The organism is Collinsella aerofaciens (genome assembly GCF_015670745.1).
Taxonomy (GTDB): Bacteria; Actinomycetota; Coriobacteriia; order Coriobacteriales; family Coriobacteriaceae; genus Collinsella; species Collinsella aerofaciens_T.
Genome location: NZ_JADPCH010000018.1, coordinates 1 through 50,269, shown reverse-complemented (window position 1 = coordinate 50,269; position 50,269 = coordinate 1). Strand labels below are relative to the sequence as shown.

Here is a 50,269-nt window from a genome sequence, read left to right as displayed (position 1 = left end):
CGTATCGCTTTCTTCTTTGGGCCATCTTGAACACCTTTCGCTCTTAACTAGGTGTCCAATTCATCATACCCACTCCAAACCTCCCATTTCCCGATGTCCAAGAAATGGGAGGCAGTTCACTGTCCCCTTTGTGGTGGAAAGCTAGTCCTTAAACAGATAGCCCACGCCGCGGACGGTGGTGATATGTGCCGCAATCTGCGGGCCCACCTTGGAGCGGATGCGTCGGATGTGCACGTCGACGGTGCGCGTGCCGCCGCAGTACTCAAAGCCCCATACGCGGTGCAGCAGCACCTCGCGGCTGTAGGCGCGGTTGGGGTGCGTCGCCAAAAAGCTCAGCAGCGAGTACTCCATCAGCGTCAGGTCGATGGGCTCGTTATCGAGCGTCACCTGGTAGGTAGCCAGGTTGATCTCGAGGTTATCGATGTTGAGCACATCGTCGGCGGCGACGGTCTCCTCCTCGCCCATCAGGCGCTGCGCGCGAGCCTTGAGTTCGTTGGGCGTCGCCGTGGGGCATACAAAGTCGGCATGCGCGTGATTGGGCAGACGCAGGGTACCGAGCGCCTCGTCGTCGACGATCACCAACATGGGGACACCGCCGCGGTCGTCGAGCCATTTGGCAATCTGATCGATGCGGTCGCTGCGGATGCCATCGGAATCGAGGATCAGCAGGTCAAAGTCGTGCGCCGCTGTCGGCGAATCGGGGGTGGCCAGGCTCACCTCGACACCCAGGGTGGTCGTCAAGCTGCGGGCAAGCTCGTGGAAGCGCGTCGTGCGCGCCATGAACAGGGCACTCTTTTCGGACATATCGGCCTCCAAGGAAATGAGCTCAATCGTACTGGAACAAGTCAGCGCGATTAGGAGTTCGCCAGGTAGTGCTTGATCTCCCACTCGGTGATCGTAGACTCAAACTTATGCCACTCGTCGCGCTTCTTTTTGAGGAAGAAGCTGTGGATATGCTCGCCGAGGGCATCCTTCATAAACTGCGAGTCCTCAAACACGTCGAGCGCCTCTTTGAGCGAACGCGGCAGCGGCGTGTAGCCGGCCTCGACCATCTGGCGGTCGGTGAGCTTGAGCGTCTCGGCCGTTGCCTCGGGCGGGAGCTCCAGCTTGCGCTCGATGCCGTCCAGACCAGCCGCCAGCGTGACGGCGTTGACCAGGTACGGATTGGCCATGGGATCGGGACTGCGCAGCTCGATGCGCGTGGACAGCTGCTTGCCGGGCTTGTAGACCGGGATGCGGACCATGCTCGCGCGGTTGCGCAGGCCCCACGTGGCGTACTGCGGCACGGAGTCGCCGCCCGTGGTGATGCGCTTGTACGAGTTGACCGTGGGGTTGGTGATGGCGCTAATCTCGCGGGCATGCGCCAGGATGCCGGCCATGTAGTGCTTGGCGATATCGGAGAGGTGGTACTTCTCGTCGTCCTCGCCCCAAAAGACGTTGTTGCCGTCGTGGTCGAATAGCGACTGGCACAGGAACATAGCGCTGCCGTCCTCGCCCGCCAACGGCTTGGGCATAAAGGAGGCGTGGCAACCGCTCTCGTAGGCCTGCTGCTTAATGATTAGTTTGGCCGTGGTGATGGCGTCGGACATGCTCAGGGCCTCGGCGTGGCGCAGGCTCATGCCGTGCTGCGAGCGGCCGGCAGCGTGGAAGGTGTACTCCACGGGCACGGACATCTTCTCGAGCGTGAGAACCGTGTTGCGGCGCAGGTCGCGGGCGGCATCGCTCACCGAAAGATCGAAGTAGCCCACGTTGTCGAGCGGCTCGGGCGTGTGCTCGTCGGGGAAGTAGCAATACTCCAGCTCGGCGCCCACGTTGAGCAGGTAGCCAGCCTTCTCGGCCTTGCGGAACATGCGGCGCAACGCATCGCGCGGATCGCCGGCGAAGGGCTTGCGGTCGGGGGTGCACACGTCGCAGAACACGCGGGCGACGCCGTTGTGGCTCGGGCGCCACGGCAGAATCTGGAAGGTCGAAGCATCGGGGAATGCGAGCATGTCGGCTTCCTCGGGCGTGGCAAAGCCCTCGATGGCCGAGCCGTCAAAGCCAATACCCTCCTCAAAAGCGACTTCGAGGTCCTCGGGGCTAATGGCAAAGTTCTTGAGGCGGCCGAGAATGTCGACAAACCACAGACGCACAAAGCGGATGTCACGCTGCTCTACGGAACGGAGTACGTAATCGATGTTCTGCTGGTTCATGTCGCTCCCCTTTCTTTCGGGCGGGTTTCGACTGGTCTATATCGCAGATACTATCGCAGAAAAATGTTTCCGCAGGGTTAAAGCGTATCAAGCGCTCAAAAAACGTGCGCGAACAGGCCGTTGCGAACGAGCGGTTAGCGCGAGGTCGATGCGCGGTGTTCGATGTGGCCGGGGATCTCGATGCGTTTGGGCGTCAGCTTTGCGGCCTCGCCCACAGTAGTGGTAACAACGTCGATGCGCTCGGACAGGCGCTCGACCACGCGCTCGGCGATGGTAAGGGTGTCTTGCGCGGCCGTGGTCACGCCGCCAAAGAGCACGTGATTCCAGGGATAGTCGTCAAACGTTGCGATCTTGAGACCCGCCGGCAGCGAGGGACCAAGCTGCGCCAGTGCCTCGGTCAGACGCAGGAAAACCAGGCCGTTGACGGCAATGAGGCCGAGCTTTTTGCCTGCATAGCCGCGGATGGTCTCGTCCAAGCGACCGACGCCCGTGGCGCCACCGTCGGCCAGGGTGACGACCTCGCCCGCAAGGCCGCGGCGCGAAAGCTCGTCGGCAAAGGCCTCGGCGCGCTCTCGACGCACGGGGCTATCGTCACTTGCCTCGGTGAGCAGGCACAGACGCTCGCTGCCCGCAGCTGCCAAGGCATCTACCAAGCCGGCGACCAGCTCACGGTTGTTAGATGTCACCAGGTCAACACCGCCGTCGGCAACGTCGCGGTCGAGCAGCACGACGGGCAGACGTCCCGCTGCCGCGGCGATCGCCTCGTCATTGCCTCCGCAGGTGTTGACGACCAGGCCGTCCACGCCGGCATCGATAAGTCTGGTGAGCGACTCCGCTTCCTTAGCGGGGTCGTTGCCGCTAATGGCCGTCATGAGCGAGCAGCCGCGCGCCGCGGCGCTGGCGGAAAGGCCCTCGAGCATGGCGCTCGAGAACGGGTTGGCGATGTCAGCCAGAATCACACCGATGAGGTTCGTACGCGAGCTGCGCAGATTGCGCGCGGCGGCACGTGGGCGATAGCCGGTGCGCTCGATAACTGCCGCGATGCGAGCACGGGTCTCCTCGGTCATTTGCCCGGGGCGGTTGTTGAGGTAGCGCGAGACCGTGGCCGGACTCACGCCCGCCTCGGCGGCAATGTCCTTGATTCTCATCTGCGCCATAACGCACCCCGTTTCCCAATTGTCGGCGATCTGAGCCATTTTAGGCATTTTTTTAAAAATCTCGGTTGCAAAACGCTGTAGGTGAGTATACTACAACTCGAAACGAAACCGATTTCGTAAACCGATTTCGGCGAGCGTTGGCACGCAGGTGCAAAGACGCACCCTACCGTCTTGGCACCTGCGTGCCAACGCCATATCAAAGGTGTACGCACGAGTAAAAGGAGCTGCGCGACCATGGGTAAAACGGTTCTTACCTTCGGCGAGATCATGATGAGACTCTCACCCAAAGACCACCTGCGTATTGAGCAGGCAACCGAGTTTGACGTCCGCTACGGCGGCGCCGAGGCCAACACTGCGCTTTCCCTGGCCTACCAGGGCGACAAGGCCGCTTACGTCTCCGTTGTCCCGGCCAACCGTCTGGGCGAGTGCGCCCTGCGTTCGCTGAAGGCCTACGGCGTCGACACCACGCGCGTCGTGCGTCAGGGCGACCGTCTTGGCTCCTATGTGTTTGAGGTCGGCGCCTCGCAGCGCGGTAACGGTTGCGTCTACGACCGCAAGTACTCTGCCATCAACATGGCCAAGCGCGACGTCTTTAACTGGGACGAGATCCTCAAGGGCATCGATGTCTTCTATTTCTCCGGCGTGACCCCCGCCGTCTCCGATGAGATGGCTGCCGCCTGCAAGGATGCCCTCACCGTCTGCCGCGCCAAGGGCATCACCACCGTGTGCGACGTGAACTATCGCGGCAAGATGTGGTCGCCCGAGAAATCGCAGGCCACCATGAAGGAACTCCTGCCGCTCGTCGACATCTGCATCGCCAACGACGAGGACGCGCCTGCCGGCCTCGGTATGACTTGCGTCTCCGGCTCCCTTGCCCACGGCATCGAGGAGCGTGACACCTACGTCGAGATGGCCCGTCAGATCTGCGCCGAGTACGGCTGCAAGAAGGTCGCCTCGGTCGTCCGCAACATCTCCTGCGTCGAGCGCTCCATCTGGATGGGCATGCTCTTTGACGCCGAGAGCGGCGAGCACTGGTTCTCCCCTGCTCACGATGTACACGTGCTCGAGGGCGTTGCCGCCGGCGACGCTTTCAACGCCGGCCTCGTCCATGCCCTCATCAACGACTTTGACCCGCAGGCTGCCGTCAACTACGCCATCGCGGCCTCGATCCTCAAGCTCACCATCAAGGGCGATTCCAACTTGGTGACCGCAGACGAGATCGCAGCCGTGGCATCAGCCGCCGACGGTGGCACTCGCGTCGCACGCTAGTCCGTCTCCATTCCGCGGGCCGCAGCTTTCCAATCCCATACCCCTGCGGCCCGCTCCCCGATTCCTCCGGCCGGGCAAAACCACCAGTCCCATTCCGGTTTTGCCTGGCATTTCCTACATGACTGGTCGAGCAGCCGGTTTTGGAATTGCTTGAACCCCAAGCAGTGCCTCCGATAACCAATCCAAAATCGGCTCCTGACCAGCACATTTGGCAATCACGCGCCCATGCGCGCCACACATCGAAAGGAACATCATGTTCGATCAGTTCTACACCACGCTTGAGTCCCTGGGCATCGTGCCGGTCGTTGTGCTCGACAAGGTCGAGGACGCCGCTCCGCTCGCCCACGCCCTTATGGCAGCTGGCATGAAGTCCGCCGAGGTCACCTTCCGCACCGCCTGCGCCGCCGAGTGCATCGCCGCTATGGCCGAGGCCGAGCCCGAGATGTGCGTTGGCGCCGGCACTGTCCTGACCGTCGAGCAGGTTGAGCAGGCCCGCGCCGCCGGTGCCAAGTTCATCGTCTCCCCGGGTTACAACGAGAACGTCGTGAAGCACTGCATCGACATCGACCTGCCCGTCCTTCCCGGCACCGTGACCCCCTCCGAGGTTACCGCAGCCGAGAACCTGGGCCTCAAGGTCACCAAGTTCTTCCCTGCGTCCCAGTATGGCGGCCTGAACACCATCAAGGCCCTCGCCGCTCCGTTTGTCGGTCACCGCTTTATGCCTACCGGCGGCGTGAGCACCGCCAACGTCGAGGAGTACCTGAGCTCCTCCGCCATCATCGCCTGCGGTGGCACCTGGATGGTCAAGCCGGCCCTGTTTGCCGACGGCGACTTCTCCAAGGTCGAGCAGATCGCCCACGAGGCCATGGACGTCGTCGAGAAGGTCCGCGGCTAGGTTTAGCTCTCTATCGTGAAAGGGGGGCGTGCCCTAAACCTCGCCCCCTTTCTTTTAAAGCGGCTCGGAAGCGCGCCGTTTCCGTCACGAACAAGAACCAAAACCGTCTTGTATGCTGATAGAACGTGACGGAAGCGACACGCCTCCAAGCCGCTTTGCCTACTCGGCTGGCCGTCGCGCTCAACTAAGCCACTTCGACAAAAGCCGAGCCACCAAAACAGCTGCGGTGCCGTCTGGAGGAATGGACCCTTGCTTCCGGTCTTTTCCTCCAAGCGGCGCCGCAGCTTTTTCGTGCCCCGATGTGCCCCAACGCAGTTGCGGTGAAATAGGGACTGTTTGCGCCACCTAGGCCGCAAAACAGTCCCTATTTCACCGCAACTTATATGGGGATTGATTAGATGGCCGAGTCTTTGGACAGCTCAAAATAATCGGGATGCAAGGCAATAACCGGGCCCTGCTCCTCGGGCATCAGATGCAAGTGTGTCTCGGCCAGATAGCTCGCCGCATCGGTATCGCCCCTCTTAATAGCCTCGAGAATTCGGCGATGCTGCCGACGAATCGGCTCCCAATCCAGATCCTGCGACACCATACGCAGCCAGTTATACCGCTCAAAATGCGTATTGATGCTATTCATCCAATCCCACAGCATATGGCGGCCGGCAATCACGAAACACGTCTCATGGAACAGGTTGTCCAGGTCAAAGAAACGACGCGTTTCGCTATGGTCGAGCGACTCGGACTCGGCAAGAATCTGCTCAAGCCGATGCTTTTGCTCGGGCGTGGCAGCAGAGCAGCATTTAATGAGCACGCTTCTCTCGAGTTTCTCGCGCAAGAAACAAGCGTTCTCGGCGCGCTCCATGCTGATTTTTGAGACATAGGTGCCGCTTTTGGGACGCGTTTCCACCAGTTCCTGCTCACGCAAGCGCACAAAAGACTCGCGAATGGGCGTGCGCCCGATTCCCGTCTCCTTTTCCAGACCAATCGCCGAAAGGCGTGTGCCGGGCCTAAGCTCGGCATAGATGATCTTGGAGCGCAATGCGTTGTATGCCTGATCTTGCAGGCTCTGATAATGCTGGTGTTGTTCCATAAAGCCCTCGGATGAAGCCCACGGTTTGTCGAATATCACCACGTAATACTATCGCATCCCCCGCCCCCTCATAAGTTGCGGTGGAATAGTTCCTGCTCAAAGCCTTCAGCAGCAAAAACAGGAACTATTCCACCGCAACTTCCAACAGTCTTTTTGGGACGGGGCTTTTTTGGCTACCCTGAGCCGCAAGTCGGCCCCTTGCCACAAAAGGGGCCCATCTACTACGTTAACGCGGAGAGCCCAGACCATGCTGAAAAGTGCAAAAACAAAACCGCTGGTAGAGAGCTTATCGATTTTCAAAATAGCCGGCTATGGTTGACCTCTGCGGCTTAAACGTAGTAGATAGGCCCTATTCGTGGCACAGCACTACTGCACCCCAAATTGGCACCCCGAGCCCTCGTGAGTTGCCAACAAGCTGTTCGCCCAGCGCTTTGTGCGCGCGGCATTCGGGAAATAGCACCGCCGTAAGAACCCGCAAACAGCGCTATACGTTGCTATATCTTGCTATACTTTGCTATATCTTGCTATATCTTGAGCAAAGGTGGCTCACATGCAAACAAACCCTTTTAAGCCCACAGCAGGTAAAACACCTCCCACGATTATCGGCCGCGAAGATGTACTCGAAGAATTCAGTGAAGGCCTCACCAACGGGCCTGGTGCCCCGGGGCGCCTAATGCGCATAGCCGGCGTCCGCGGAACGGGCAAGACGGTCCTCCTTGACGAGTGCTCACGTTTGGCGCAAAGCCGTGGCTGGACGGTCATAAAAGAGGTCGCAACCGAGGGACTTTGCCAGCGCATTCTCGAACAGCTGCAGCCCAAATTCCAGGCCAAACACGCCAGATTTGAGCCCACCGTAGCTGGCATATCCATCGGCAGCATAGATATTGAGCGAATCGGCCCATCGCTACGCGACGCCATGAGACAGACAATATCCAAGAATGGAAATGGCCTGCTCATCACTCTCGACGAGGTTCAAGACGCAGAGCTCGATGAGGTCCGAACGCTCTCCATTGCGATTCAGCAGGTTATCGGCGAAGACCTTGATATCGCCTTTGTTTTTGCTGGGCTGCCTTCGATGATTGAAAGCATCATTAACGGAAAGACACTTACGTTTTTGCGCCGTGCCCTCCCCTTTGATCTGAAGGCTGTGGCAGTAACCGAAGTGTCGTACTCCCTCGAGGAAACCATTGAAGCGTCTGGCATGGAGTTGCAGCCAGGTATTGCCGGCCAACTTGCCGAGGCAACGCAAGGCTATCCTTTCATGATCCAACTCGTTGGATACTACGCATGGCAGTTGGCAAGACGCGCACATACAGCGATTATTGGAGAAGAAGAAGCCGAGCGTGGCATTGCAACGGCACGCGAACGCTTCTGCGCCATGGTGATTGAGCCCGCGCTGCAGCGCATTCCGCCCACGTGCATCGCTTATCTGCTGAGCATGGCGTCTTTGGGGCAGACGAGCTCGACCAGCATGGTTGCCGATGCCCTAAACAAAACGCCTCAACAGGTGAGCTCCGTCCGCAGCCGCCTGTTAAGAGAATCGATTATCGAGGCTCCTTCGTACGGCAAGGTCTCATTTGCCATCCCCTACATGCGCGACTACCTCTACGAACACAAAGCCGAACTGGAAGTTGAACTGTAGAAACGGTAACTGCCCTGCAAGACGAAAACCGTTTTCGTACGGATTTAAAGCAGACGTAAACGGTTTTCGTCTTGATTTGCGTCCGAAATTAAGACGTAAATTGCGCTTTCGTACGCTTATTACCAGACGCAAATTGTTTACGTCCGGCTATGCGTCCCCAATCCAGACGAAAAAAGCTCCGAGCTCGTGCAAGCTCGGAGCTTTTCGTGCCGCACATCTATGAGAGGAGAAATTCGATGCGTACGTGCGCTACTCCATGTAGCCACCCTGAATGGCGGAAACTGCATGCTCGGTAAAGAACTTGAGCGTGCCGGAGGTATAGCGATTAGCCTTGGGCTTCCAAGCGGCTCGGCGCTCGGCCAGGACGGCGTCGACCTCGGCCGGCTCCATCTCCTTGCCGGCGATGCCCACAATAGACAGCGAGCGCTCGGGGATGTTGATCTGGATAAGGTCGCCCTCCTCGATCAGGGCAATCGGGCCGCCCACGGCAGCCTCGGGCGAAACGTGACCGATAGCCGGGCCCTTGGAGGCGCCGGAGAAGCGGCCATCGGTGATAAGGGCAATGCTCGCACCCAGCTCGGGATCGCTGGCGATAGCCTCGGTGGTGTAGAACATCTCAGGCATACCGGAACCCTTGGGTCCCTCATAGCGAATGATAACGGCATCGCCGGGCTTGACCTCGTGCGTCAGGACGGCGTGAATGGCGTCCTCCTCGCAGTCGAACGGACGGGCCTTGAGCGTAGCCTGGAACATCTCGCGCGGAACGACGGTGTGCTTGACGACCGCGCCCTCGGGAGCAAGATTGCCGTGGAGGATGGCGATGGAACCGTCGGTGCCGAAGGCCTGGTCAAACGGACGGATGATGTCCTCGCGCTTGAGATTCCACTTCTCAAGGTAACGACCGCACTTCTCGTAGTAACCGTTGTTCTTAAGGTCCTCGAGGTTTTCGCCGAGGGTCTTGCCGGTGACGGTCATGACATCGAGGCGGAGCATCGACTTGATCTCCTCCATGATGCGCGGCACGCCACCTGCATAGTAGAAGAACTGCGCCGGCCACTCGCCTGCGGGGCGAACGTTGAGCAGGTAGTGGGCGCCACGGTGCAGGCGGTCGAAGTCGTCGGCGGACATCTCGATGCCAAACTCGCGGGCGATAGCAGGAATATGCAGCAGCGAGTTGGTGGAACCCGAAATGGCGCCGTGGACCATGATGAGGTTCTCGAAAGACTCCTTGGTCACGATGTCGCGGGGGCACAGGTTGTGCTCGGAGAGCCACACGGACCGGCGGCCGGCCTCGCGCGCAAACTCACGCAGGTCGGAGCTGGTAGCGGGCAGCAGAGCCGTGCCGGGGAGCATAAGGCCCAGGGCCTCGGCGGTAACCTGCATGGTCGACGCGGTGCCCATAAACGAGCAGGCGCCGCAGCTGGGGCATGCGTTGTGCTTGGCAAACTCAAGCTCCTCGCGAGAGATCTCGCCGCGCTCGTAGCGGGCAGAAATCGCGCCAAGCTGCTCCAGGGTCAGCAGGTCGGGGCCTGCATCCATGACACCGCCGGTAACGACGATGGAGGGGATGTTGATGCGGCCCATGGCCATGAGGTTCGCAGGCAGGCCCTTATCGCAGCTGGCGACAAAGACGCCGGCGTCGAACGGGGTGGCCTTGGCATGGATCTCGATCATGTTGGCGATCATGTCGCGGCTGGGCAGCGAGTAGTTAATGCCGTCGTGGCCCTGGGCCTCGCCGTCGCAGATATCGGTGCAGAAGTAACGGGCACCGTGACCGCCAGCCTCGGCAACGCCAGCACGGACCTCCTCGACCAGCTCAAACAGGCCGGCAGAACCCGGGTGCGAGTCGCCGAACGTCGACTCGATAATGACCTGCGGCTTGTCCAGATCCTCGATGGACCAGCCAGAGCCCAGACGCAGCGGGTCCATCTCGGGGCTGATGGTGCGAAACTTGCCGGAACGCGGCTGCAGCTTGGCAACCAGGTCGGCTGCCTCCTGCTGAATCTGTGCCTTGGTCTTCTCGTCCATGATGCTCTCCTCTTTTGATTTGAACAGTTGTATCAATCGTTGGTTAATGAATCAGGTGTAAATGGGTACCGAGCGATGCACTCGGCAAAAGATGCTTAGCTACGCGAACTAGGCGAAGAACGAAATCACCAGGGCGCAGGCAAGACCCGAAAGGCCGATGAGCGTCTCCATAATGGTCCAGGACTTGAGGGTGGTCTTCTCGTCAATCTCCAGGAACGAGGAGCACATCCAAAAACCGGCATCGTTGACGTGCGAGAGGGCCGTGGCACCGCCGCAGATAGCAAGACAGATAGCGGCACGCATGAGCACTGAGGCTCCGGCAACCGCGGGCATGGCGGCCATAATGCCCGATGCCATGGTCATAGCGACGATGGAGCTGCCGACAGAGGCACGCACCATGACGGCAATCAAGAAGGCGACGACCACCAAAGGCAGCGGTGAGGCCTCGAGCATAGGACCGATAACCTGGCCCAAGCCGCAGTCCTGCAGCATCCAGCGAATGACGCCGCCACAGGCGATAACCAGCAAGATCATGCCGACGGGCTTAAGAGAGCGGTCGAACAAGGCCTTGAACTCGGCGCCGGAGTAGCCTCGGCGTGCGCCCAGCAGATACATCGCGACGAGCGTGGCGAGCGTCAAAGCGACGAACGGCTTGCCCAGGAAGGCGAGAATCGAGGCGAGCTCGGCGGGCATGGGGATATAAGAAGACAGCGTGCCCTGCAAAATCAGACAAAGCGGCGTGAGCACGATGGCAAGCACCATGCCAAAGGAGGGAAGCTCCTTTTCGTCGCTCGCGCCCTCGGCAGAGGTAAAGTGCTCCGGAACATCGGTAAAGATGCGACCGCCCACGTTGCGACCCCAGATGACGCCGGCGATCGCCATGGCGATGAAGGCGGTAGGGATACCGACGAGAATCATGGTGCCCAGGTCGACACCGAGCGTGCCGGCGACCAGAACCGAACCGGCCGATGGCGGCACAAACGCATAGCCAGCCGCCAGTCCCGCGAGCAGGGCGATGCCGTAGTAGAGGGTCGACTTCTTGGTCTGCGACGCCACACTAAAGGCAAGCGGGATCAAAACGACCACGCCGGCCTCAAAGAACACCGTGGTGCCGATGACCAAACCGGTGATGCCCAGCGCCCAGCTGGAGTGGCCCTGGCCAAAGGTGTCAATGAAGGTCTGGGCGATCTTCTTGGCGCCGCCGCTCTCCTCCAAAATCTGGCCGAACATCGAACCTAAGCCAATGAGCAGGGCGATGTTTTGCAGCGTGGTGCCCACGCCCTTGGTGACGGTGTCTGCCACCATGTCGAGCGGCATGCCGGCACCGATACCGATCACGAGTGCCGAGACCATCATCGACAGCACGGGGTGCAGCTTGAACTTGATGATGAGCGCAAGCAGCAGCGCGATGCCCACGATGGCGGCGATGACCAGCCTGGTGGGGTCAGCCATAAACGTTGGGTCTGACATCTTTCCTCCAATTCATCAGACCTTTTGAATTCGTCTGATGACTATAGCGTGTTTTGGAAAGGTCTGATGTTTCATTTTGAAATTTGTTCGAAATACATCTGATGTATTTGGTAAACGGTCGTATTTGCGCTGCGAACGGTATATCTAAGCCGCCCGACTCAAATCCAGCGGCCAATATCGTATCCGTGGTGCGCTAAAATAGCTCAGATGAATTTTGTAATGAAAGGTATAGCTATGGCCCGCGCCGAATCGGGACTCCCCGAGCAAATATCGGAGAAAATCATTCAATTAATTCTGGATGAACACCTTGAGCAAGGCGATCGCCTGCCCAAGGAAACCGTGCTGGTCGAGCGCTTGGGCGCCGGCAGGAGCACCGTGCGCGAGGCCATGAAGTTGCTGCAGTCGCGCAATATCGTGCGCATTAAGCAGGGTTCGGGCACCTATGTGGCGTCAAACCCCGGCGTTGCCGACGACCCGCTGGGCTTTACCTTTATCGACGACAAGCAGCGTCTGGCGCGCGACCTACTCGAGGTGCGCTTTATGATCGAGCCGCAGATTGCACGCATGGCAGCCGAGCACGCAACCAACGACCAGGTCGTCTGTATCAAAGAGCTCTGCGACGAATCCGAGCGCCTGGCCGAGGCCGGTGAGGATTACTCCGCCGCCGACACCGCGTTCCACAATGCCATTGCCGAGAGCTCCGGAAACCTCGTCGTTCCCCGCCTGATGGGCGTGCTCAAGGCATCCGTCCCCCTCTTTATCGACGTGACCGGCAAAAAGCTCGTCGAGGAAACTATCCGCACGCACCGCGATGTGGCCGACGCCATCGCCTCGCGCAATCCCACCGCCGCGCACGACGCGATGTATCTGCACCTGGTGTATAACCGCAACATGATTGCGGAGGGCGCGCAGGAACAGAGCGAATAAACGTCCGCGCGGCAAGGGCGAGATCACCGTTTACCTTTTAAAAGTGAACGTTCACCTGATTTTAGAAGAATCTGACTTTTAATTCCCCCTCTTCTCCTATACTGACCTTGTATGAAAAGCAAGACTTATATAGATGAACGTTTCTTTTGAAAGGATCGCTATGTCTGATCTTATGGACAGCTTCCGCCTGGATGGCAAGGTCGCGCTCGTAACCGGCGCCACCTATGGCATCGGTATGGCCATTGCCGAGGCGCTCGGAGAGGCCGGCGCCAAGATCGCCTTTAACGCACGTCACGCCGACAAGGTCGCCGAGGCCGAGAAGCACTACCGCGAGCTGGGCTTTGAGGCCCATGGTTACGTGGCAGACGTCACCGACGAGGCCGTCGTCGCCGAGCTCATCGCCAAGATCGAGGCCGACTTTGGTACCACGCCCGATATCCTGGTCAACAACGCCGGCGTCATTCAGCGCACCCCGATGCTCGACATGAGCGCCGAGGACTTCCGTCGTGTCGTCGATATTGACCTCAACGCACCGTTTATCGTGTCCAAGGCCTGTCTGCCCGGCATGATCGCCAAGGGCCACGGCAAGATCATCAACATCTGCTCGATGATGAGCGAGCTGGGTCGCGAGACCATCGCCGGCTATGCCGCGGCCAAGGGCGGCCTGAAGATGCTCACCAAGAACATCTGCTCCGAGTTTGGCGAGGCCAACATCCAGTGCAACGGCATTGGGCCCGGCTACATCGCCACGCCGCAGACCGCGCCGCTGCGCGAGACGCAGCCTGACGGAAGCCGCCATCCGTTTGACCAGTTCATCATTGCCAAGACGCCGGCCGCCCGTTGGGGCACGCCCGAGGACCTGAAGGGCCCCGCCGTGTTCCTGGCTTCCGACGCGTCGAACTTCGTCAACGGCCACATCCTCTACGTCGACGGCGGCATTCTGGCTTACATCGGCAAGCAACCTGCTTAGGCGCTGCGCGGGCTTGAGACGGGCATCTTGCCTTTCAATCGTCGGTCGCGTACCCAAGTACGCTTCCCTCCTCTTTCAAGGCAACCTGCTCCGCCTCAAGCCCGCTCGCTCACCGCACGCCCACATTAAGGCCAATGTAATAGTTGCGGTGAAATAGTTCCTGTATAGGCCATCTATCAGGATAAATAGGAACTATTCCACCGCAAGTTAGAAATAGGAAGGTAATTCGCAATGAAAATCGCTCTGATCAACGAAAACTCTCAGAACTCCAAGAACCCTATGATCGAGGCTGCCCTTAAGAAGGTTGTCGAGCCCATGGGCCACACCGTCTTTAATTATGGCATGTATGCCGACGCCGACTCCAAGCCCCTCACCTACGTGCAGAACGGCATCCTTGCCGCCGTGCTGCTGAACTCCGGCGCTGCCGACTACGTCGTAACCGGCTGTGGCACCGGCGAGGGCGCCATGCTCGCCTGCAACTCCTTCCCCGGCGTGCTGTGCGGCCATGTTGCCGACCCGCTCGATGCCTACACCTTTGCCCAGGTCAACGACGGTAACGCTGTCGCCATGCCCTTCGCCCTTAAGAACGGCTGGGGCCAGGAGCTCAACCTCGAGTACACCTTCGAGAAGCTCTTTGGCTTTGGTTCGGGCAACGGCTATCCTGCCGAGCGTGTTGAGCCCGAGCAGCGCAACAAGAAGATCCTCGACGGCGTCCGCGCTGTGACTATGCGTCCGCTCGTCGACGTTCTGGGCGAGATCGATCAGGACCTGGTGAAGGGCGCACTTGCCGGCGAACACTTCCAGGAGTACTTCTTTGCCAACGCAACCGACGAGGCCATCATCGCCAAGGTCAAGGAGATCCTGGGCCTCTAATCGCACGACTCATTGCAGCTAACGCAAGCGGCGGTCGTCCCATGTACGGGACGACCGCCGCTTTTTGCTATCTACCGACTGACGCCGCGGGGATAGGCCTCACATGCACCAAGGGGTTGACTAGAGCTCGCAGGCAACCTTATAGCCATCGCCGATGGCGTCGCGAATGTTGCCACACTTGTTGGCATCGCCCAGCACGTGGGTGGTAACGCCGGCAGCGGCAAGGTCGTCGGCCAACTTGGTATTGGGACGGTAGCCCATCGCCAGCACCAGCGTATCGGCACCGGTGATGGTGTGGACCTCGCCGTCCTTTTCGTAGCTGATGGTGTCCTCGGTAATCTCGGTCACCTTGGCCTCGGTCAGCACGTGGACGCCCTTGGAGAGCATGCGCGTGATGAGCACCGCGCGACCGGCGCCGCCCTCGTTGGCGGCGAGCGTCTTGGTCATCTCGATGACGGTGACATCGCGGTTGGCCGGCGACAGGTCGTTGACCAACGGGGCCAGGTAATCGGCCGTCTCGCAGCCGACGGTGCCGCCGCCGACGATGACGATCTTCTTGCCCGGGAAAGCCTTGCCACCCAGCAGGTCGTCGGCCGTCATAACCTGCTTAAAGCCCTGCATGAAGGCCGGAGCGATGGGCTCGGCGCCATAGGCCAGGACGACCTCGTAGCCGGCGTAGTCGCGCTGAATGTCCTCGGCAGTAAGCTCGGTGCCAAATACGCACTTCACGCCCGCCTCAGCAAGACGGCGATACTGATACTTGATCACACGGGTGAGTTCCTGCTTTGCCGGCGGAACGGCTGCGATACGCATCTCGCCGCCCGGTTCGTCCTGCTTGTCCACGAGCACCACGTTGTGGCCGCGCTTGGCGGCAGTGAACGCCGCCTCCATGCCCGCAGGACCAGCGCCCACAACGAGCACGTTCTTGGCCTCAGCGGCAGGCTCGTAGCCAGCCTCGTCGCGCTCCACGTCCGGATTAACGGTGCAGGAGATGCGTTTGCCAAACATAATGCCGTTCAGGCAGCGCAGGCAGCCAATGCAGGGGCGAATATCGTCGGCGTTGCCGGCAGCGGCCTTGTTGCAGAACTCGGCATCACACAGATTGGCGCGGCCCATCATGCAGATGTCGGCGGCACCGTCCTCGATCAGCTCCTCGGCGATCCAAGCCTCGTTAATGCGTCCGACGGTGGCAACGGGAATGTTGACGTGCTTTTTGATCTCGCGCGAGCAGGCGGCATGCGAGGCCTGCTGCGTGCCGGCGGCGGGAATCGCAGAGCCGCGCTTGATGGTGGTGCCGCCCGACACGTGAATCATGTCGACGCCGGCCTTCTCCAGGCGACGCGAGACGTAGATCATGTCGTTGAGGGTCAGGCCGCCATCGGTGTACTCATCGCCCGAAATGCGGACGTCGATGATAAAGTCCTTCCCGCAGCGCTCGCGAATCTCGGCGATGACCTCGAGCAAGAAGCGCATGCGAGCGTCGAGCGAGCCGCCGTACTCATCGGTGCGCTTGTTGTAGAGCGGGGTCAAAAAGCCGCCGAGCATGCCGTGGGCGTGCGCCGCATGGACCTCGACGCCATCGACGCCGGCCTTCTGCATACGCACGGCAGCGTCGCCAAACTGATGCGTGAGCTCGTGAATCTCATCGACCGTGATGGGACGCGGCGCCTCGCGAGCATAGGACGGACCCACAAAGGACGGAGCAATCAGGCGCGGCGTGCCCGGGATGTTAAAGGCCATGTAGGCGGGGTGGAAGAGCTGCGGCATGATCTTGCAGCCGTACTCGTGGACGGCCGCGGCGAGCTTTTCCCAACCGGGGATAAACGTGTCGTCGTAGCAGCACATGTCACCCGGCAGATAGGTATAGGTGGGCTCGACCGTCACGACCTCGGTAATGATGAGGCCCACGCCGCCCTTGGCACGGGCACGGTAATGATCGACCAAGTCGTCGGTCACATAGCCATGATCGGCCAAGTTGGTGGATACCGGCGGCATAAAGACGCGGTTCTTGACCTCGGTTGTACCGACCTTGATCGGGCTAAAGAGCATCGGGTAGGCAGAGGACTCCATACAGGCTTCCTTTCGTTTGAGCCGCTCGGCGGCAGTTGCTAACGTACTTATCGTATCAGCAACTGCCGTATCCGCACTCGCTCGTACTCCCCACCTTCAATCCCGACCCTCACAAAAAAGTTGCGGTGGAATACGGAGTAGATGAGACTTTTGACAGCCAAAACAGTCCGTATTTCACCGCAACTGATGGGCGGGATGGAGTTAGAGGCCCAGGTAGGTGGTCATGCCTTCGACGGCGAGCTTGGCGCCAGCTACGGCGTGGACCACAGTGAGCGGGCCGTTGACCACGTCGCCGGCGGCAAAGACGCCAGGCACGGTAGTCATGCCATACTCGTCGACCGAAAGCAGGCCGCGATGGTCGGTCTCCAGACCGCCCGTTGTAAGCACGAGCTTGTCCTTGGGCACTTGAGACGCCGCAATCACAACCGTGTCGGCGGACACGTGGTCGAGTTCTTCCTCATAGCCCACCACGTTGTTGTCCTCGTCAAAGATAGCCGTCTCAAACACCGGACCGTTATCGTCGATGGCACAAATCGCCTTGCCGCACACGATTTCGGCACCGTCAAGCTCGGTCAGCTCGACCTCGTCGTCGATGGCCGAGATATGGCGCGAGCGGGCATACACAGTGACCTTGCGAGCGCCCGAGCGCAGGGCCGTACGGGCAACATCCATGGCCACATTGCCGGCGCCGATAACCGCCACGTTCTGCCCGATTGCCACGCTCGCGGGATCGACCAGATAATCGATGCCAAACAGCACGTTGCCGCGCGACTCGCCGGGAATACCCAACTTTCGAGCTCGCCAGGTACCGGTACCAACAAAGACCGCATCGTAGCCGTCGCGCAGCAGGTCATCGATGTGCAACGCGCCGCCGATGGTGGTCGAAGGGCGCACACGCACGCCGAGCGAGCACATCACGTGGCGATACTTTTGCACGAGCGCACGGGGCAGGCGGAACTCGGGGATACCGTATTCCAGCACCCCGCCGATCTCGGGGCGCTGTTCAAATACCGTGACGGCACAGCCCAGCTGGGCCATTTTAATGGCCACGGTAATACCGGCGGGACCGGAACCGACCACAGCAACCTGTTTGCCGCACGACGGCGCGGGCGTCCACTCCTTACGATCCAAATACGCTGTCGAGATATAGTTCTCGATGCTCGAGAAATGCACAGGTGTGCCCTTGCGGCCCTGGATGCAAGCACCCTCGCACTGGCCCGAATGGTTGCACACCATGGAGCAGACCGCGCTCATGGGATTGTTCTGGAACAGCAGCTCGCCCGCTTCTTCTAAACGACGCTGTTTGAACAGGTCGATGACCTGCGGAATAGGCGTCTGAACCGGGCAGCCCTTAACCTGACAGAACGCCCTTTTACAACCTAGGCAACGATTCGCCTCTTCGACAATATGGATAGCCACGCAACTCCCCTTTTTAATGCAATCCAATGGGGCGACGATAAAGACCCTTCACCGCCGCCCCCATACAGGTAATCTCAATCTGCCGACACGGCAAAAGCCAATGCTATAACTCGCGATGCGGAGCCCCGCAGCGAGCGGACATGTGCTCGAGTGTCGCCAGGCAGTCAGCCGCCGTCGCCGGCACGCTGTTCTCGACCACGCAGGGAATCCCAGGGCAGGCGGCGGCAGCCCAGGCCACCACGGGCTCAAAGTCATAGCGACCCGTCTCGCCCACGCCGTGGCACACCAGGCGTGAACCCGTACCGTCGCACCAACCGGCTTCGTCCTCGTTATCAACGACCTCAAAATCCTTGGCGTGCAGCACGCGGATCTTACTGCCGCATAAGTAGAGCATGCGCGCTGTGATTTCCTGCGCTTCGTCAACGACGCTGGGGTGCAGCAGCGACACTGGGTCGTAGATCACGCCGAGCGACGGGCTCGAGACGCGCTCCAGCACCTCACGGCAGCGATCCGGCGTATTAACCGTCTCGTTCCAACCGGGCTCGATCAGTATTTGCCCGCCCACGGCCTCGGCCCGATCGCAGACGTGTGCAAGTCCGTCTGCAAACGCATCGAGTGCCTCGTCGGTCATGCGGTCGTCCGCGACGCGGTTCTGCGCATTGGGACGACCGGTCTCGGTGCCAACCGGGCATCCGCCGAGCATCTGGGCAAAATTCAAGCACGCCTCGTACTCGGCAATGTTATCCATGAGCTGTTGTCGATCGGGCGTCGCCAGATTCTTATAACAGCCGAGCACGGCGACCGAAACGCCCGCCTCGTCGAGCACCGCACGCAAATGGTCGGCAAGCTCGCGGGTCAGGCCGCCTCGATCGATCCCCATCGATGCGTAGAGCACCTTGCTCGGCAGTTGAATGCACGAAAAGCCCAGCTCTCCCGCCATACGAATGCGTTCCTCGACGGTACCCTGCGGAAGGTCGTGCAAACGTACGCCCGGAGTAATAGCCCCCACGTTATTCACATCCCTTATGAGCGTTGATGCCCGGGGTGTATCCGCCAAACGGGTCCTCGATGGAGCACACGCCCGAGGGGGCGAGCGGATCGCGCTTACCGGCCAGCTTGTCGTGATGCATGGTCTCGATATAGGCAAGCACCAGCGGCGCCACACCCTTTGCATCATTTTTGACCACGGGCTCGCTCATGTAGTAATCAAACGTGCCCTCGCGGTGCGCGGTGTTTCCCAAGCCCGCAACCAGGCAGATGTTGTCAAGCGCCAGCTGCCCGTCACACTCGGACAGGCAGGTTTCGCAGATGCCATCGAAGGCGCGACGGCCGTACTGATAGTAACGCTCGCCCAGCACGCCCAGACGCACGCCCTTCATGATGGCGTTGGCAAAGATGGCGCTGCCCGACTCCTCTAGGTAGTTAGGGGCGATATTGGGCAGGTTGATGACCTGGTGCCACATGCCGGTCTTCTCGTCCTGATACGGCAGCATGGCGTCGATCAGATCGAGGAACATCTTGCGGATCTCGTCCTTCTCGGCTGACATCGAAGGCGGCATGAGCTCCCACGTGTCGATGAGCGCCATGGCGAACCAGCCCTCGGCGCGCAGCCAGAAGTTAGCCGAAAGGCCGGTGACCGGGTCGCACCAGAACTGTTTGCGACTCGCGTCGTAAGCGTGATAGTACAGACCGTTGAGGGGGTTGCGCATCAGGTCATGCACAACCTGGAACATATGGAAGCTGTCCGAGCAGGCACGACGGTTGTGGAAGCTCAGCTCATACTGCATGTAGAACGGCTGCGCCATATACATGCCGTCGAGCCAGATCTGGTTGGGGTAGACGGCCTTGTGCCAAAACACGCCCTCTTTGGTGCGCGGCTGGGTTTCGAGCTGGCGGTAGATGGTATCCATGGCGGCGCGATACTTGGGCTTGCCCACCAGGTCATACAGCTTGTAGAGGGTCTTGCCCGCATTGACGTTATCGAGGTTGTACTCCTGCGGGTTGTAATGCTTGATGGTACCGTCGTCCTGGACAAAGAAATCGATGTAGTCATCGGCGAACGTCAGGTAGCGCTGCTCGCCCGTAATCTCATACAGCTCGATGAGCGCCTTGATCATGCAGCCGTCGATATAGTTCCAGGTGTTCTCCTTGCCGGCGCGAATCTTTTCGATATTCCAAGCCGGCGCCTGCGGCGTAGAGGTTTCGATCAACTGCTCGATATAACGGTCCAGGATTTGATTGCAACCCATTGCTGTCCCCTCTGACATAAACGATAGGTGAACGTTACCCCTAGTGTAACGCGAACGGGGAATATAGGGTGAACGTTAACCCTATATTCCCCGCAAACGGCAGACTTTTAGCGGCAAACGGCGGTGAGACCCGCGGCGATGCGATGCGCCAGGCGCTCATAGCCGGCAGGACTGTAATGCAGACCGTCCGGCATATAAAGCTCGCGGTGCTCTGGCAAAAACGGGCTGATGCCACTTTGCGCATACAGGTCAATCACCGGAACGGAGTAACGGTCGCAGACTTCGAGCATCGCCCGCACGTAGGCGACCTGCGTCAACCCCAGGTGATTGAGCTCATCGCTTGCCGGGATATCCTTCTCGTGCTTACCGCTCGTCTTGCACGGCGTCATAAACACGAGCTTTGCCCGAGGCGAGCGTGCCGTGATGGTGCGGATCAGGTAATCGAGCGCACCGTAGAACTCATGCACATCGGTACTGCCCAACTCGCCAAGCGGCACGTTGCGGCTAAAGTCGTTGACGCCGCCAAAGACAATGTAGATATCGGCCGCATCGTCGATACCGTCCAGGCGCTCGACAAACGAATCGCTGCGGTCGGCCTTGACGGCGATACGCGAGCCCTTGATGCCAAAGTTCTCGATGACCGCGCCTCCCAGCAACGCGCCCAGATGCGAGGTCCACGAGATGTCGTTGCCTCCTCCACCGCAGCCGTTGTCGCCCCAGGTCGTTGAGTCGCCAAAGCAGCAAATAGTCGATTCACTCAAGCTCTTCGTTTCCATAATCTTCTCCTCATCCGCCCATTGGCGGCCATACAGGTACGTATCGTTTATTTGCAGCATGCCGAGGGGCTATGCACGGTCGCATTTCGCAACGTGCGAATCGAGCCATTCGATATCCTCGACAAGATGTGTCACTCCCAGATGGTGTCCACCCGGACACACCTCGTGCCGCAGAGCATCTCTGCGGCCCAGCAACTTGTAGGCATCGCGCACGATCTTGAGCTGTTCATCGACATTTTTCAGCCCGCGCGAACCGTTCAGATGATCTTCTTCGCAGCTCTGCACTAACAACGGGCGTGGCGCAATAAGCGAGGCAATATCGCCCATGTCGAGCAAGCGCCAAAGTCCGGGTGTGTAGTTGCAGCTGCAATTGCCGTTGAGGTGCAGCAGCGAATCATCGACACCGTACAGGTAGCCCGAGACAAACGTCTTGCATACGCGTGGGTCGAGCGCCGCCAGATACAGCGTCATGTATCCGCCGCCCGAAAAGCCAAAACAGCCCAGGTCGTCCATGGCAATGTCGCCGCGCGCCTCTAGGTAATCGATCAGACGCATGTTATCGCAGGCGTTGAGGCCCGCGACCGTAAGACCCAGTGGCTCGGCCATACGTGCCTGGTTTAGGCACGTCCCTCGCAAGTAGCTGTTCTCGTCATCGCCCTGGCCCTTCCAGTCACGACGGTATCCCCAACCGCGTGCGTCGGGGCAGACGGTCACGTAACCCATACGCGCCAAACGCAGACCGTAGTCGTAATTGAACTTACGCACGGCATCATCGACCGCCGGCACGCCCGCAACACCGGCTACGCTTGCAGCACCCGCTCCCTGATGGCCATGTGGGCAGATATAGCAGCACTTGCGGCCGCGCGCATCGAGCTTAGGCGACTGCGGCTCGAGCAGGTAGAACGGCATCCAAACGTCGCGCTCCACCTGCAGCATCGCATGGGTGCGCACGATGCCGCCGGCAACCCGCACGCGGCTGAGCTCACGAATCTCAATCGGGACGCGGTCCATAAGCGAAAGGCCCAAAACATCGTACAGACGAGTCCTGGTCGCAATCTTCCATGCCTCAAAATCTGCAGGAGTCTTGCCCGTAAAAGCAGCCGAACGCCCCTCGCGCTTCAGCCGGGCACGCAGCGCAGGTTCGTCTTCGCAGTACGTCTCGATGTGCACGGTGCGGCCGTTGGCAGACAGTTCAGCCGTCTCAACCGCATCACCGTCGCCGCCCTCGGGATCCCAGCCATCCACACCGGCAAGCACCTGCTCGCGAGCGTACCGGGCGACAGCCATCACATCGAGTTCATTCGCCCACGGCACCCAGCCGGTAGTATCACCCGCCGGCCCATGCAGAATCGCGCCAGCATACTGCACGCAGTTGTGTGCCGCCGGCTTATTCCAATCCCACCAGCCTTCGCGCTTGATATGTCGCCCCAGCCAGCAATCGATCAGCACAGTTTGCGCCCATTCACGCCAAGGACGACCCAGGTAGACCGAATCCGGCGCCACGCCATCCGGTGCAGTAAACGAACAACCGTGGAACACAAATCCGTACGGCTCGCCTTTAGGCGTGGAGGCTGCCGTTACATACCCGTTGACATCCATATCGCGGTTGAGCGAGCGAATCTCGCACCCCTCAAAGTAGGCACGCGCGCCGCCAAAGATAAAGTCGACATCGCCCTCGATCCGGCAACGTCGAAAATACTGGCGCCCCACCCGACGCGGCGCAAACTGCTTGGGCCCAATGAATCCGCCCGGTTTGGCCTCATGCGGCGGCAGCGGACCCAAAAACAGTGTGTCCTGGTGCCCCTTAATGCAGCAGGCATCGACAACCAGACGGTCGCCATCGGCATACAGGGCAATCGCCTGACCGACCTCGCGCCCATCGCCCGCATCGTTGACGATTGTGAGGTTCTCGAGCCGTACGTCGTCGGCATCGACCAAAACGGTATAGGTCCTAAACGTGCCGAGCGTGCCGTCCACGCCCGAGCCGTCCTCCGAAGGCATCTTGGCACCCAGGCTGCCCACGATACGCACGCTGTCAGCCGTCTCTCCCTCAATCGTCACATGCGAGCGATGAATCTCGACCCGCTCGCGATACTCGCCCGGATCGACGCGAATCATCACCGGTTGCTCGGCATCCGGATAGAGCTGATCGGCTGCCGCCAAGGCATCGGAAATCGTTGGATACGCTCCTGCCGCAGCCCTCGAAACGCGCAGCGTATAGATACTTTCGCTCATCGTCCATCACGCTCCCATGCAACGAACTGTTCAGGCCAGCCCTGAACTTGTGGCTGAATATGCTCGGCGCAGCCCTTAAATGCCGTTAGGGCCGTGGCGAGCGATGCCCCATGCTTTCCATGCGGAAAGACATGTAGGCTAAAGCCAATCCCGTGGTCGGCAAGAACCTGCGCAAGAAGGAGGCTATTTTGAACTGGCACCGATGCATCCTCGGCGGTATGCCACAAGAACGTACGGGGGAAGCCCTCGCCCACCATATTCTCGATCGACAACTTTTGAGCCAAAGCGCCATCGGCACCCGTTAGGTGTTCAAATGAACCACGATGAGCATAGGCCCCCGAGCTTACGACCGGGTAGCCCAAGCAAAGTGTGTCAGGCCGAATCGACTCAGGCGATGCCGCAATCGACTCTGCAAGCCAAGGTTGGTCCCAAAGCGCCCCGAGCAAGCCAACCAGATGCCCACCGGCCGAAAAACCCATGACCGTAATCCGATCAGGATCGACACAGTACTCTGCCGCATGGCTTCGGACGGTATCGACCGCCCGCGCGAGTTCTTGCAATGCCAGCGGATAGACAGCCGGAGCAACCGAGTAGTTCAGCACAAACGCCTGGTAGCCCATCGCCAACAAACGGAGCGCTACCGGCTCGCCTTCGCGCGGCGAAACGTGATCGTAGCCGCCTCCTGGCACGACCACAACTGCAGGCAGCGGTTTTAGAGCATAAGCATCTTCGGTCGGGGCAAAAACATAAGACGTAATCGTGGCAGACGAGCCATCGACCCCGACAGGAATCGTTTTATTGAGCATGTATTCCCTTTCACCATGATGCGTAGCGCAGCGCACACGGCCGTATCGCACAAGGGCTGCATTGCCGATTTATCCGACAATGCAGCCCTGGTCATCAACCCGAGTTAGGAACGGATAACCTTGTCGACGTTCTGGAGCTGCAGTTCCTCGCCGTCCTGGCCCTCGATCACCACATTTTGCAGGTCGAGTACCTTGACGTTTTGCGCGATGATGCCCTGACGCACCATGGGCTCAACGCCACAGGCCATGGCCGGAACAAAGGGCTCGGCATCCGGCGCGAAGGTCACGTGGACATCCTGGAACGTCAGACGCGTTACTTTGCTCTCGGGCAGACCCGTGATATAGGCCGCGGCAGCATGGCAGTTGGTGGCCTCGATATCGCAAAACGTCGTGGCACCAAAGCCGGGCGTGCGGTCGTCGACAGGCAGCGCCTCGCGAGACTGCACGTAATCGGTCTTGCCATCCTTGTCACAGAAGTAGAAGGAGTTGACCACGAAGGGCGTGAGCACCTCGTCCATGCGAATGTGCTCAAAGATAATGCCCTCGTTGACGGCATCCTTGCCGCGCCCGCGGCGGGTCTTGACGCGCAGGCCGCGGTCGGTGCGCTCAAAGAGGCACTTGCTCACGGTAAGGTCCTTGATGCCGCCGGCGGCCTCTGAACCCAGGACCACGGCGCCGTGACCATCGTGCATGTAGCAGTGAGAGATCAGCACGTCGTGCGTAGCGGGACGAAGCTCGGGCTCAATGCCCAGCTTGCCGCTCTTGATGGCGATGCAGTCATCGCCCACCGAGAACTGACAGCCAAGGATGCGGACAAAGCCGCAGCTCTCGGGATCGAAACCGTCGGTGTTGTGGGAGTTCTTGGGACCCTCGATCGACAGGCAAAGCGCGTCGACATGCTCGCACAGGACGGGATGGATATTCCACGCCGGGCTGTTGCGCACGGTAAAGCCGGCAAGGCTCACGTTTTGGCACTCGGACAGGAAGATCATGCGCGGACGGGCGACCTCGCGGCCCTCCTCGGGACGGAAGATGTTCTTAAAGTCCTTGTTCCACCAGTTGTCCTCGGCAAAATCGGTCTGACCGTCAATCGCGCCGCGACCATAGATGCACACGTCGTGCACGCCCAGACCCGTAAAGGTAGAACAGTAGGTCGAGAAGCTCTCCCCCTCCCAGCGGCCCAGGGGCAGCATATCGGTACCGGCATAACCGGCGCCCTCGTTGCCCGTGACCGTGCCCGGAATGTAGGCAAGCGCGGCACGATCGTGGCGGGCCAGCAGCACTGCCCCGTCGACGAGCTCGATGTTGATATTGCTCTTAAGGAAGAGGGACTTGATACGATAGCTACCGGCGGGAATCAGCACGCGCCCGTCCTTGGGACAGGCCATGATGGCAGCCTGGATGTTGGTGGTGTCATCATGCTCGGCATCGCCCTTGGCGCCACAGTCGCGAACGTTGATGGTAAAGGGCTCAGCCGGCGTGGTGACACCTACGCTCAGCTCACGCTCGCCACAAACAAAACGAACCAGGTTGCGCTTGCCGGGGGTCAGGCCGTCGACATAGGTCTCGACCGTATTCGTGGTACCGGCGGGCTCGTCGTTGACAAAGATCTCCCACGTATCGGCGCAGGTAAAGTAACCGCCGTCGTCAAGCTCGATCACGGCCGCGCGGGCGTTGCGCCAGATAACGTTCGTCTCCATGGGTTTCTCCCTCAAAAAGATGCTCTAAAGGCAAATTGTACGCTGTTGAAAAAGGGCCGTGCCTGCCGGCGGAATTCCGGTGGCACGGCCCTGTGATTTGGACGATATGTCGGCCTTACTCGGCGGGAGTTACGCTACCGTCCTGGAAGCCAACGTTGTTGTGGGCAAAGCAGTCCTCGTACTTAAAGCCGGAGAGCTCCTCGCAAAGCGCCTTGACCTCGGGCTTGACGTCGGCCATCTTGCCACCCTCCTTGACTCGGTGAATCTCGTCGCAAAGGACGTCGCACTGCTCCTTGTCGATCTTGATGCCGCGGGCAAGGACGGCTGCAAGCAGGAAGAAGCCGGCGCAGCCGATGATCATGTAGCCGCAGATATACAGAGGCACGGTAGCGGGCTGGGTCACGGCGTCGCTATTGCCGGCGGTCTGAATGAAGCCGGAGGCAGCAAGGACGATAGCCCATACGTTGACGGCGATAGCCTGGGCGATCTGCTGGCAGAGCTGCTGAGCGGAGCTGTAGATACCCTCGCGACGACGCAGGGTGATGAGCTCATCGACATCGGGGATGTAGTTGAGCAGAACATCGGGCAGGTACTGGAAGCCGACGTAGAAGAACTTCCAGATGGCGAAGATGATGGGGTAGGCGATCATGGCGATGGCGACCGTGGAGGTGCCGTTGATCTGACCAAAGGCGAAGTAGTTGAAGGCGATGATGCACGCAGCGCAACCGACATTTGCCAGGTACCAAGACTTGTGGAAGCCCTTCTTGGCCATGAGGGCGACCCAGATGGCGGTGCAGACGATAGCGACGACCTTGCCAGGCATCTCCATCACGGACTCGTAGGACTTAGGAATCTGCAGGCAGTAGACGATGAAGAAGGACAGGCAGGCAGACCAGCAGGCAGCAGCGAGCTTCGTGGAGACCTGTGCATACAGGACCTTGCGGAAGGACTTGTTGCGGAAGGTGGAGATAACGTCCACAAAGAACTTCTTGATGCCCTCGCCGACGCTCTCGATCTTCTCCTGAGCGACCTCCTCGGGGGTGTGCTCCCACGTGGACAGGTACACGCAGAGCAGCGAGATTGCCATGACCGAAGCGTTGACCGTAGCGATGATGAAGTAGCTGAACGGGTTGGTCTCGCCGAAGGTGCCAAAGCCGAAGCCCACAAGTGCAGCCATCAGGAAGCCGGCGGCGTTACCAAAGAGATGCTTGTAGCCGGTGAGGTACGTACGCTCCTTAAAGTCGTCGGTCATCTCGATGGTAAGCGGCGACAGGTTGGCGGTGCAGAACGTGTACGCGACGTTGTAGATCAGGTACAGCACAAAGTAGTACGGGAAGCCAAACGGCGTAGCCACGAAGATGAGCGGCTCGGCGATCATCATCGGGATGGCCAGCAAGATCCAGAAACGACGACGACCAAAGATGCGGCCAATCTTGGTGGCATAGAAGTTATCGGCCACAAAACCCATCAGCGGGCAAAGAATGGCGTTGACATAGATGGCAAACGAGCTGATCAGTGCAGCCTCGCCTGCGGACAGGCCACACTCCGTGGACAGGAACAGCACCATGTAGCTGTGCGTAAAGGTCAGGGCACCGGAATTGAGCATACCGCCCATACCAAAGCCCAAGCGCGTCCAGAATGTGATCTTACGCTTTTTTCCGATCTTATTAGTCATCGAGCTCCCTCTCTTTTCTCGATTGTCTTGTAACAAGACACTGGAGTCCATACCGACGTCTGTCTGTATGTCGTCCACTGGTAAGGTGAACGTTTAGCTAGATTATGCGCGATTACTTATGATAGGTGAACGTTCACTTGAATAATATCCTTGAACGGTCGTTTTTTATCGCTGAACGGATATATAACTCGAAACAATCTCGATTACAGGGGCATTAACTGGGTTATGCTTTTTGAGCAATTAGGTGAACGTTTATTATTTCGCCCCTCGTGCCCCTATAAAGACGCGCCATAACAGACAGAACAAAATGGCCCCGCCGGGAACACTCCCGACGGAGCCATGGTCAATAGCGCCCTATACGGACTTGTTTGCCACTACAGGCAGACGCCGTCCTTCCAGATACTGATCTCGTGACAGCCACGGCGCTCGGCACTCGTAAGTTTACCGCTCGCCGTCTCCAGCACCAGCTGGTACAGATCGTGGGCTGCCTCGTCGAGCGTGCGCTCACCTGTGGCAATCACGCCAGCGTTAAAGTCCATCCAGTTGGCCTTGTGGTCACACAAACGCTGATTGGTGAACACCTTGAGCGTAGGCACCGGCGCGCCAAACGGTGTGCCGCGGCCAGTCGAGAACAGAATCACGTGGCAGCCGGCAGCCGTCAACGCCGTGGTGGATACCATGTCGTTGCCCGGACCGCACAGCATGTTCAGGCCGTGTTTAGTTGCCTGGCCGGCATACGGCAGCACGTCGACGATGGGGGCAGATCCGCCCTTTTGCACGCAGCCGCAGCTCTTGTCCTCGAGCGTGGTAATACCGCCGTCCTTGTTGCCGGGACTCGGGTTCTCATAAACGACCTCGCCGTGGCTAATAAAGTAGTCCTTAAATCCATTGAGCATGTCGGAGGCAGCGTTAAAGACCTGCTCATTCTCGCAACGGTCGAGCAGGATGCTCTCCGCGCCAAACATCTCGGGCACCTCGGTAAGCACCGACGTGCCGCCACGGGCGACGACCATATCGCTCACGCGACCGATCGTGGGGTTGGCGGTAATGCCCGAAAGACCGTCGGAGCCGCCACACTTAAGACCAATGACCAGCTCGGAGGCCGGAATGGGCTCGCGCTTGGACTGCTTTGCCAGGTCTGCCAGCTCGGCCAGAATCTTGTGGCCCTCGATTTGCTCGTCGGTTACATCCTGGCAGGTGAGAAAGCGAACGCGCTCGTGATCGAAGTCACCGAGCTCGTCGAGCACCTGCTGGTGTGTGCAGTTCTCGCAACCGAGCGACAGGAACAGCACGCCGGCCGCATTAGGGTGACGCGAGAGCGCCACCAGCAGACGACGCGTCTGGACATGGTCGGCGCCGGTCTGCGAGCAACCGAACGGATGCGGGAAGTAGTAGACGCCCTCCAGCGAGCCATCGACCAGATCCTGGGCCTGCTCGCACATGGCACGAGCGACTTCGTTGACACAGCCGACCGTGGGGATGATCCACAGCTCGTTGCGCGTCGCGGCACGACCGTCGGCGCGGCGGAACCCCATAAAGGTCTCGGGCTCAACCGACTCAACGACCGGATGCGTGGGGTTGTAGGTGTACTCGACCTCGCCCGAAAGGTTGGTCTTCACATTGTGCGTGTGGAGCCACTGACCGGGCTGGACATCGCCCGTCACGTGTCCGATAGGAAGGCCGTACTTAATGACGTCCTCGCCGGCGGCAATCGAGCGCACCGCCATCTTATGGCCCTGCGGAATATCCTCCGCGGCCACGACCTCGCCCACCCCGGGAACCGCGACGGCGGTGCCCTTGGCAAGCGGCGACAGCGCGACGATCACGTTGTCGGCCGGATTGATCTGGATAGTGTTCATTGCAAATGGTCCTAACCCTACAGGTTGAGCAGAAGTCGAGACGCGGGCACGCCGTCCCGCGCCCGCGTCTGCGCCGGAAATTTACGCCTGAGCGTTGGCGAAGGCCTGCTTGGCACCCTCGGTGCGCACGACGGCGAGCGCACTGACGACAAACTCCTCAAGACCGGCGATCTGCGTAAGGTCCTCGCCCCACATCTGCTCGTTGGTGAGCACGTCGTGCACCAGCTGGGCATCGTCGGCACCGGCGTGGGCGGCGTAGAAATCGAGTACGAAGGCGTCGTCCTGAGCGGTGTACTCGGTGCCGTCGGAGCGACGCAGGTGCAGGCCGTCGCCCTCGCGGGACACGAGCTCCTGCGTGTAGAAGGAGATGAGCGTAGCGAGGCTCGTCGCCAGGCACTTGGGCAGGTTGCCGGTCTCGGCAACGTAGTCCTTGAGCGTGGGCAGGTCGCGAGCGCGCCACTTAGCCGTGGAGTTGAGGCAGATGGAGAGCAGCGCATGATCAATAAACGGGTTGTCGAAGCGGTTTTCGACGGCGGCGGCAAAGGCCTTGCAGTCCTCGACATCCAAGTCGGCGGCAAGCGTCGGAATGACCTCGTCGTAGAGCATGGTGTTCATGAAGCCGCGAATGGTCTCGTCATGCATGCAGTCGCGCACGATATCAAAGCCGGCAACCCAGGAACCCGGAACGAAGGCGGTATGGGCACCGTTGAGGATGCGGACCTTGCGCTTTTTGTACGGGGTGACGTCGGGAGTCACAAAGACACCCGGAAGACCAGCCTTCACAAAGGGAAGCTTCTCGGCAAGCGACTCGTCGCCCTGGATGCCCCACATCTGGAAGGGCTCGCGCACGGCCAGGAAGGGATCCTCGTAGCCCAGACGCTCGGCAACCGCCGCGGCCTCCTTAGGATCGCGGATGCGGCCGGGGACGATGGTGTCGACGAGCGTGGTGCAGACGGTGCAGTCGTTAGCCATCCACTGCGCAAACTCGTCCTCCCAGCCCCAGTCGCTCACATACTGGTTCATGATGCGCAGCAACTCCTCGCCGTTGTGATCGATGAGCTCGCAGGCGAGGACGATGACGCCCGGCTTACCGGCAGCCCAGCGGGTGTGGAGCACCTGGGCAAGCTTGGCGGGGAAGCTCGCAGGTGGCATGTCGTCGGCCTTGCAGGACGGGTCATAGGCGATACCGGCCTCGGTGGTGTTGGAGACGATGATCTCTAGGTCGTCGGAGACGGCGACCTCCATCATGGCGCGATAGTCGTCCTCACGATACGGGTTAAGGCAGCGGCTGCAGGCGCTGATCACGCGTGACTCGTCAACCGTGTTGCCGTTCTCCTTGCCGCGCACCAGCACGGTGTACAGGTCGTCCTGGGCATTGATACCGTCGGCAAAGCCAAAGGCACCGCTGATGGGCTGCACCATGACGACCTTGCCGTTCCAGCCGGTGGCCTCGTTGCCCATGTCAAAGAAACGGTCGACGAAGGCGCGCAGGAAATTGCCCTCGCCAAACTGCAGAACCTTCTCGGGAGCATCCTTGGGCAGCAAATAGCCCTTGTAGCCGATCTTCTCGAGCGCATCGTAGCTGATGTTCTCCATCTGTGTCTCTCCTTAGATAGCTGTTAGCGTGCAGGCAAAACAGGGGCGCCGCGTGTGGCAACGGCGCTCCCGAGTTCGATGTGATTTGATGCGGGCTTAGGCCTCGACGGTGTCCAGGTCAAAGCCAAAGTAGCGGACCGCATTGTTGTAGCTGATGTCGCGTACAACCTCGCCCAGTAGCTCCATGTCGGCCGGGTACTTGCCCTGCTCGACCCACTCGCCGATCACGCTGCACAGCACGCGACGGAAGTACTCGTGGCGCGGATAGGACAGGAAGGAGCGGGAATCGGTAAGCATGCCCACAAAGTTGCCCAGCACGCCCTCGTTAGCCAGAGCCGTGAGCTGCTCGCGCATACCGACCTCGTTGTCGTTGAACCACCAGGCGGAGCCGTTCTGGATCTTACCGGCAGTCGGAGCCTCCTGGAAGCAGCCCATCACGGTATCGATCATGGTGTTGTCGATGGGGTTCAGACTGTACAGGATGGTCTTGGGCAGGCCGCAAGTCTCCTGAATGGAGTTGAGGAAATCGGCGAGCTGGTCGGACGGCGTGTAGTTGGAGATGCAGTCGTAGCCGGTATCGGGACCGAGCTTGGCAAACATGGCGCGATTGTTGTCGCGCTTGCAGCCAAAGTGCAGCTGCATGGCCCAGCCCAGACGGACATACTCGCCAGCGACAAACTGCATAAAGGCAGTCTTGTACTTGAGGACCTCTTCCTCGGTAAGCGGCTCGGCAGCCAGACCCTTGGCAAAGATAGCCTCGATCTCGTCGGCGGTAGCCGGGACGTACATAACGTAGTCGAGTGCGTGGTCGGATGCGCGGCAGCCCAGCTCGTGAGCAACGTCGTAGCGCTTGGAAATGGCAGCCTTCATGCCCTCAAAGTCGCTGACCTCAACGCCGGCAACCTCGGAGAGGTGCTTGCAGTAGTCGGCAAACTCCTGGCCGCGCTCGATGCGCAAAGCGGCATCGGGGCGCATGGCGGGAACGACCTGAACGTCAAAGCTGTCGTCGGCGGCAATCTTCTTGTGCCACTCAAAGCTGTCGGCGGGGTCGTCAGTAGTGCAGATCATGCGGACGTTGGACTGCTTGATCAGGTTGCGGCAGGTGAAACTGGCCTCGGCGAGCTTGGCGTTGGCAAGGTCCCAAACCTCCTGGGCAGTCTTGCCGTTGAGGACGCCCTCGTAGCCAAAGTAGCGCTTAAGCTCCAGGTGGCTCCACTCAAAGACGGGGTTGCCGACGCAGCGACCCAGGGTCTCGGCCCACTTTTGGAACTTCTCGCGAGCAGGGGCGTCGCCAGTGATAAAGCGCTCGTCGACGCCGTTGGCACGCATCAGGCGCCACTTGTAGTGGTCGCCGCCCAGCCAAACCTCGGTGATGTTCTCGAAACGCTTGTCCTCCCAAATCTCCTTGGGAGAAATGTGGCAGTGGTAGTCGACGATGGGCATGCCCTCGGCAAAGTTGTGGAACAGCTCCTCGCCGGTCTTGGTGCTCAGCAGGAAATCCTGATCGTCCATGAAGTTTTTCATCAAACAACCCCTTTGTTTGCGGAGCGGGCGCACAATACGCTCGTCATCCTCTAGGTGAACGTTCACCATACTAATCCATTACGACTCAAAAGGTGAACGTTCACCTAACAACCATGGGGTGAACGGTAGGTTTTGCCCGTTCAACGGTTGCCGGAGCTGTGACTTGCATGCATTGCGGACCGGTTGGCGTCCCCGAACACCGAACTTGAGCGCTTTTGCTCAGGTGGGTCATGTCCCGACGTACATTTTTGGGAGTATTCAGCATTAGAGCGCGCCGTGCGCCATCCTCAGCGTCCTATTTGGAACGCAGATAGCGCCCGATCGGCATAAAAAGTGCCCCCGATGGCAAATTACGCCATCGGGGGCACTTAAAACAGTCGTTCTGCACCTCATTCAGGGCATGCCAATGCTGAATACTCCCAAAAATGCACGTCGCAAGAGGGGGTACCTGCTCAATCGGCTAAATACCCGCAAGTTCGCAGTAGCGGTCGACATTGCTGGCAAATACCATCTCGACGGCGCCCTTCTGGACGGGCTCCGTCGGGGTCCTTCCCCACAGCAAATAATCGCCCAGTGTCTTGGCGCCGCGATACGCCAGGCTCGTCGGGTCCTTATAGACAATATTGGTAAAGATACCGCGGCGCAAGGCCAGGGCGCTTTCGGGAAACAGGTCGTTGCCGATCACCATGACCCGACCGGCCTTGCCGGTCGAGACGAGCGCGTCGGCAACCACTTCGGAACCAACGGCAAAAACGCTACAGATAAGTTCGGGGGCGTCCGGCGCACTCAAGCGCTTTTCGAGCTCATGCTCGAGTTGTTTGACTTGCGCATGGGCACCTGCAAGATCCTCAACCTGCCATGGAATATCACGTTCGCGCAGGTAATTGTGGAAGGCGCGGGCGGTTAGATAGTGCGAATCGGTATATGGGTCGCCTGTCAAAAGGAGCACGCGGGCGTCGGCCCCAGAAGCATGGACCAGGTTTGCCGACTGCTCGGCCATAAGGCTGCCTGCCGTCGAATAATCGGCCAAGCTCGCACCCAAACGATTCAAATGCGGACGGTCGCCGTCGACAAGCTCAATCGTCACGCCCGCCTCGGCGATCTGCCCCAAAAGCTCAGTCGCACGATCGTCGCCCGGCGCATAGGCGAGCAAGCCATCAATCTTCTCGCCCACCTGCAGACGCTCGTCGATTTGCTCGAGTGCATCAGCGTAGCCGCCCACGCCAAATTCAACGCGCTCAACCGTAATGCCCCGGTCGATGACCTCCTGTTCAAAGCGATTGCAGCCTTCCCACAGGTAACGGAAAAAGTACGCTCCTTCGCGCGATGCGCGGGGCAGGCAAAACACCAGATTGATATCCTTGCGGCGCAGGCTTGAGGCACTTGTGTTGCGGTGATAGCCCATGGCCTCGGCCTTAGCGTTCACCTTGGCGCGCACGGATTCGCTCACGCCGGCCTTTCCCGTCAGAGCCTTGTGCACGGTATTGATGGAAACGCCAAGCTCGGCGGCTATGTCCTTCATGGTTACGCGAGCGCTCATGCGGTTACTCCGTTATAGATAAGTTGCCAATTAATAGTCCAGTTAACGATACCCCAAAAATACTCTTCGACTCGCCGTGCTCTCCCTCAAATGCACAAAGCGCCCCGCGAACGGATGCCCGCGGAGCGCTTGGATGTCCGGACCTTATTTGATACCGCGACCCAAGTCTTCGGCGATTTTGTCTACGCCCTTAAGTGCAGCGCACGTCTTTTTGTTGGAGCAATGCCCCGTGCAAACGCCACCCTGAGCGCAGTCGGCGCAGGTGCCCTTGCGGTAGATGCGCACGCACACGGCGACAAACGCAACGCCGATAACAGCCAGTACAACAATATCGATAGGTGCCATAGCAAGCCTCCTCTAGTTAACCATCACTTACTTTACCCCATTCTCCACCTACCAAAAAGGGACAGGTTTATTTTGGTTGGTTTTATCTGCGGAAACGCCACATCTCTCCCACCAAAAAGCCCGAGTGTCACTGAGACACCCGGGCTCGTGGAAAGGGGTTGATCCTTATTCGGACTTAGGCGGAAACTGCAGCGGAAGCAGTGTTGGTCTCGTCCTCGTCGGTCCAAGCGTGCTTGGGCATAGGACGGAAAATCTGGAAGAGCATCGCGACCAGCAGCACGATAGCCACAACCGTCCAGAAGCCAAACTGCCCAAGGACAAGCAGGTTATAGAACTGGTTGATGAACAGGCCGATCACCCAAGCGAAGGCGCACTCGTAGCCGAGGGCAATCGCGGTCCACTTGCCGGAATCCATCTGGTTGCGGATGGTACCCATAGCGGCAAAGCACGGAGCGCACAGCAGGTTGAACGCGCCGAAGGCAACGCAGGCGCCCATGGTGGGGAACATGCCGGCAAACGCGGTCCACAGGCTCGGGTCGGTCTCGCCCGCGTCGGCGACGGACAGCAGCGAGCCGGCGGTGGCGACGACGTTCTCTTTGGCGACGAGGCCAGAGACAGTCAGCGCGGTTGCCTGCCAGGTGCTAAAGCCGAGCGGGGCGAAGATCCAAGCGACCAGGTTGCCCAGCATGGCGAGCACGGAGTAGTCCATGAACTCCTCGGAGATGCCGTCCATCGCAGGCAGGAAGCCAAAGGAGCCGTTGTAGCTACCAAAGTTGGAGAGGAACCACACCACGACGGTAGAGGCGAAGATGATCGTGCCGGCCTTCTTGATAAAGGCCCAGCAGCGCTCCCACACGTGCAGCGCCCAAGAGCGGATCGCCGGGAAGTGGTAGGCAGGAAGCTCCATAACAAACGGCGTCGGGCGGCCGGCGAAGAGCTTGGTCTTCTTGAGCATGAGGCCCGAGGCGATGACGGCAAAGACGCCCAGGAAGTAGAAGAGCGGGCTGATCCACGCGGCGGTGGTAGAAGAATCGCCGATGATGGAACCCATGAGCAGGGCGATGATCGGCAGCTTAGCGCCACAGGGAATGAACGTGGTGGTCATGACCGTCATGCGGCGGTCCTTCTCGTTCTCGATGGTCTTGGTAGCCATGACGCCGGGGACGCCGCAGCCCGAGGACACGAGCATGGGGATGAAGGACTTACCGGACAGGCCAAAGCGGCGGAACACGCGGTCCATGATGAAGGCGACGCGGGCCATATAGCCGCAGTCCTCCAAGAAGGACAGCATGACGAACAGCAGGAACATCTGCGGGACGAAGCCGAAGATGGCGCCCAAGCCGCCGACGATGCCGTCGCAGACCAGCGAATCGACCAGGCCACCGTCCTCGGTGCCGCCCGCCACAAGGGCGTCGTGCACCACGGTGGTGATACCCGGGACATAGGGGCCGTACTGTGCCGGGTCGACCGAGTCGGCATTGTCACCCGCAGCCTCGACGGCCGCGTCGTAGGCGTCGCGACCCTGGCCGAGCACATACCAACCGTCGGTACCGAAGAGCTGGTCGTTGGTGAAGTCGGTCACCGTGCCGCCCAAGGTAGAAACGGCGATGTAGTACACGCAGAACATGATGACCACAAAGATCGGCAGGCCCAGGATACGGTTGGTAACCACGCGGTCGATCTTCTCGGAGGTGCTCATCTTTGCCGGAGCCTTGGTGAGGCACTCGTCAATGATGTGGGCAATCACGCCGTAACGCTCGCCGGTGATGATGGACCCGGCGTCGTCGTCGCAGTCCTGCTCGCACTGGGCGACCAGCTGCTCCACGCGAGCGGCCTTCTCCTTGGTGAGGTTGATGAGCTTGCAGGCGTCCGCGTCGCGCTCAAACAGTTTGACCGCGTAGTAGCGGCGCTTGTTGGCGGGAACGCTCGCAGGCAGGTTATTCTCGATGTGGTCCAGAACGTCCTCGATGGAGGAATCGAACTTGTGCTCCGGCACCTGGCCCTTAGAAGCAGCGGACTTCTTGACCTGCTCGAACAGCTCCTTGATGCCCTTGTTCTTAAGAGCCGAGATCATCATGACCGGGCAGCCGAGCTTCTTGGAAAGCTTGTCCGTGTCGATCTTATCGCCGTTCTTCTCGACCAGGTCGGCCATGTTGAGGGCAACGACCACGGGCAGGCCGGTCTCGATAACCTGAAGCGCCAGGTACAGGTTACGCTCGAGGTTGGTGGCGTCGACAACCTGGACGACAACATCGGACTCGCCGCTCATGAGGTAATCGCGCGAGCATTGCTCCTCGGGGCTGTAGGGGGAAAGCGAGTAGATGCCAGGGAGGTCCGTGATGGTAACGTTCTTGTCGCTTAGGAGCTTGGCCTCCTTTTTCTCAACCGTGACGCCGGGCCAGTTGCCAACGTAGCCGTTGGCGCCGGTGATCAGGTTGAAAAGCGTGGTCTTGCCGCAGTTGGGGTTACCCGCCAGCGCGACATGGATCTGAGAATCCGCCATTCAATCCTTCTTCCTTGTGTGCCCGCGCTGCTTTCTCCGCACGGGCTGGATAATGTGCTTCAAAAATGCTGCATTAAGTTAGAAATACCTAACTTTATCTGCAGAAATATACGCCGCGAGCCCTTATTGGACCTCGACGACGGCGGCCTCCTCCTTGCGGATGGAAAGCTCGTAGCCGCGCACGTTGATCTCGACCGGATCACCGAGCGGTGCAACCTTCACGACCTTGAACGAAGTGCCCTTGATGAGCCCCAGGTCCATAAGGTGGCGGCGAAGCGCACCCTCACCGTGAAGCTTGACGATGGTGGAGCTCTCGCCCACCTTAACGTCACCCAACGTCTTCATCCTCTTGTCCCCCTTTCGGTTTTTATGAAATGCTGCAGACTAACCGACGGTCATGATGTGCATGGCAACCTTGGAATCGATACCAAAGCGTGCGCCCAGCACAGTGACGATGATATTGGCGCCACTCGAGCTCACCACGTGGATTTCGCTGCCCTCGACAAAGCCGAGGTCCTTGAGGTGGTGCTTCATATCCTCATTGCCCTTTACACGAGACACGCGCACGGTTTCGCCCGCTTTTACCATCGAAAGCGGCATTGCCGGCATCTGCGGTCCGCAAGACATGAGTGGCTCCTAACGTCAGTTCGTCCTCAACATCGACGCGGTAAAAGTTAACCACGCCTATGTTCGCTTTAGTAAACTAACACGTGGTTAACTTTTTGGAAAGGGTCCCCATTCAGATTTCGAAAAAGTTTCCTATACGAAACAAAAGGGCACGGCAAAGGACCATCCTTTACCACGCCCTATCATGCTTAGAGTGAGAGATTTCTGATCGACGTAACGCAGGAAGCCTCGTCTACGCCCGAAACGCGGAAGATGATGTCCTCGCCGCACTCGCCGTAGAGAGCCATGAGTCCCATGACATCGCGGCCATTCGTGTGGCGATCGCCGATACTGACTGACACGTCGCAACGATGCTTGGCAATGATGTCATAGAGCAGCGCAACCGGGCGGGCATGTAATCCCAACGGATCTTTAATCGTCTTTGTAAACTCGACCATGTCCCCTCCCACGACATCGTACATTCGGCTGGCAAACCCAGCCATGTGGTAGTTATTGTAGCGTTAGATGCTTGTCGAGGACCCTTTCGGACACCCCGTGGACAAAAAGTGGCAAATATGAGTACTGTCACAAATTTAGTAGCAGCAGAATTGAGAGCAAATTGGCCGATTTGGCCGATTTTAATGTTTTGGAAGCCATCGAATCGCGTCTATAGGGGGTTAGATAAATTGATTTTGAGCCCATTTTCGCTCAGAACAGGCCGAAAAATATGACACCTCTTTTGCAACAGTACTCATATTTGGCATTTTTTGCCCACAGGGTCCAAAACCATGCTCCAAAACACAAAAGGAGGGGCCTCGTAAGGCCCCTCCTTAGGAAAGGGAATCGATTTATTCCACAGCCGTAGATTAATCCTAGCCGCTACTCCATCATGTCGAGGACGGAGGGGCGAAGCTCGTTCTCGGCGGCCTCGGGATCGGTCTCGCGCAGGCGGTTGATGTAGCGGTTGTACCACATCACGGCAAGGCCCAAGAAGACAACCACGCCGCCAACGTTGTAGACCAGCGTCAGCCACAGCGGCTGATCGAGCGGAATGGTGCCGCAGATAAGCACGAAGCAGAAGACCACAAGCAGGAATGCGGCAACGACCAGGCCAAAGCTGCGCGAACCCATGCGGAAGCCACGGGGAGCGGCGTCAAAGTTCTTGCGCAGCATAAAGTAGGCAAGCAAAATCAGCAGCGGTGGGAGCAGAGCGGTGGGAGCCGTCATGTTGGTGACGATCATGAGCAGGTCGTCGAGGTTACCGGAGCCCAGGGCCGGAATGATCAGGATGGGGACGACGATGGCGAACTGCAGCCAAGCAGCGCGGGCAGGAATGCCATGCTCGTTGAGCTCGACGATCTTGCTACCAAAGACGCCCTTGGGGATCTCGGTGAAGAAGACCTTGATGGGAGCGGAGGTCCACATCATGAGGGAGCCCAGCGTGGCGGCGAGAAGGATCAAGCCGATGGCGCGCGTAGACACTTCCATGGGAATGCCAAAGTGGGCAAAGACAGCGCCGAATACGTCGAAGATACCGGTGGAGATGGCAACGCCGCCCTCGGGGATGAACAGGTTAACCAGCAGCGAAGCGCCTGCATACAGAAGGCCGATGGTCAGGCCGGCGATAACGACGGTGCGCACGAAGGCCTTGACGCCACCCTTAAGGTCGTTAAGGAACACGCCGACAGACTCAGCGCCGCCAACGCCCTGGATGATCCAGGCAAGCGTACCGAAGAAGCCCCACGCAGTTGCGAAGTTGCTCATGTCGGGAGCCATGTTAGCGGGAGTAGGAGCCGTAGCGAACTCAACGCCGCCAAAGGCAGCAGCCAGGGACAGCAGGATGAACACGGCGGTCAGGCCGAGAGCCGCGGTCGAACCGAAGGAGGAAATGGAGCCGATCCACTTAGCGCCCTTGGTCGAAACCCACGTGGCGATAGCAAAGACGACGATCTCGATAATGGTGATCCACAGCTGCGAAAGCTCGGCGTTGGCACCAAAGAACACGTAGCTCGCGTAGATGATGACGTTGGGCAGGACGGACGCAAAGAAGAACAGGTTAACAAACCAGTAGCTAAATGCCGTCAGGAACGCCCAGCGACCACCCATCGAGGTCTTAACCCATGCGTACACGCCAGACTCGGAGTCCTTGTTGAGGCCGACGAACTCGGCGGTAACCAGGGTATAGGGGACAAAGTACAAAAGCGTGGCGAAGAAGAACGACGGCGCAGCTGCCAAGCCGATGGCCGCGTTGTTGTTGATGATGTTCTTGATACCGAACACGGCGGCGACCGTCATGCCCAGCAGAGCGAACGAACCAATCGTTCCTCGTTTTTCAGAGCTCATAAGCCCTCCCAATCATCTATTAAATGTCATCTAAACCCGTCCGAGCTGCAAGTGCAAACACGGACGGCGCACCTGCTAAGGGGAATGGGGAAAAGGGAGTCAACAAAGCCATCCCCCTTAACGGCGCGAAGCAAACGTCCAGGCGGACGAATACTACTTGTTGGGGAAGGAATAACCTTCGACCGTCACGTGCAGTACCACGACGCGGGGATCCGCGGCATCGGCCACGACACGGTAGGCCTCGTCAATTTCGACGACGGCAACGCCGCCGGCGGGAATCGTCACGGTCTCCCCCGCCCCCTCAAAGCGCTCGCGATCATCGATATCGCTGTAAGCGCGGGTGCAGGTGAGGCCTGCCTTGGGGGCAACCTCGACGGTCAGGTCGCCGTCGAGCGGAGCGAGCACGGCATGGTAGCGACGGTGACCGACCAGGTCGGCGGTTGCGGCCTCGCGGGCATAGACCCACCAGTACACCAGCGAGTCGCCGATGGAGTACGCCACATCGTGCTGCAGTTCAGAAACGCCGTCGAGCGCCTGGCCGGTACGCATCCACTTCTTGACGGACTTCATCTGAGCGTCGAAATCGGCGCGCGAGTTAAAGACATGCATGGCTTATGCCTCCTTAATGGGTGCCAGCGCCTGAGCCAAATCGGCAGACATCAGCGGTCGCAGGGACACCTCAAAGCTGAAGCTCTCAAAACGGGTGCGATAGGAATCGAGCACCTCGGAACCCCAAGAGTTCGAGCCAAGGCCGAGCAGCTGGTCGTTGATGTTAACCGTGACCGTGTCGCCCGGAACAAGGTCGTAGACGTGCTTGGCATTATCAATAGCCTCGCAGCTATAGGGCCATGCCGAGAACGAGAACGGGTTGGAAGCGGCGTCGGCCGGACGAGTCACCAGCACGCCATCACCGTGGCTAGAGCGCAGGGCAACCCAGCGGGTACCCTCGCGGTTGGCACAGTCCTGAGGCATAACGTAGGGCGTGAACATGTCGTCGACCGTAGTGCGGTAATGACCGACCGGGTTGGCACGCAGCGAGTCCGGATAGTTCTCGCCCGGGCCGTGGCCATACCACTCGACGGCACGATCGCAACCGGGAACCTCAAAGGAGATGCCGATGCGCGGGATAATGTCCGAATAGTCGCCGTAGGGCTCGCCGGAAACCTTGAGGTCGACGCGACCGCTCGGAAGCACGGTGTAGACAAGCTCGACGCGCATGCCGAACGCACGGACGGGAGGAGCAATGCGTTGGCTCACGGTAACGGCGACCGCATTGCCGTCCTGCTTCCAAGAAACCTTGCGGGTGGACGTCTGCATTACATCGATGAAGTTGTCCTTCCACAGGGAGTCGTACTCCTGGGCGTGGTTGTCGACGAGCGGATGCCAAAAACCAACCTGGGGGCCAGAGGCCATGACGTCGCGGCCGGATGCCTTCCACTCGCTCACGGTGCCGTTTACCTTGCTGAAGGTCAGCTCGCCGTTGAGGGAGTGAATGCGAATCTCCTGCTCGGTCTCCTCGACCGTAAGCTCAGGACGAGTGGGGGCCGCAATGGCCGGCGCCGGATGGTTTGCGATGGCAAACTGGTTTGCGCCCAGTTGGAACATCGGCTCGCACCAGACGTGAGCGGCCATGGTGTAGGCGCGCACAGTCAGCAGGGTCTCGCCTACCGCGGCCTCGTGAATCACCAGCGGAAGCTGGACGGACTCACCGGGGGCAACCGCACCGGGCATGAGCGTCTTGCGGCAGACCACGTCGCCGTCCACCAGGGTCTCCGCCGACAGGCAAACATCCTCGAGGGTGGTAAACCAGCGCTTGTTGGTGACAGTCAGCTCGCCCGCCTCGGCGTCATAAGCCATGCGAACCGGGCAGATGACCTGGCCGTACTCGGTAAGGCCCGGGCTCGGCTGCTGCCAAGGGAACACCATGCCGTCGATGCAGAAGTTGCTGTTATTGGGGTAATCGCCGTTGTCGCCACCATACATATCGTAGGCAACGCCGTCCTCGGTCACAGCAGCCAAACCGTGGTCGCACCATTCCCAGATAAACTGGCCTTGGATGCAATCCCAGCGATCGAAGACCTCCTGGTACTCGGACAGACCTCCGGGGCCATTACCCATGGAGTGGCCATACTCGCAGTTGATGCGCGGCTTGGGGAACGGATGCTCACCAAAGTCGTTCATCTGCGACACACGGGAGTACATCGTGGAAATGACGTCGACGGTATCGGCGTTGCGGTCCTCCTCGTAGTGGACCGGACGACCATCGAGCTCGTGAGCCTTGGCGTACATCGCGCGGATGTTGCAGCCATAGCCGCTCTCGTTGCCCAGCGACCACATGATGATGCACGCGTGGTTGCGCTCCTGCATCACCAGGCGCTCAATACGGTCGACGTAGGCCGGCTCCCATGCCGGGTCGTCGGTAACCAGGGCGATGTTGCCGATATTCTCGAAGCCGTGGCTCTCCATATCGGTCTCGGCGACCAGCATGATGCCATACTCATCACACAGCTCGTAGAAGCGCGGGTCATTGGCATAGTGAGAGGTGCGCACTGCGTTGATGTTGTGCTGCTTCATGAGCTCCAGGTCGCGGCGCATGCGATCGAGGCCCACGGCGCGGCCCTTGTGATCGTCGTGATCGTGGCGGTTGACGCCATGCATTTTAAAGTAAGTGCCGTTGAGGTAGATATGATTGCCCTCGACCGTCACCTCGGCAAGACCCTGGCGATGCGGGACGTACTCGCTCACCTTGTCGCCGTCGTAGACCTCAAACGTAAGATCGTAGAGGAAGGGGTCCTCGGGATTCCAGAAGTGGGCATCGGTCACGCTGCACTCGGCATGGCTGTCGACGCACTCACCCGTAGCCACCACGTTCTCGCCATCGCTGAGCGTAAACACAACGCGGGAAGCGCCCTCGGCAACCGTATCGAGCGTGATCAGAGCGGCATCGCCCTCGCGGTGCGTGCGGAACCTAAAGTCGACCAGGTGCGCGGCGGGACGCTGCATAAGGTACACATCGCGGAAGATGCCCGAGGCCCACCACATGTCCTGATCCTCGATGTAGCTGCCATCGCTGTACTGCAGGACCTTGACCGCAAACAGGTTGTCGCCCTCGACGAGCGCGTCGGTCACGTCGAACTCGGCAGACAGGCGCGAACCCTTGGTCATGCCGATATACTGACCGTTGACGTACAGCTCGCCATAGCTCTCGATGCCGTCGAAGCGAATGATCTCGCGAGCGCCGGCAGGAACGGCGGGAAGGTTGACGATGCGCTGGTAGACGCCCGTGGGGTCGTCGGAGGGAACGAACGGCTGATCAACCGGGAACGGGAAACCCTCGTCGGTGTAGGCAAGGTTGCCATAGCCGTCCACCTGCCACAGGTGCGGAACCTCCACGTGATCCCACTCGGGCTTGTACGTGGAGAGTTCCTCGTTGGAGACGGCAGCGGGGCCCTCAAAGAGGCGGAACTGCCACGAGCCGGACAGCTGGACAAACCCGCGCGACAGCTCGCGGCTGTACGTTGCAGCGAGATCGGCGGTCTCGTAACCCATAAAGTACGCATGGGGTGCCAGGCGGTTCCTGTGGGTGAGCGCTTGGTTTTCCCAATCGTTAATGGCGTCCATGGTGATGCTCCTTCGTCATCGTAGTGCTTCTTTGTGCAACCGGTTATCCTTATCTTACGGGCGGTGCAAAAATCTGTGCAACCGGTTGTCCTCCGAACGGTCGATTTTGCCGGATTAACGGTGCAACCGGTTGTACAACCATGCTACTTATGTCACCCTAAGCTTAGGTACACAGCACAGGGCATCATTCTTGAACTCTCAGACAACTGTCGCGCCTGCCCATGTCTCGCCCATACATGCCGTGCTCAGTCGCAGTTTGATTGCAAAACGGCACCGGTCACCGGATACCATGAACGCTGTTCAGGCGCACTATAGTAAGCTGTATCCGCACCAGCCCGTATCAGTAACAACATCGACCGCATTTTCCAGGAGACGCCATGACCCAACCAGTTCGCACCGCACCGACGCTTGCCGAGGTTGCTGCAGCTGCCGGTGTTTCGCGCTCCACGGCATCGCGTGCCCTCAACGACTCCCCCCGCATTAGCGAGGAAACTAAAAAACGCGTCCGCGCGGCTGCCAAGGAAGTCAATTTTGTACCCAACGCACGCGGCCGGGCGCTCGCCGTCGGACGCACGGAAATTATCGCCGTACTGGTTACCGAGCCTTTGAGCGAGCTGTTTAGCGATCCCACCTACAGTGAGTTTTTAAGCGGTATTACCGAGGAACTTTCGGAGTCGTCTTACTTGCCCGTGATCTTGCAGGCATCTTCCTCGCATGAGCGCAATCGCGCACGCGAGCATTTTGAGCGCCGCTCGTTTGACGCCGTCATCGACGTCTCGCCCTACAAGGGCAGTGAGCTGCTCGAGGTGCTGCGCGAGCTGGGCGTACCCACCGTGTTGTGCGGCCAGCTCGAGGGCCACCCCTATCGCGATGTGTTCTCGACGGTCTACTCCGACGACGAAGAGGGCGGACGCTTTGCGGCGCTCGCTATGAAAGATCGCGGACGCAAGGACATCGTTGCCGTGCTGGGACCGCAGGATAACCCCGCCGTCGTCGACCGCCTTCGCGGCTACCATGCAATTTTGGGCGAAAGCCTTCCGGATGAAAATGTCATCTATACCGGATGGAGCAGCGGAGACGGCTACCAAGCCACGCGGCGGCTGCTCGCGCGCGCAATACATGCCGACGGCGTGCTATGCGGGTCGGACCGTATCGCAACCGGCGTTATCGCCGCATTCAACGAAGCGGGAATTAGCGTACCCAAAGACGTTTCGGTCGTAGGCTTCGATGACCACGAGGTCGCAGCTCGCAGCGTCCCCGCGTTGACGACCATTCGTCAGCCGCTTCGCGAGGAAGGCCGCATGGCCGCAGGCATTGCGCTCGATATGATCAACGGCGCCGCGCCCACCACCACCGTCATGCACATGCAGCTCGTTCAGAGGGACTCACTGTAGAAAACTTGACCGGGCTTTCCGCGACGTCCGGTCACCCCATGCCCTCGCAACCTCGGCGCATAAAAAACGAGGAAAGGCACGCGTCCTTCCCTCGTTACAGGCAATATGTAGCCGCTTGCCTACATCAGGCGCAGGCTGACGTCCTTGAGCTGGGCGCCACTAACGGCACTCGGGGCGCCCGACATGAGGTCGGAGCCGCTGGCCGTCTTGGGGAACGCCATGACGTCGCGGATGGAGTCGGAGCCGGTGAGCAGCATGCACACGCGGTCCAGACCCAGAGCGAAACCGCCCATCGGGGGCGCGCCAAACTTGAGGGCCTCCATGAGAAAGCCGAACTGCGACTCGGCGCGCTCCTCGGTAAAGCCCAGGAGCTTGAGCATGGACATCTGCATCTCGGCGTTGTGGATACGCATACCGCCGCCGCCAGCCTCAAAGCCGTCCATGACAAAGTCATAGGTGCAGGAACCGGCTGCCAACGGGTCGGCCTCGATCTTGGCGATGTCGGTCTCGGTCGGCAGGGTAAAGGGCTGGTGCTCGGCAGCATAGGCCTTGCGATCCTCGTCCCAGTGGAACAGCGGGAAGTTGACGACCCACAGGAAGTCGTGGCCCTCGCGCTTGATCTCGAGTGCGTTGGCCATGTGAGAACGCATGCCGCCCAGAATCTCGTCAGAGAGCAGGCGCGGGCCGGCGGCGAACATCACAAGGTCGCCGGGCTCGACGTCCATGCGCTCGCGCAGAGCCGCCATCTCCTCGTCCGAGAAGAACTTGACGATGGGGCTGTTGATGGAGCCGTCCTCGCGGAAAGCGATCCAGGCCAGACCCTTGGCGCCAAACGTGGAGGCCACGCCGGCGAGCTTATCGATCTTGGCACGTGCCCAGGCACCGGCGCCCTTGGCGTTAATGGCCTTGACGACAGAGCCCTCCTCGTTTGCGGCGGTCGCAAAGACCTTGAACTTGGAGTTGGCAAAGATGTCGGTCAGGTCGACCAGATGCATGCCATAGCGGGTATCAGGCTTGTCGGAGCCATAGGTGTCCATGGCATCCCAGTAGTTCATGCGACGCAGCGGCGTGGGCATCTCGACACCCATGCGGCCGAAGGCATCGGACAGGACCTCTTCGAGCGCGCTCATGACATCGTTCTGGTCCACGAAGGACATCTCGATATCGACCTGGGTGAACTCGGGCTGACGGTCGGCACGCAGGTCCTCGTCGCGGAAGCACTTGGCGACCTGGTAGTAGCGCTCGACGCCACCGACCATGAGCAGCTGCTTCAGGAGCTGCGGGGACTGCGGCAGGGCGTAGAAGTTACCCGGCTGGATGCGGCTGGGGACGATGAAGTCGCGGGCGCCCTCGGGCGTGGACTTGAACAGGGAGGGCGTCTCGACCTCCATGAATTCACGGTTGTGCAGCGCCTCGCGAATGGCAAAGGTAAAGTCGGAGCGCAGCTTGAGGTTAGCCATCATCTCGGGACGACGGAGGTCCAGATAGCGATAGCGCAGGCGGGTGTCCTCGCTCGTCTCGATGCCGTCCTCGATCTGGAACGGCGGGGTGACGGACGTGTTGAGCACTTCGGCGTGGTCGGTCAGGACCTCGATCTCGCCGGTCGCGAGCTTGGTGTTGGTGGTCTCCTCGCCACGGGCGCGCACGACGCCGTGGATCTTGATGGGCCACTCGGGACGCATGGTCTCGGCGATCTTAAAGGCATCGCCATCGGAGTGCTCGGGGTCGAAGGTGAGCTGCGTGATGCCCTCGCGGTCGCGAAGGTCGCAGAAGATAAGGCCGCCGTGGTCGCGGCGACGGCTCACCCAACCGGTGAGGGTGACCTCTTCGCCCACGTTCTCGAAGCGAAGCTCGCCGCAGGTACGGGTGTGCATGGAATGCTCATCGATGGGACGGGTCTGGCTCATACCAGTGATCCTCCTTTATGGATCTGTGCCGCCCCGTGTCGTTCCGGGCGGCGTCGTACAGATTTGCCCAGCCTGCGTAAACCGCGCAGCCGGACATGGCGTTCTATTTTATCGCACCCGCGTCGATGCGCCGCGAAAAAGTAGCTCTTGTCCAAAGACTTGACGGAGACGAAACAATTGACGCACCGCGGCCGTCACCCAGGCGCGCGGCGTGCGACAATATGCCCCAATACAACTGCGCTCGGAAAGGCCCGCCATGACTGCACGCCTCATCGTTATGGATATCGACTCCACGCTCATCAACCAGGAGGTCATCGACCTGTTGGGCGAGGAGGCCGGCGTGGGCGAGCAGGTAGCGCAGATCACCGAGCGCGCCATGCGCGGCGAGCTCGACTTTAAGCAGGCACTCGAGGAGCGCGTGGGACTGCTTGCCGGCTTGGACGAGAGCGTGTTCGAGCGCACCTTTGAGCGCGTGACGTTTACCCCCGGCGCGCTGGAGCTTGTGCGCTCGGCACACAGCAAGGGCTGGAAGGTAGGCGTGGTAAGCGGCGGCTTTCACGAGGTCGCCGATAAGATCGTGGCCGCTGCGGGCATCGATTTTTGCCTGGCCAACCGCCTGGAGGCCGTAGACGGCAAGCTCACGGGTAAGCTGGCGGCCGACATCGTGACCAAGGAGTCCAAACTTATCCAGATGCTGGATTGGGCAGTTGAATGCGGCGTCGATATGGCTCACACCGTCGCGATTGGCGACGGCGCCAACGACATCCCCATGATTCAGGCCGCGGGCACGGGCATCGCGTTTTGCGCCAAGCCCAAGACGCGCGAAGCCGCCCCGTTTGCCATCGACGAGCGCAACCTGATGCTCGCCATGGACATCATTCTGCGCGACTAGCCGATCCATCTAACAATTGAATCAGTCTGTCCTATAGTTTCCGAACAATTTTGTCTTAGTGTTCGGAAACATACCCTTTGAGTGCTAGACTTTGCGCCGTCGAAGGGAACATATATGGATAAGCGAGATCTTGAGCAGCTGCTGAGCGATGTTGCCGGCGGATCAGTCACCCCTGCCGACGCCCTCACGCGCATCCAGACGGCTCCAACCGCCGATCTGGGTTTTGCGCAGCTCGATCTTTCGCGCGGGGTGCGCCAGGGAGCCGGCGAGGTTGTCTACGGCGCCGGTAAAACCGCCGAGCAGATTGCCGCCATTATCGAAGCGCTGCACGATGCCGGCCAGGAGCGCATCCTGGTCACACGCCTGGACGCCGAAAAGGCAGCCCGCACCTCGGAGCTCCTCGACAACGGCATCGACCTTGGATATGTCCCGGACGCACAGCTCGCCCTCGTGGGCGGCAAGCCCTCCCCTACCGGCAACGGACGCATCGTTGTTGCCTGCGCAGGTACGAGCGACCTGCCCGTCGCCGAGGAAGCCGCATTGACGGCCGAATTCTATGGCAACGAGGTCGACCGCCTCTACGACGTAGGTGTCGCCGGCCTGCACCGTCTGCTCGCACATGCCGAGGAGCTTGCCCAGGCGCAGGTGGTCATCGCCATCGCCGGCATGGAGGGCGCCTTGGCGAGCGTTATCGGCGGTCTGGTGAGCTGTCCGGTCATCGCCGTTCCCACCAGCGTGGGCTACGGCGCGAACTTTGGTGGCGTAGCCGCGCTGCTCGCCATGCTCAACTCCTGCGCCAGCGGCGTTTCGGTCGTCAATATCGACAACGGCTTTGGTGCCGCCTACCAGGCAAGTCTTATCAATCATCTGGGCGCCGACACGCCCTGCGCCCGTTAAGGAGCATTCCATGTCCAACCATCAGCACACGCTTATCATCGACGGCACCTCGGGCATCAGCGGCGATATGACCGTCGCGGCCCTGCTCGACCTGGGCGCCAGCGAGGAACACCTGCGCGAACAGCTCGCCACGCTGCCGGTCGACGGCTTTTCGATCGCCGTCACGCGTGCAAACAAGCATGGCATCGACGCCTGCGATTTCGATGTCCAGCTTGCAGAGGAGCTCGAGAACCACGATCACGATATGGCCTGGCTCTACGGCAACGAAGCGGCTGCCGAGCACACGCATGAGCATGAGCACCACCATCATGACCGTGGCGAGCACGAACACGAGCACTGCCACGAGCATAGCCATGAGGACCACGGTCATGGCCATGAGGACCATCATCATGCCCATCACCATCGTTCTTTGGCGGATGTCACCGCTATCATCGATGGCTCACAGCTAAGCGATGGTGCCAAGCGTCGTGCCCTCGCCATTTTTTCCGTACTCGCTGATGCCGAGGCAAAGGCTCACGGCAAAACGCCCGACACCGTCCTGTTTCACGAGGTGGGCGCCGTCGACTCCATCGTCGACGTCTGCTCTGTTGCCATCTGCCTCGACGACCTGGGTATTGAGGACATCGTGGTCGAGTCGCTCTCCGAGGGACACGGAACCATCCGCTGCGCCCACGGCCTCATGCCCATTCCCGTCCCCGCTGTCGTCAACCTGTGCCAGGCGGGCAATATCGCCCTCACGCCTGCACCGGTCGCCGGCGAGCTCGTGACGCCCACGGGCGCCGCCATCGTCACCGCGCTGCGCACGTCCGACCAACTGCCCTCACGCTACCGCATCGAAGCCGTCGGCTACGGCGCCGGCAAGCGCCCCTACGAGGGTTGCTCCGGTACGCTCCGCTGCCTGCTCGTTCACGCGGACGCATAGCCATGGATGCCCGCAAGGCAAAAAGCCGCGCTGCCATCGTTACGGCGTTCTCCGAGCTCCTGTGCGAGAAAGACTACGGCAAGATCACCGTCGGCGACATCATCGCTCGTGCCCACGTAGGTCGGGCCACGTTCTACGGGCTCTTCAAGAGCAAAGATGACCTGCTCGCTGAGCTCGTGCGCGATATCTGCACCCATGCCCTCGACGATGACGGTACGCCCCTCGATGACCCACTCGTACAGGTCGAGTATATCCTCAACAACCTCTGGAATCGTCGGCAGGGTGTACGGGCACTGGTAGCCGGCGCCGGCTCACGCGTCTTCGCCGACTGCTTACGCAAGACCATCATGTCACGAGCAGCCGAAACCGTGCCCGTCGACCCCTCAGGCCCCGCCGGCACCATGGACCGAAGCTTCCTACTACACCACATAGCCTCAAGCTTTGTAGGAATGGTCCAATGGTGGGCCTGGCACAATTTCCAAGCAGATAAAGCCGACGTAGCCAAAGACTACCTCTCAGCCATAAAGCCCCTCTTCACCTAAGTAAGAAGCTCATCCCAAATCATCGACCCAACCCAGGGCTCCGCGCACCCCAAAGTGTCACTCGCGCCTCAACGCCCCCACCAGCAACAAGCCCCTCCCATCCAAATTCTGATATATATGTTGGGTTGCTTGCTCGAGCGCAGCAAAGACCCCGCAGCCGTCCGCATGGGGTAACTTCCCAGCGCACTCCGCAGGACGAAAGAACCCCCGCCGCACGAAGTTGAACTGCACCCCAAAACTTGGACGGCTTAAATAAAAGCTACGCCGCAAGGGACTGGCTCCGGAACTCCTCCGGGGTCAGTCCCTTCAGTTTAACCTGGCGCCTCCTCGTGTTCCAA

General features: G+C 59.9%; 40 protein-coding genes. 11 read left to right on the top strand and 29 right to left on the bottom strand.

The features are described from left to right. Positions 1-141: 141 nt before the first annotated feature. From I4W07_RS07330 to I4W07_RS07320, 3 genes are all read right to left on the bottom strand, one after another. Entirely contained in the window at positions 142-804 is a 663-nt protein-coding gene (locus I4W07_RS07330) for a response regulator transcription factor (protein WP_196026137.1), read from the bottom strand. A gap of 50 nt (positions 805-854) precedes the next feature. Next, complete coding sequence (locus I4W07_RS07325; RefSeq protein ID WP_196026135.1) at positions 855-2,192, bottom strand: glutamine synthetase family protein; 1,338 nt, start codon at positions 2,190-2,192, stop codon at positions 855-857. A 134-nt stretch (positions 2,193-2,326) separates the two neighbouring features. After that, complete coding sequence (locus tag I4W07_RS07320; protein WP_196026134.1) at positions 2,327-3,349, bottom strand: LacI family DNA-binding transcriptional regulator; 1,023 nt, start codon at positions 3,347-3,349, stop codon at positions 2,327-2,329. Between the two features lie 234 nt (positions 3,350-3,583). Here I4W07_RS07320 and I4W07_RS07315 point away from each other — a divergent pair, with 234 nt between their 5' ends. Together I4W07_RS07315 and eda are read left to right on the top strand one after the other, a co-directional pair. Beyond that, entirely contained in the window at positions 3,584-4,618 is a 1,035-nt protein-coding gene (locus tag I4W07_RS07315) for a sugar kinase (RefSeq protein WP_196026132.1), read from the top strand. A gap of 253 nt (positions 4,619-4,871) precedes the next feature. Further along, entirely contained in the window at positions 4,872-5,513 is a 642-nt protein-coding gene (gene eda / locus I4W07_RS07310) for a bifunctional 4-hydroxy-2-oxoglutarate aldolase/2-dehydro-3-deoxy-phosphogluconate aldolase (protein ID WP_196026130.1), read from the top strand. 394 nt (positions 5,514-5,907) lie between these two features. On the opposite strand, the gene I4W07_RS07305 is transcribed toward eda, so the two are convergent. After that, entirely contained in the window at positions 5,908-6,600 is a 693-nt protein-coding gene (locus I4W07_RS07305) for a GntR family transcriptional regulator (RefSeq protein ID WP_196026128.1), read from the bottom strand. 550 nt (positions 6,601-7,150) lie between these two features. Here I4W07_RS07305 and I4W07_RS07300 point away from each other — a divergent pair. After that, a complete protein-coding gene (locus I4W07_RS07300; protein ID WP_195246053.1) occupies positions 7,151-8,242 on the top strand; it encodes an ATP-binding protein in 1,092 nt (363 codons plus the stop codon). Positions 8,243-8,491: 249 nt separating this feature from the next. Here I4W07_RS07300 and ilvD read toward each other — a convergent pair whose 3' ends face one another. Both ilvD and I4W07_RS07290 read right to left on the bottom strand, forming a co-directional pair. Further along, the gene (gene ilvD / locus I4W07_RS07295; protein ID WP_230317548.1) at positions 8,492-10,270 is read right to left on the bottom strand and encodes a dihydroxy-acid dehydratase; all 1,779 of its coding nucleotides are present in this window, start codon (positions 10,268-10,270) and stop codon (positions 8,492-8,494) included. A gap of 108 nt (positions 10,271-10,378) precedes the next feature. Continuing rightward, the gene (locus tag I4W07_RS07290) at positions 10,379-11,740 is read right to left on the bottom strand and encodes a GntP family permease (protein ID WP_196026126.1); all 1,362 of its coding nucleotides are present in this window, start codon (positions 11,738-11,740) and stop codon (positions 10,379-10,381) included. A 234-nt stretch (positions 11,741-11,974) separates the two neighbouring features. On the opposite strand from I4W07_RS07290, the gene I4W07_RS07285 reads away from it, so the two are divergent. The 3 genes from I4W07_RS07285 to I4W07_RS07275 all read left to right on the top strand — a co-directional run bounded on the left by I4W07_RS07285 (position 11,975) and on the right by I4W07_RS07275 (position 14,510). Then, on the top strand, positions 11,975-12,667 hold the full coding sequence (locus I4W07_RS07285; RefSeq protein WP_230317547.1) for a FadR/GntR family transcriptional regulator: 693 nt from the start codon (positions 11,975-11,977) through the stop codon (positions 12,665-12,667). 160 nt (positions 12,668-12,827) lie between these two features. Then, positions 12,828-13,637, top strand: a complete 810-nt coding sequence (locus I4W07_RS07280) for a gluconate 5-dehydrogenase (protein ID WP_196026123.1) — start codon at positions 12,828-12,830, stop codon at positions 13,635-13,637. Positions 13,638-13,868: 231 nt separating this feature from the next. Next, positions 13,869-14,510: an RpiB/LacA/LacB family sugar-phosphate isomerase gene (locus tag I4W07_RS07275; protein ID WP_055309683.1), complete on the top strand. Its 642-nt coding sequence runs from the start codon at positions 13,869-13,871 to the stop codon at positions 14,508-14,510. 120 nt (positions 14,511-14,630) lie between these two features. On the opposite strand, the gene I4W07_RS07270 is transcribed toward I4W07_RS07275, so the two are convergent. The 21 genes from I4W07_RS07270 to I4W07_RS07170 form a co-directional block, all read right to left on the bottom strand. Beyond that, positions 14,631-16,580 carry an NAD(P)/FAD-dependent oxidoreductase gene (locus tag I4W07_RS07270; RefSeq protein WP_196026121.1) on the bottom strand — a complete coding sequence of 650 codons (1,950 nt, stop codon included), beginning with the start codon at positions 16,578-16,580 and terminating at the stop codon, positions 14,631-14,633. Positions 16,581-16,781: 201 nt separating this feature from the next. Beyond that, positions 16,782-17,999: an FAD-dependent oxidoreductase gene (locus tag I4W07_RS07265; protein WP_196026119.1), complete on the bottom strand. Its 1,218-nt coding sequence runs from the start codon at positions 17,997-17,999 to the stop codon at positions 16,782-16,784. A gap of 103 nt (positions 18,000-18,102) precedes the next feature. Further along, positions 18,103-19,008: a sugar phosphate isomerase/epimerase family protein gene (locus tag I4W07_RS07260; protein WP_138114071.1), complete on the bottom strand. Its 906-nt coding sequence runs from the start codon at positions 19,006-19,008 to the stop codon at positions 18,103-18,105. A 1-nt stretch (position 19,009) separates the two neighbouring features. Further along, a complete protein-coding gene (locus I4W07_RS07255; RefSeq protein ID WP_230317545.1) occupies positions 19,010-20,248 on the bottom strand; it encodes a glycoside hydrolase family 88/105 protein in 1,239 nt (412 codons plus the stop codon). 107 nt (positions 20,249-20,355) lie between these two features. Then, complete coding sequence (locus I4W07_RS07250) at positions 20,356-21,024, bottom strand: SGNH/GDSL hydrolase family protein (protein ID WP_230317544.1); 669 nt, start codon at positions 21,022-21,024, stop codon at positions 20,356-20,358. Positions 21,025-21,093: 69 nt separating this feature from the next. After that, on the bottom strand, positions 21,094-23,259 hold the full coding sequence (locus I4W07_RS07245; protein ID WP_196026115.1) for a pectinesterase family protein: 2,166 nt from the start codon (positions 23,257-23,259) through the stop codon (positions 21,094-21,096). Next, positions 23,256-24,065, bottom strand: coding sequence for an alpha/beta hydrolase (locus I4W07_RS07240; RefSeq protein ID WP_196026113.1), 810 nt, complete (start codon positions 24,063-24,065; stop codon positions 23,256-23,258). Before I4W07_RS07240 ends, I4W07_RS07245 begins: the two co-directional genes overlap by 4 nt. A 104-nt stretch (positions 24,066-24,169) precedes the next feature. Beyond that, complete coding sequence (locus I4W07_RS07235) at positions 24,170-25,765, bottom strand: glycoside hydrolase family 28 protein (RefSeq protein WP_196026112.1); 1,596 nt, start codon at positions 25,763-25,765, stop codon at positions 24,170-24,172. Between the two features lie 115 nt (positions 25,766-25,880). Next, complete coding sequence (locus I4W07_RS07230; RefSeq protein WP_196026111.1) at positions 25,881-27,440, bottom strand: MFS transporter; 1,560 nt, start codon at positions 27,438-27,440, stop codon at positions 25,881-25,883. Between the two features lie 374 nt (positions 27,441-27,814). Continuing rightward, positions 27,815-29,299, bottom strand: coding sequence for a UxaA family hydrolase (locus I4W07_RS07225; RefSeq protein WP_006234768.1), 1,485 nt, complete (start codon positions 29,297-29,299; stop codon positions 27,815-27,817). A gap of 81 nt (positions 29,300-29,380) precedes the next feature. Further along, positions 29,381-30,895: a tagaturonate reductase gene (locus I4W07_RS07220; RefSeq protein ID WP_196026110.1), complete on the bottom strand. Its 1,515-nt coding sequence runs from the start codon at positions 30,893-30,895 to the stop codon at positions 29,381-29,383. 96 nt (positions 30,896-30,991) lie between these two features. Further along, on the bottom strand, positions 30,992-32,419 hold the full coding sequence (gene uxaC, locus I4W07_RS07215) for a glucuronate isomerase (RefSeq protein WP_195543841.1): 1,428 nt from the start codon (positions 32,417-32,419) through the stop codon (positions 30,992-30,994). A gap of 460 nt (positions 32,420-32,879) precedes the next feature. Next, the gene (locus tag I4W07_RS07210; protein WP_196026109.1) at positions 32,880-33,959 is read right to left on the bottom strand and encodes a substrate-binding domain-containing protein; all 1,080 of its coding nucleotides are present in this window, start codon (positions 33,957-33,959) and stop codon (positions 32,880-32,882) included. A 144-nt stretch (positions 33,960-34,103) separates the two neighbouring features. Continuing rightward, complete coding sequence (locus tag I4W07_RS07205) at positions 34,104-34,304, bottom strand: hypothetical protein (RefSeq protein ID WP_006234772.1); 201 nt, start codon at positions 34,302-34,304, stop codon at positions 34,104-34,106. Between the two features lie 175 nt (positions 34,305-34,479). Further along, entirely contained in the window at positions 34,480-36,807 is a 2,328-nt protein-coding gene (gene feoB / locus I4W07_RS07200) for a ferrous iron transporter B (RefSeq protein ID WP_196026108.1), read from the bottom strand. A gap of 123 nt (positions 36,808-36,930) precedes the next feature. Further along, positions 36,931-37,152 carry a FeoA family protein gene (locus tag I4W07_RS07195; RefSeq protein WP_006234774.1) on the bottom strand — a complete coding sequence of 74 codons (222 nt, stop codon included), beginning with the start codon at positions 37,150-37,152 and terminating at the stop codon, positions 36,931-36,933. A gap of 39 nt (positions 37,153-37,191) precedes the next feature. Next, entirely contained in the window at positions 37,192-37,434 is a 243-nt protein-coding gene (locus I4W07_RS07190; RefSeq protein WP_040358815.1) for a FeoA family protein, read from the bottom strand. A 188-nt stretch (positions 37,435-37,622) separates the two neighbouring features. After that, complete coding sequence (locus I4W07_RS07185; RefSeq protein ID WP_196026107.1) at positions 37,623-37,871, bottom strand: HPr family phosphocarrier protein; 249 nt, start codon at positions 37,869-37,871, stop codon at positions 37,623-37,625. 421 nt (positions 37,872-38,292) lie between these two features. Further along, complete coding sequence (locus tag I4W07_RS07180; protein WP_196026105.1) at positions 38,293-39,756, bottom strand: amino acid permease; 1,464 nt, start codon at positions 39,754-39,756, stop codon at positions 38,293-38,295. Positions 39,757-39,909: 153 nt separating this feature from the next. Beyond that, a complete protein-coding gene (locus I4W07_RS07175; RefSeq protein WP_035136853.1) occupies positions 39,910-40,365 on the bottom strand; it encodes a NanQ anomerase/TabA/YiaL family protein in 456 nt (151 codons plus the stop codon). 3 nt (positions 40,366-40,368) lie between these two features. Continuing rightward, positions 40,369-43,377, bottom strand: coding sequence for a glycoside hydrolase family 2 TIM barrel-domain containing protein (locus I4W07_RS07170; protein WP_196026103.1), 3,009 nt, complete (start codon positions 43,375-43,377; stop codon positions 40,369-40,371). 377 nt (positions 43,378-43,754) lie between these two features. Between I4W07_RS07170 and I4W07_RS07165 the strand changes: the two genes are divergently transcribed. Further along, positions 43,755-44,771 carry a LacI family DNA-binding transcriptional regulator gene (locus I4W07_RS07165; RefSeq protein ID WP_196026101.1) on the top strand — a complete coding sequence of 339 codons (1,017 nt, stop codon included), beginning with the start codon at positions 43,755-43,757 and terminating at the stop codon, positions 44,769-44,771. 119 nt (positions 44,772-44,890) lie between these two features. Here I4W07_RS07165 and aspS read toward each other — a convergent pair whose 3' ends face one another. Then, positions 44,891-46,678, bottom strand: coding sequence for an aspartate--tRNA ligase (gene aspS / locus I4W07_RS07160; RefSeq protein ID WP_196026100.1), 1,788 nt, complete (start codon positions 46,676-46,678; stop codon positions 44,891-44,893). Between the two features lie 256 nt (positions 46,679-46,934). Here aspS and serB point away from each other — a divergent pair, with 256 nt between their 5' ends. From serB to I4W07_RS07140, 4 genes are all read left to right on the top strand, one after another. Further along, positions 46,935-47,570 carry a phosphoserine phosphatase SerB gene (gene serB, locus I4W07_RS07155; protein ID WP_196026099.1) on the top strand — a complete coding sequence of 212 codons (636 nt, stop codon included), beginning with the start codon at positions 46,935-46,937 and terminating at the stop codon, positions 47,568-47,570. Between the two features lie 114 nt (positions 47,571-47,684). Beyond that, complete coding sequence (larB, locus tag I4W07_RS07150; protein ID WP_196026098.1) at positions 47,685-48,467, top strand: nickel pincer cofactor biosynthesis protein LarB; 783 nt, start codon at positions 47,685-47,687, stop codon at positions 48,465-48,467. A 10-nt stretch (positions 48,468-48,477) separates the two neighbouring features. Then, the gene (gene larC / locus I4W07_RS07145) at positions 48,478-49,389 is read left to right on the top strand and encodes a nickel pincer cofactor biosynthesis protein LarC (protein WP_196026097.1); all 912 of its coding nucleotides are present in this window, start codon (positions 48,478-48,480) and stop codon (positions 49,387-49,389) included. A 2-nt stretch (positions 49,390-49,391) separates the two neighbouring features. After that, positions 49,392-49,931 (top strand): TetR/AcrR family transcriptional regulator, encoded by a 540-nt coding sequence (locus tag I4W07_RS07140; RefSeq protein ID WP_196026096.1) that lies wholly within the window; start codon positions 49,392-49,394, stop codon positions 49,929-49,931. A gap of 259 nt (positions 49,932-50,190) precedes the next feature. On the opposite strand, the gene I4W07_RS09275 is transcribed toward I4W07_RS07140, so the two are convergent. Further along, positions 50,191-50,269, bottom strand: a 79-nt coding sequence (locus I4W07_RS09275) for an IS3 family transposase (protein ID WP_196026061.1), incomplete at its 5' end; no start/stop codon positions are given.

Bases quoted from the DNA above. Each gene is read 5' to 3' on its own strand.
- I4W07_RS07330 (WP_196026137.1), bottom strand. From the start codon at position 804: ATGTCCGAAAAGAGTGCCCTGTTCATGGCGCGCACGACGCGCTTCCAC.
- I4W07_RS07325 (WP_196026135.1), bottom strand. From the start codon at position 2,192: ATGAACCAGCAGAACATCGATTACGTACTCCGTTCCGTAGAGCAGCGT.
- I4W07_RS07320 (WP_196026134.1), bottom strand. From the start codon at position 3,349: ATGGCGCAGATGAGAATCAAGGACATTGCCGCCGAGGCGGGCGTGAGT.
- I4W07_RS07315 (WP_196026132.1), top strand. From the start codon at position 3,584: ATGGGTAAAACGGTTCTTACCTTCGGCGAGATCATGATGAGACTCTCA.
- eda (WP_196026130.1), top strand. From the start codon at position 4,872: ATGTTCGATCAGTTCTACACCACGCTTGAGTCCCTGGGCATCGTGCCG.
- I4W07_RS07305 (WP_196026128.1), bottom strand. From the start codon at position 6,600: ATGGAACAACACCAGCATTATCAGAGCCTGCAAGATCAGGCATACAAC.
- I4W07_RS07300 (WP_195246053.1), top strand. From the start codon at position 7,151: ATGCAAACAAACCCTTTTAAGCCCACAGCAGGTAAAACACCTCCCACG.
- ilvD (WP_230317548.1), bottom strand. From the start codon at position 10,270: ATGGACGAGAAGACCAAGGCACAGATTCAGCAGGAGGCAGCCGACCTG.
- I4W07_RS07290 (WP_196026126.1), bottom strand. From the start codon at position 11,740: ATGTCAGACCCAACGTTTATGGCTGACCCCACCAGGCTGGTCATCGCC.
- I4W07_RS07285 (WP_230317547.1), top strand. From the start codon at position 11,975: ATGGCCCGCGCCGAATCGGGACTCCCCGAGCAAATATCGGAGAAAATC.
- I4W07_RS07280 (WP_196026123.1), top strand. From the start codon at position 12,828: ATGTCTGATCTTATGGACAGCTTCCGCCTGGATGGCAAGGTCGCGCTC.
- I4W07_RS07275 (WP_055309683.1), top strand. From the start codon at position 13,869: ATGAAAATCGCTCTGATCAACGAAAACTCTCAGAACTCCAAGAACCCT.
- I4W07_RS07270 (WP_196026121.1), bottom strand. From the start codon at position 16,580: ATGGAGTCCTCTGCCTACCCGATGCTCTTTAGCCCGATCAAGGTCGGT.
- I4W07_RS07255 (WP_230317545.1), bottom strand. From the start codon at position 20,248: ATGGGTTGCAATCAAATCCTGGACCGTTATATCGAGCAGTTGATCGAA.
- I4W07_RS07250 (WP_230317544.1), bottom strand. From the start codon at position 21,024: ATGGAAACGAAGAGCTTGAGTGAATCGACTATTTGCTGCTTTGGCGAC.
- I4W07_RS07245 (WP_196026115.1), bottom strand. From the start codon at position 23,259: ATGAGCGAAAGTATCTATACGCTGCGCGTTTCGAGGGCTGCGGCAGGA.
- I4W07_RS07240 (WP_196026113.1), bottom strand. From the start codon at position 24,065: ATGCTCAATAAAACGATTCCTGTCGGGGTCGATGGCTCGTCTGCCACG.
- I4W07_RS07235 (WP_196026112.1), bottom strand. From the start codon at position 25,765: ATGGAGACGAACGTTATCTGGCGCAACGCCCGCGCGGCCGTGATCGAG.
- I4W07_RS07230 (WP_196026111.1), bottom strand. From the start codon at position 27,440: ATGACTAATAAGATCGGAAAAAAGCGTAAGATCACATTCTGGACGCGC.
- I4W07_RS07225 (WP_006234768.1), bottom strand. From the start codon at position 29,299: ATGAACACTATCCAGATCAATCCGGCCGACAACGTGATCGTCGCGCTG.
- I4W07_RS07220 (WP_196026110.1), bottom strand. From the start codon at position 30,895: ATGGAGAACATCAGCTACGATGCGCTCGAGAAGATCGGCTACAAGGGC.
- uxaC (WP_195543841.1), bottom strand. From the start codon at position 32,419: ATGAAAAACTTCATGGACGATCAGGATTTCCTGCTGAGCACCAAGACC.
- I4W07_RS07210 (WP_196026109.1), bottom strand. From the start codon at position 33,959: ATGAGCGCTCGCGTAACCATGAAGGACATAGCCGCCGAGCTTGGCGTT.
- I4W07_RS07205 (WP_006234772.1), bottom strand. From the start codon at position 34,304: ATGGCACCTATCGATATTGTTGTACTGGCTGTTATCGGCGTTGCGTTT.
- feoB (WP_196026108.1), bottom strand. From the start codon at position 36,807: ATGGCGGATTCTCAGATCCATGTCGCGCTGGCGGGTAACCCCAACTGC.
- I4W07_RS07195 (WP_006234774.1), bottom strand. From the start codon at position 37,152: ATGAAGACGTTGGGTGACGTTAAGGTGGGCGAGAGCTCCACCATCGTC.
- I4W07_RS07190 (WP_040358815.1), bottom strand. From the start codon at position 37,434: ATGTCTTGCGGACCGCAGATGCCGGCAATGCCGCTTTCGATGGTAAAA.
- I4W07_RS07185 (WP_196026107.1), bottom strand. From the start codon at position 37,871: ATGGTCGAGTTTACAAAGACGATTAAAGATCCGTTGGGATTACATGCC.
- I4W07_RS07180 (WP_196026105.1), bottom strand. From the start codon at position 39,756: ATGAGCTCTGAAAAACGAGGAACGATTGGTTCGTTCGCTCTGCTGGGC.
- I4W07_RS07175 (WP_035136853.1), bottom strand. From the start codon at position 40,365: ATGCATGTCTTTAACTCGCGCGCCGATTTCGACGCTCAGATGAAGTCC.
- I4W07_RS07170 (WP_196026103.1), bottom strand. From the start codon at position 43,377: ATGGACGCCATTAACGATTGGGAAAACCAAGCGCTCACCCACAGGAAC.
- I4W07_RS07165 (WP_196026101.1), top strand. From the start codon at position 43,755: ATGACCCAACCAGTTCGCACCGCACCGACGCTTGCCGAGGTTGCTGCA.
- aspS (WP_196026100.1), bottom strand. From the start codon at position 46,678: ATGAGCCAGACCCGTCCCATCGATGAGCATTCCATGCACACCCGTACC.
- serB (WP_196026099.1), top strand. From the start codon at position 46,935: ATGACTGCACGCCTCATCGTTATGGATATCGACTCCACGCTCATCAAC.
- larB (WP_196026098.1), top strand. From the start codon at position 47,685: ATGGATAAGCGAGATCTTGAGCAGCTGCTGAGCGATGTTGCCGGCGGA.
- larC (WP_196026097.1), top strand. From the start codon at position 48,478: ATGTCCAACCATCAGCACACGCTTATCATCGACGGCACCTCGGGCATC.
- I4W07_RS07140 (WP_196026096.1), top strand. From the start codon at position 49,392: ATGGATGCCCGCAAGGCAAAAAGCCGCGCTGCCATCGTTACGGCGTTC.